Genomic DNA, 57,671 nt, shown 5'->3' with positions numbered 1-57,671 from the left:
CGTTCAAATCTGAGAGTTTCATTGTCCTGACATAGTTGATAAAATTGCTCGTCTGTCAGTTTAATAACGGAGTTAAAGTTGACGGTTAGAGCAGTCATAGCGATTTTTATTTTAGATTTTCAATGATTCGTGAAGGTGAGATTCCCGACTTCTCCAAGAAGTCGGGAATCTGAATCTTGGATAGGCTACGACTATTCTATTCCTTCAATCCGGTCTTCAACCTCCTGATACAAATCGCGCAACATCTGCAAATTACTCTCACTCGTCTCCCAATAACCGCGACCATTCACTTCCAGCAACGTTGATACAACCTTGCGGAAAGAATGAGGATTTAGGTTCATCAACCGCTTCCGCATCTCTTCATCCTGGATAAACGTAGTATTCGTATCTTCGTAAATCCAGTTATCGACAGCACCAGCCGTTGCAGACCAACCCATCGTATTCACCAACCGCTTCGAGAGTTCCCGTACTCCCTCATAGCCGTGACTCAGCATTCCCTCGTACCACTTAGGATTGAGTAGCTTAGTCCGCGCATCCAAACGCACGGTTTCAGAAAGACTGCGGATTTGGGCATTTGCCGTTGTGGTATCGGCAATATAGGATGCTGGCGTCTTACCATCACCGCGCAGACTCGCGACAACCTTGGTGGGGTCAGAGTCAAAGTAGTGGCTGACATCAGTGAGGCTAATCTCGGCAGAGTCAAGATTTTGGAACGTGGCATCGGCGGTTTTGAGGGCTGTCTCAAAAATCTGCCGATTTTGTTCCATCGTGCCTGGGTTATCTGAGGTGAAGGCAAACGACTTCCGTGCCAGGTACATATCCTGCAACTCAGCTTCGCTTTCCCAAGTGCTGTTTTCTACTGCCAGGTTGATATTCGAGGAGTAGGAACCGGAGGCATTGGAGAAGACGCGAGTGGCAGCTTGCCGCAAGTTGATGCCCATATCAGCCGCCTGTTGCATGGCGTGTTTGCGGACAAAGTTCATCTCCAAAGGTTCGTCTGCCTCTGCTGCCATCTTCACAGCTTGGTCAAGCAAGTTCATCTGGTTGATGAACAAGTCGCGGAAGACGCCGGAACAGTTGATAACGACATCAATCCGAGGACGACCTAACTCCTCCAAGGAAAGCAGTTCCAGCTTGTTGACTCGACCCAGGGCATCCGGTACAGGCTTGACACCCACCATCCACATAATTTGTGCCAGAGATTCGCCATAGGTCTTGATGTTATCAGTACCCCAGAGGACGCAGGCAATGGTTTCAGGCCAAGCACCGTCATTTTCAGCCCGTTGACGAGCAAGAAGCCGATCTACGACGATTTTGGCTGATTTAACAGCAGCGGTTGTGGGGATGGATTGAGGGTCGAGGGCGTGGATGTTCTTACCAGTAGGTAGAACATCGGGGTTGCGGATGGGGTCGCCGCCGGGGCCAGGAATGACGTATTCACCTTCGAGGGCTTTCAGCATTGCCCCTAGTTCGTTATCTGCAACGATTTGCTGGAGGCAGAATTCCAAGTACTCAAACAGGGGTTTGAGTGCTTGGGGGTCTACCTTGGTGTAACCTAGTTTGTGCATGGCTTCAATCCAAGGCTCTTTTTTACCCATATTGAGGAAGTTGAGCTTGGAGACTTTGGAGACGCGACCATCGGCATCGGCTTGCGCTTGCACGAGGGCGGCAACAGCGTCACGAGTTGCTAGAGTGATGTCTTGCAACAACTGGACATCTTCTAAGAAGCCTTTGTCATTACTTTGGTAAATCTCGTCAATGTCCCGCCCAATACTGTTGGCAATAATCCGGGGTAGAGATAGGATTTCGTCTTCAGGACGGTCGAGACTAGCGATATTGACCAAAGTGGCGATCGCTTCTTCCGCAGTTGGCGGCTTGCCAATCACATGCAGCCCACAAGGCAACAACCGAGACTCAATCTCCATCAGCTTCTTGTACACCAAGCCGACCAAAGTATCCCGTTCCTCAGGGGTCATTGCACTGGCATCGTTCTCCGGCAAGGCGATATCCTTATCCAGATTCACCAAGCGGCACTTGTCCATAATCGTGTTAACGATTGGAGTGCCACGCCCAGTATCTTTCAGGGTTTGGTAAGAAGCAATTAACTCACTTAGTTCCTTCAACCCCTTATATAAGCCTGCATTTTCTGCAGGTGGAGTGAGGTAGGAAATCGTCGCTGCATAACTGCGGCGCTTAGCAATTGTCGCCTCACTGGGATTATTCGCGGCGTAGTAGTAGAGGTTAGGAGTTGAGCCAATCAAGTTATCTGGGTAACACTCCCCAGACATACCCATCTGCTTACCGGGCATAAACTCCAGCGAACCGTGGGTGCCGAAGTGCAGTACTGCATCGGCTTTCCAGATTTGTTCTAGATAAGTGTAATAAGCGGCAAATCCGTGGTGAGGGCTTGCGGAACGGGAGAACAACAGCCGCATCGGGTCGCCTTCGTAACCAAACGTCGGTTGAACGCCGATGAAGACATTGCCGAATTGCTTGCCGTAGACGAGCAGATTTTGCCCATCACTGTTGAGATTTCCCGGTGGTGGACCCCAATTTTCTTCCAACCGCGTAGAGTAGGGTGTTAATTCCTCATACTCCGGCACTGACATCTTGTAAGCAATATTCAGTTCAGGGCTGGTGTACTGGGCTTGGGCATCGTGGATAACTTCTAGCATCAGCTTTTCTGCTGATTCTGGCAAGCCTTGAACATCGTAGCCGTTGTTGTTTAGGGCTTCCAGCAGTTTATAGATGGAACCAAACACGTCTAAATAGGCGGCTGTTCCTACATTGCCCTTATCCGGTGGGAAGCTGAAGACAGTAATTGCGACTTTCTTCTGAAGTTTCGGCTTGCGGCGCAGATTTGCCCACTTCATGGCACGTTGCGCGATCGCTTCTATCCGATCTTGGAGTGCGATCGCTTTTCCGGTTGTCCCATCTCTACCCGACAGGATAATTGGCTCAATCGCCCCATCCAACTCCGGAATCGCAATCTGCAACGCCACTTGAATCGGGTGCAGACCCAAGTCGCTATCTTCCCACTCCTGAGTGGTTTGGAACACCAATGGTAGTGCCACCATGTAGGGTCGATTCAACCGCTTTAATGATTCAATTGCCTTGGGATGGTCTTGCCGTGCTGGGCCACCGACAAGCGCAAAGCCAGTCAGGGAAACCACAGTATCCACCAGGGTTACTCCCCCTTTCCCCTCTTTCGCAAGCTGGGGATTGTCATAAAAATAGGCATCCACTGGCTTCGAGAAATCCAAACCTCCAGCAAACACAGGGATAACACGAGCGCCCATTGCTTCGAGTTCCTGCACCATTGCCACATAATGGGCATCATCACCTGTGACAAGGTGAGTGCGTTGCAGTACTAAACCGACGCAAGGTGCCAAGGGGTCTTTTAAGTCAGCCGGGATATCTTTACGGCTGTTGTACCAGTTCAGGTACTCCTTGACATCCTCAAACATGGCTGGTGCTAGGGGGTGCCAAATGCCCATATCTGGGTAAACAACTGGGTCTTTGAAGCTCAGTTGACGCCCCTTCATGGCATACTTATCGGCGAGCATCAGCAGGAAGTTCTCCAGGTTATCTGAGGAACCACCGAGCCAATACTGGAAGCTGAGCATGAAGTTGCGAGCATCCTGCGCTTTGTCCATTGGTAGGTACTTTAGGACTTTGGGCAAGGTTTGCAAGAGCTTCAGCATCCCGTCTTGGAAGGAGGAACCGGATTTCTCCTTTCGCTTCCGCATGAATTGCGCGATCGCACTCTTGGATTGACCCAGTTGCGCCATTGAGAAGCTACCTAGCTTATTTAGGCGCATCACTTGAGGCATAGAGGGGAAGACGACGGCGGCGTCAAGGCGATCTCGGTGCGGTTCGACTGCTGCCACAACCTTGTCAGCTAGGTCTTCAATAAAAATTAGTGAAGCAATAAAGATATTAGCTTGGGCAATATCTCGCTTAAAGTCCTCGTAGTTTCCCTGGTCGCGGAGTTCCTCAATTAGGTAGCCGCTGATTTCAATCGCTAAATCTGGCTGGTTTTTGTTAATTGAGTCAACAGCGGCTGATAGGGCACTCTGATACTGTGGCTCCAGCACGACATAGACCACCTTAAGCAAATGACGCCCATTCAAAGCATCCGGGGTAATGTGTCGAATGGTGGACTTGACGTGAGTGAACATGCGGTAAGGCTCCTTATGATGCGCGTTCTCTTCTCATCATCTGAGGTCACAGGAGTAAGCCACTCTTTGAGTAAGGACTCACTCTTCAAGAACTCAGTTTGTATTTGGCAACATAAGTGTTTTTACCAAAAAATGCTTACCAGATGGAGGTTTGAGCCTGTATCTGACACAATTCGATAGGATTTTTGAGAATTATCTTTACATTACTTTACAAGTATTGAAGCAATCACTTACAATTTCTAGTCAAAAAAATTAATATCGATATATTTGACAAAAAATGCAATAAGTGTTTTTGGTCTGCTATGAAGAAAAACTGAGTTACGGAGCGAGAATCCTTTCCAGACTCTTACAGAAATCGGAGTCCTCGCTCGGAGGTTGACATGCTTGTTGAACGGCTTGATCGGCTAATCATTGCGATGGAGAAGCAACAGGAAAACCACAATCGCTTAATGAGTATGCTAGAACGTCAGATGACGGTGATTGAGAGGCTACTACTGCGGTAGTCTCAGGGGAAGGTTAGTATCTTGTAATGCAAGCGACTGATATTCTAATTCTCTCGAACGGGCCAGGAGAAGTAACAACCTGGGTGCGTCCTGTTGTTAAAGCCTTGCGGCAACAGCTAGGGGATAACCGTGCTGTAGTACGTATCTCAGTTGTCCTATCACCTTGTCCAAATGCAACAGGGAAAGAAGCCGCGATCGCAAAATCTTACCCTGAAGTAGACCGAGTTCAGGGGGCAGAACATTTCTTTCGGTTCTTATTGTGGGGAAAGACTGCGGAAAATTGGGATTGGCACGAAAAGGGTGTAGTTGTCTTCTTAGGCGGCGACCAATTTTTTCCCGTAGTTATTGGCAAGCGGTTGGGCTATCGCACTGTTGTTTATGCTGAGTGGGATGCCCGTTGGCATGGTTGGATTGACCGCTTCGGCATCATGCAACCCAAGATTATTGCCCAAGCCCCGACCAAGTATGCTCACAAATTGACTGTGGTTGGAGATTTGATGGTAGATGTGGGAATTGGGAATGGGAAAGTGGAAATCAGGAATTGGGAAGATTTAGGCTCAACTCTTTCTTCCTCAGTTACTAATTCTCAATCTCCAATTGAACTAATTGGTTTGCTGCCAGGGTCGAAACCTGCAAAACTCACTCAGGGCGTACCGTTGACTTTAACGCTTGCTCAATACATCCATTCGTGCAGACCCCAAACTCGCTTTGTGATTCCTGTTGCTCCAACGTTGGATTTATCGACTCTGGCTCGTTTTGCCGACCCTCAGCAAAATCCTCTGATTCGACAGTTGGGATGGGGTGAGGCTGAACTAGTTATCCCCTCTGATGACACCAGTAACCGACCATTTCTAAAAACTCCCAGTGGCTTGTGTGTAGAACTCCGGCAAGAATATCCTGCCCACGACTTGTTATCTCAATGTTGCCTTTGTCTAACCACTGTTGGCGCTAATACGGCGGAGTTGGGTTCTCTAGGGGTACCAATGATTGTCCTACTGCCTATGCAACAACTAGATGCCATGCGTTCTTGGGATGGATTACCAGGAATTTTGGCTCGGATGCCAGGAGTTGGCTCTAGCTTTGCAAAGATAATTAACTCTATAGTTATACGGCAGGGGCGTCTATTCGCATGGCCGAATAAATGGGCACAAGCAGAGATTGTACCGGAACTGGTAGGTAAACTTGAGCCGTACTTAGTTGCACAGCTTGCCCTTGACTACTTAGCGCATCCCCAGAAGCTTGAGGAAATGCGATCGCAACTTCGTGCTGTTCGGGGTCAACCAGGGGCAGCACAAAAACTCGCTCAGCTTGTGCAGGAAGAACTTGGCTGTGTTCAGTAGTTGAACTGTCTTGGTGCTTGGGGATTGGGGTAAGAGACTTTCATCACGATCTTAAAAGCATTCTACTAAGAGAAAGTACTGATAACCGCTATCAGTGCTCGATTGCACCGCTCTCGACCAATTTCTACCTCATCATCGACCAATCACTCATGTCTATTCAAGCTAAATTTTCTAGCAGATTTATTCGATTAATGTCCCTCAGCCTGACCGTTACAACGCTGGTCTCACTAGTAGGACAGATTCCGGCTCAAGCGCAAATCACTTTTTCAGATGTACCGTCAGATTACTGGGCAGCACAATTCATTCAAGCACTCGTCGAGCGCGGTGTGATTCGAGGCTTTGCCGACGGTCGCTTTCGCCCTAATGATCCGATCACTCGCGCTCAGTTTGCCGTCTTGGTGGATCAAGCCTTCGAGCGACCGACTGTTCGCAGTGCCGTTCGTTTTCGTGATGTGCCTAGCAGCTATTGGGCCGCCAGCGCCATCCAAACCGCTTACACCGAAGGCTTTCTCAGTGGTTATCCTGGCAATGTCTTTAACCCAGCTCAGCCTATGCCCCGCGCTCAGGTTTTAGTCGCTCTGGCGAGCGGTCTACAGTTTAAGCCAGATGGAACCAATATTACCGTGACAGGTGGGTTGCGCGACTACAAGTCAATTCCTCTTTATGCCGAGGATGGCGTGGCGGCGGCGACCTTCCGCAGCCTCACCGTGAACTACCCCAACATTGATTTCCTCAATCCCAATCGCGCCGCGACCCGTGCTGAAGTCGCCGCCTCAATTTATCAGGGTCTGGTCGCGACTAGCAGTGCTCCCGCTCTAGAGTCTCCCTATATTTATAAGCCAGGGCAAGCGGGACTTAGACAGATTTCAAGCCCAAACAAAGCCCAAAGCAGCAATGTTTGCAACGTGAACCATCTACCTTAATCTTAGAATGAGCGAATGGGAATAAAACCAGCTTCTTCGACTAACTTTTGTCCTTCATCCGTTAACAGTAACTCAGCATAAGCTTCACCCGCTTGCTCATCCACTTGACCATTTTGTTTAATAATTACAAAAAGGCGACGGGTTATTGGGTATTCGCCGTTTTGTAAGGCTTCAAGATTGAGTTGATTGTGTTGCCAAGGACACTTTTTACCAGGCTCAAGCGAACCCTGATACGGCGCAACGAAGGCACTTCCAGTATGGCGACTAATTGGTAAAGACTTGACACTACACTGGTTAATTACTTCAGGAGCAGAAGCATAATAAATGCCTCCTTGATTAGGGAGTTGACCTACTTGCTTTAAAGCTTGAGTAGTAGTTGGAATCATAACAACATCGGCACCAAAATTATTGACTCCCAAAATGTTCTCTTTAAAAAACTCAGTTGTCCCACTATCAAAAGGGCGAGAGTAGGGTGTGATTTTAAGATTGGGGCCACCAATTTGACTCCAGTTGGTGATTTGACCTGTGTAAATACCTTTAATTTGCTCTAGGGTTAAACCTTCCAGCTTCAGATTGGGGTGAACCGCGATCGCAAGTCCATCAATGGCGATAGGAACCTGCTTCAGCTTAACCCCACGAGAGGCAGCAATTTCGTACTCACTATTGAGAATGGGTCGTGAAGATTGAGAAAACGACAGTTGACCGTCTAACAACATCTTGATTCCTGTTCCCGAACCCGGTGGCAGGGTGGGATGGTGAGCAGAGGACAGGTTAAATTTAGGCAATTCTTGCTTAATCTTCTTGTCTACTAAACCTCGAATTGGTGCCCAAGTTGTACTGCCACCATACAGCCATGTCCCGGAAGGAGCAGTCACGGAACTGAGGCGAGACTCATCAGGCTGTTCTGCTGATTGCGATCGCAATGGCAGGTTGATCAGGTTGATCACAGGTAACGAGGCAGCACCCCCGACAACCGCACCCAGCAAGCCAGCGAGTAACAGTACCTTGATGTTTCTCGCTGGCTTAGGAAGTGGCTTAGGAGATAGGTCGGGAGCCAGATTAGGCTCCAAAATTGTTGCTGAGCTAGGGGAACTCCCCGAAAGTCCCTGCCAAGTCAGTGGCTCAACATTAGGTCCAATGCAAATCGTTGGCAACCAAATTGCCCCTGGATAATCGGATTTGAAAGGTTCTAGACGTTTGCGGGCTTTTTGGACGGAGGCAAAAAGTGAGTTGTTACGGGTAAACTCTTTGAAAAAGTGCTTCAAAAACTCCACGGCTACGGCATCGGGCACGGGTTCCCGCATCACAATGCTCTGAGGGAGATGCAACTCAGACAGTTGGTTAGCTAACCCCAAACCATCGCAGGAATTAAAAATCGCCAACTGCAACCCTCGGCTAATCGCTTCTCTCAAAGCATCCTTAAATTGCTCAATACTTAAGCTATCTTTCTCGTTAACCTCAATCCAACCAATTTGCCCATCCTCTTGACTCTCTGTTGAACTGAGGGTGGACGCGGCTCAAACTCACCAATCTTGCGACTAGCCCATTCCCACGTTTGGTTCAAAGCCTGTGGATAGTCTTGATGGGAAGACCTGTAGATACCAGGGAGTTGCTGAATAACCACCAGCAGTCGATTTAGAGCTTTCTGTCGCTCTGGACTGGGGTCTGAGTACCGACACACCTCGTCAATTAGGTTTCGGAGTTGTTCATCCACAGCAGTTCTTCTCCCAAGCAGTGGTGTATCTTCCTTGCCTGATTGAAAGATACAAACGTTCTGATAGCTTGAGTCTAACTGACTGTGAGCCAACAAATTCACCGCTTGGTAGCTTGGACTACAGAGCATCTACTTTGAACCTTTCTGACTTTTCACGGTAAGTTCTGAAACAAGGCATTCTGAACTCCTCTTTTAACCCTTTTCTTCTCCACAAGCTATTCAAAGATGCCGTGAAAAGTCGGTCGCTTACCTACTGTCTTATCACCCTCACTTAGCTTTTTTATGAATCTGGATTAAGTGACAAGGGAATTTAATTTAATTGAATGTCAAGGGGCGTGGAAGAGCAATACCATAGCCCTGTGCATAATCCACCCGAATTGCTGTGATTTTTTCGAGGATGGCTTCATTTTCGACAAACTCAGCAATGGTTTGAAGACCCATCACATGTCCAATATGATTGATCGCTTCTACCATTGCCAAATCTGTTGGCTCATCTAGAATCTGCTTGACGAATCCCCCATCAATTTTCAGATAATCTACTGGCAGGTTTTTCAGATAAGCAAAGGAGGACATCCCACTGCCAAAATCATCCAAGGCGAAGCGGCAGCCGACTTGTTTGAGCGATCGCATAAATTGAGCAGCTTGACGCAGATTTGCGATCGCTACGGTTTCGGTAATTTCAAAGCAAATCACCTGAGGCGGCACTTGGTGTAAACTTAACTGCTCACGCACGAACTCGATGAACTGCTCGTCGCTGATACTAGCACCCGATAGGTTAATGGCATACAAACAATCACAGACATTTCCCAGCAATTCACAAGGATTGCGGTTTTCTTTATAGTGCTGTCCCAGACTGGTAAATAGCGTCCGAATTACCCAGCGATCAATGTAGTGCATGAGATTGTAGCGTTCCGCAGCAGGAATAAACGCCATCGGTGAAACCAAATTCCCCTGTTCATCAACAAGACGCAGGAGAATTTCGTAATGTGTTGCCAAGGACGACGTTTGACTACTGGGGACAATCGACTGGTAATAAAGGCGGAAACGATTCTCCTCTAGCGCTTGATTTAGCCGCGTTACCCATTGCATTTGGCTTTGTTGAATCGCCAACTCCCGATCGTCGGCTTGATAAACATGCACGCGATTACGCCCTTTGTTTTTGGCAGCATAGCAAGCGGCATCAGCTGCACTGAGCAGGCTAGTCACACTTTGAGTGTTAGCATCAATGGCAGCCACCCCAATACTGACACCAATAGTGAAGGTTTTGCCCTGCCACACGTAACGAAACTCCTGGAGTCGCTCAAGTAACTTAAAAGCCACCCGCACGGCTGCATCCAGAGGGCAATGGTTGAGCAGCAGACCAAATTCATCTCCACCCAAACGTGCTAATGTGTCGGAAGCTCGCACTTGGTTTTGAAACAGAGCCGTAACTTGGCGCAACAGTTCATCGCCAGCGATATGACCACAAGTGTCGTTGACGATTTTGAACTGATCGAGATCTAGATAACATAAGGCATGTTGTTGGTCTGAAGTCTTTGCACTAATCACGGACTGTTCTAAACAATTTTCAAATTCACGTCGGTTGAACAGTCCGGTGAGGGCATCATGACTAGCTTGCCAGGATAACTGCTGTTCGATGCGACGTGCGGCGGTTACATCCCTCAACACCAATACTGCACCAATAATCTGGTTGTCGCTAGCGCGAAGGGGGGTGGCGCAATTATCAACTGCCAATTCATGACCCTCACGGGTAATCAGGAGCGTTGGCTTATCAAGGCAAAACTGCTTACCAGAACGCATAGCGATTTCTACTGGACTTTCAGAAATCTCGCGAGTCGTTTCGTTAACTATCCTGACTATCTCAGAGAGGGGCTTTCCTTTTGCCTCCTGCTGAGGAAAGCCCGTAAGAGCAGAAGCGACTGGATTGAAATACTCGACCACGCCTTTGGCATTGATAGTAATGACTGCATCACCAATAGACTGCAAGGTTACTTGAGCCTGTTCTTTTTCTCGAAACAGTGCTGACTCAGCCACCTTGCGCTGGGTGATTTCAGTTTGCAGGGAGGCATTAGCTTGAGCTAATTGTGCAGTTCGTTCCTGGACTTTGATTTCCAGAGAGTCATGGGCACAACGCAGTTCCTCCTCGACCTTCTGGCGTTGTATGATTTCGCATTCTAGTTTTTTGTTAGCGGCTTCTAGGAGGGTTGCTTGTTGTCTGAGCAACTGTGTTTTCCTGAACAGTTCAACAAATACTGCCACCTTGGATTTCAAGATTTCTGGAGCAAAGGGTTTTAAGATGTAGTCCACCGCCCCAATGGAATAGCCTCTTTCCACATGGATGTCGTCTCGATTAAGTGCCGTGATAAAAATAATTGGGGTATGTTGCGATCGCACTCTTTGTCGAATCAACATCGCCGTCTCGAATCCATCCATTTCCGGCATCTGGACATCGAGCAAAATTACAGCAAAATCCTGATTGAGCAGACATCTTAAGGCTTCTTTTCCAGAATTCGCCTTCACCAGATTCACATCGGGACTATCCAGAAGCGCCGACAAAGCAAGTAAATTTTTCGGCTGGTCGTCTACTAAGAGGATATTAACGTTCTGTTCAGGCAACATCAACAACACGTCCAATAGCTGTTCACTTGGACAACCGCCGTTACTACTGGACGGTACGAGCTGCTGGTGTGCGGCTTGCGCGGCGGTGGCTTTCATCGAACGTTCCACATGAAAGGCTCTAGTTGTCACGTTAGAGCAGCGACGATATTTTCACATTCCCCTTGGGGTTTACTTCTACTGGCATAGCTCAGGCGACTGGCTGGTCAAAAAACCAGGGATTGAACAGAACATATCACTGAAAAGTGTTGTGTGTTGTCAAATACCCATAAGAGTAGTTATCGGTATTAAAGCAAAAGCTATTTAAAAAATATTAAAACTGTTGGTATCTCACCAAACACCTACCCAACCTCAATGCTGATTAAACTGTATGTGGCATTCTCAGGCTGAGAGAAGGATAAGGAGAAACTGATGAAAGTAGCAGTCTTCAGCACGAAAGCCTATGATCGCAGATTTTTAGAGGCGGCGAATACTGAGCACGGACACGAGTTGATATTTTTTGAACCACATCTGACTTCTGACACCGCTATCTTAGCCTCAGAATCCCCAGCCGTATGCGTATTTGTCAATGATCAACTGGATGAGAATACCTTGCAAGCTCTTGCTAATCAGGGAACTCGTTTGATTGCCTTACGCTCCGCTGGTTATAACAATGTTGATTTAACAGCCGCTTCTAAATTGGGATTGACAATTGTACGTGTTCCTGCATATTCACCCTATGCGGTTGCTGAACATACAGTTGGGCTAATTTTGACTCTCAACCGCAAAATTCATCGGGCTTACAACCGTGTGCGAGAAGGTAATTTTTCCCTAGACGGACTTTTGGGATTTGACTTGCATGGTCGCACCGTTGGTATTGTTGGTACAGGTAAAATTGGCGTTCTTGTCGGGCAGATTCTCAAAGGATTCGGCTGTCAACTACTCGCCTATGACGTGCATCAGAATCCGGAGTGCGAGGCACTGGGGGCAAAATACGTGAAGCTTCCTGAACTTTTCCAAGCCTCAGATATTGTTACTCTACACTGTCCACTGACTAAAGATACTTATCACCTGATAGACGACCAAGCTTTAGCTCAGATGAAGCAGGGTGTAATGCTGATTAACACAAGTAGGGGCGCACTAATTGATACCAAAGCCGTGACAGAGGCACTCAAATCTAGAAAAATTGGCTACCTCGGTTTAGACGTTTACGAACTAGAATCTGATTTGTTCTTTGAGGATTTGTCCGAGGATGTGATTCAGGACGATGTTTTTCAACGCCTACTGACCTTTCCTAACGTTCTCATCACAGGTCATCAAGCTTTCTTTACAGAAAACGCTCTCAAGAATATTGCTGAGACAACGCTGTCTAATATTACAGACATTGAACAAGGAAATCCTTGCCCAAACATAGTCACCCCTGAGCAGAAGATTGCTGCTTGAGTCTCGCTTCCCAATCACTCGCTAGGAACTTGTAACGGTAACAGCTAGTCATTCAAGGGAAGGCAGAAGGCAGGAGGCAGAGGGCTTTTATGTTCCTTTCAGACGGGGACTCTTGACCCTTGGCTACAATCCGTCGCCAGATGGATCATGCCATCGGCACGGGGATAAATCCATAAAAGCCTTGTGCCCTCTGCCCTCTGCCTTTCTCGGTTCAGCACGGCAGGGGCAGATTCCCTAAGACTCACCCAGTCTGGTGAAGGCGCTGTGGGTGAGATTAGGAGAGGATAGAAAACGGTGCGCGATCGCTTCTCTTTGACAAAACTGACGCACTGTTGGCATTGGGTGCCTAAACTGTCACTAATCTCCCAACCTCCTTTAACAATCTGGGCTAAGCCTTAGCCCTCGTTGCCTTGAGCTAGTTCTAATGATTCCAAAAAAAATTAATCTTCCTCCTATCGTTTACCTCCTCGTACTTGCCCTTGTTGGTGGTGGTGGCTACTGGTTATTCCTGAAAAAATCTGCTCCCTCTTTCGTCTTTGCACAAATGACACCCACACCAAAGCCAAGCCCCCAGATTATCGTGCAACCCCAGCCAGTACGGGCATTACCAGGGCAGTTAGATACGGTACCGATGTTTAACAGCAATAGCCCAGAATGGGTGAAGACTGAAGGCATTTTACTGTCTACCTTTCCCCCAACGGGAAAAGCTGTTCCGGCGGCTCATCTCAACTTTCCCTTTCAGGGACGGTTTGACCTGTTTGTTCACCACCAAACCCACACTCCCAAGGATTTGCAGACATTCTATCTAGGGGTGATTTTGCATAATCCAGGGTCACAACCCGTTACGGTAGATGTTTTGCAAGCAGCAACGTATCTAACGCAGGAAGCGCCATATATTACATTGCCACCGTATGTCGAGAATCCCCAGAATACTGCCTATGCTGGGCCAGGCGATCGCGCCGTGCATGACGTACTCCAAGGAAAACGACAAGCTGATTTTCCCGCACAAGTAGTAATTCCACCGGGACAAAGCCGGATGTTGCTAAATCATCCTACACCAGTACGGAATTTAGAAAAGCCAATCAATGGGCGATCGGTTTTGATGCGGTTGAGCAGCAGTAGTAAGGTTTATGCCGCTAGCTTGACCATGTTTGCGAAGAAAAATCCTGATGGTAGTGACAGAGCGCCTAATTTAGAAGAATGGCAAGCCTTACTGGATAAAGGCGCTTTAGCAGGACCACGCGATAAAAGCCCAAGTCCTCCTGAAGCTACCAGTGGTCAACTGATTTATGGTCGTGTTGCTGGTGTGCAGCAAGGCTCTAAGTGGCAAGCGCAATTAGTAGACCGTTCTGGCGCAAGGGATTTCACCATTCCTCAACCCGGTCAAGCGATTTCCTATGCGCTCGATACCCTACGTGCTGGTCGCTTGGGTACAGATCAAGTCCAGACGGCACGGATGCTGGTGCGATATCCAGACACCGCTTACGAAGCACATGGCAATTATGGCGTTGAATACAACCTCTCCTTGCCTCTCTACAACCCCACCAACAAACCCCAAACGGTTGCTCTCACCATTGAAACGCCGTTGAAGGAAGACAGGCTCAGCAAAGGAGGGCTACTTTTCCAAAAACCCCCTCGCGATTTCCCCTTCTTCCGGGGTACCGTGCGGCTACGTTATACCAATGACCAGGGACAAGAAAAGACACGCTATGTCCATTTGTGGCATCGAACAGGTCAAGTATTAGAGCCAATGGAAAAATTGCTGATGCCACCAGGGAGTCGTAAGGCGGTGCAGGTAGACTTTATTTATCCTCCTGATTCGACACCACCGCATGTGCTAACCGTTAAAACTCAAACTCCCTAGATTATCTGCAACTAACCCCTAACACCGCGCCAGGTATTAAACGTCATGAGGTTTCATAAAATTCAGCCACATTACCTTCCCAAATTAGGGGGGTAGATGGGTTTAAGTCAGTTGAATTCACGGATAAGTTACCCATGTGAAAAACAACGCGATCGCGTAATCCAATTTTCGCTTGATCGAGGGCTTCTTTAGCCTCATCGATTAACCTGTCAATTGATGATTCTGAGCTAGGAATTGCACTGGCTACCCCTAAGCTGATGGTTACTAAGTGACTAACTTGAGAACCAGAATTAGCGATCGCCAATGCCTTCACCTGAGAACGCATCGCTTCTGCCACCTGAACACCGCCTCTAGCTGGAGTATTTGGCAAAAGCACAGCAAATTCTTCACCGCTATAGCGAGCAACCAAATCCGCCGGACGTCTGACAACTTGGCGAATAGTACGAGCAATCTGCTTTAGGCACTCATCCCCAGCTTGAGTTCCATAGGTATTGTTGTAGGCTTTGAAAAAATCAATATCACTCAAAATTAGAGAGAGTGGTTTCCGTTCCCGTGCCGCTCGCTTCCATTCTCGATGAAGGTATTCATCAAAACAGCGACGGTTGGCAATCCCAGTCAACGTATCAACAGAGGTAAGACTCTCCAATTTCTGCTCTGCTCTCTTGAGTTGTTCCTTGAGCAGATTCTCCCGTTCCACCTGCTGTCGGAGTTCCTGCATTGCCCAGTTTGCCTGAATTAGGCGAGGGACTCTTTGGCGTAATACTGCCCAATGAATCGGTCGAGTAACATAATCAGCAGCGCCAACCTCAAAGGCTAGTTCAACGGAAGCTTGATCACCAAGATCAATAATCATTAAAATCGGAGGACAATGATCACCCAAAAGGGCTTGTAGCTTGGCACAGCAAGAAAAGCCATCTATATCGGGCATGGTGGTATCGAGTAGGACTAACTCTGGCTGTAGCTGTTGACAAGCGTTTAAACCTTGCTCCCCAGTTAAGGCTTCGGCAATCCGATATCCTTCTTTGTCAATTGCCTCACGCAGATCTACTCGCAGAGTCTTCGGATTACCGACAACGAGAATGAGGGGTAGGTTTTTCTGAAGGTCAGAATCAATCATCGTTGTCTCCGTGGATATTCTAAGTCCAGCGCTGCTTTTACGCGCTCATACTCAGCGTTGAGTTGGCTGATCAGTCGGGAGGCATCAAGAGTGCGATCGCTATACCCCATCACTTCTAGGGCTTGACATAGTTGAGCAAGGCGAACTGCTCCAAGAGAGACACTGATTGCTTTGAGGGAATGGGCGGACTTGTGTAGGGTACTTGCATCGCCTTGGGCAACTGCCTCACGCATCGCTTGTAGTTGTTGCAGTGATTCTTCTAGGTAACAATCTACTAACTGCGTCAGGAAGGCAGTATCTCCGCCTACCGTATCCTTTAAGGCTTGAAGCTTTTGGGTATCGAGTGCAGGTGGATGGATGAGGTGGTTATTCGTCTGTTGGGTAGCCTCTTCAGGCATAACCGTCACAGACATCGAAGCTACCTCTTGGATGGAAGCTTGATTTTTGAATTGCTCATAGGTGTTTAGAGCTTTGACAAGTGCCTCGATTTGGATTGGCTTGCTGATGTAGTCATTCATTCCAGCTCTCAAACAGGTTTCGCGATCGCCTCGCAGAGAATTGGCAGTCATCGCGATAATCCAAGGTCGGTCGAGAGGTGACCATTCCTGGCAGATTTGATGAGTTGCTTCCAACCCATCCATTTCCGGCATCTGTACGTCCATAAAGACGACATCATAAGCTTGGCGACGCAGCGCTTCTAGTACTTCTTTTCCATCATTAGCCACATCAGCGTGATAGCCTAACCTCTTTAACAGATGCAGCGCAACTTTTTGATTTACAGCAACATCCTCTGCCAACAAAATCTTTAATGGCAGCCGTTGAGCGAGTTGTGGGTCAAAGGAGGAGGACAAGGGTTGAGTGGGGTGAGAAGAGGGCTTTTGGCAACTAAAGCTCTGAGTGAATACCTCATCAAGCAGAGATAACTTAACAGGCTTACTTACAGAAGCAGCAAAATCCCCCTTTGTTCCGGATTCTTCTTGTGTAAGTCTGCTGATAGCATTCAGCCTTACCAAGGGAAGTCTTTGACGTTGGGGTAAGGGATGGGTTAGTGCTGCTAAATCTAAGCTACCTATAGTATCAGCATGATGTAAGCAAAGCACTTTGTAATATTCTACGGCGGCTTGGCTACGGCGAATGTCTTGTTTTAGCTTTTGGTTGTTCATTACCACTTATAGGGTAAGTTCCTGTTCTCTCTAGAATCAGATGAATTGCCAATGCTAGCATTTGAGCAATTACTAGCTTCCCCTACGAGTCAAGATAAGAGATTATCCATTAGAGATTTAAGGTTGAAGTTTCCCTTGCCCAAGCTTCAATAGCTATTTAAATAAAATTTAATAATTATTTATGCTCTACAACTGAAATAAGATACTACCTTTGTTCCAATTCCTTGACTCAAATGATTTCAAGTGTAGAAAACAAAAGTGAATATTTTGTGAATTTCCTACGATATTAAGTAGGAAGGCATAAATACAGAAATGGTATGAGTGGCAGTAATTTGCTCTTGAGTATCGCGATCGCATAGAGCAACAATTCTTGCTTGCTGCTTCGGCGCTAACTGATTGTAGACTTCCATAATCTCTACATAGGTGTAATCAATAATTAGAGCGTGCATCTCACCGACTGTCTGCACAGATAGCATTGCCGCTTTTAATTTTGCGATCGCTTCACTATCAGTCATCTCTTCCAAAATGTTCTCTGTCTACCAATATCTACAAAACCCGTACTAAATTTAAAGGCATTACAAGAAATTAATCAGCTTATCAACTTGCTAATAGACCGACTGGGAGTTAGATTCAGCCAACTGTGCTGTAACCTGACAAATTAAAGGTATCGTAATTATAAACGTTGTTCCAGTTCCCACTTCACTTTCCACTGCAATTTGTCCATTGTGGATGTCTACACATTTTTTGACAATCGCGAGTCCTAGTCCTGTTCCAGAGATAGTACCAACATTACTACTACGATGGAAAGCCTCGAACAATTGATCTTGATCTTTTAGGGGAATACCAATCCCTTGATCTCGAATACGGAAGATTGTAACATCCTGTTTGCATTCGAGTTCAAGCTGAACATTTCCCCCATGGGGAGAGTATTTGATTGCATTTGACAGCAAATTAGTCAGGAATTGCCGCAGCAGCTTTTCATCAAGGCAAGCTTTGATGCTTGAAGTCTGGCACAGGAAGCTGATGTTGTGCTGAGTGCTGGCAGTAAGCTGTAATTCTTCTACCAGTTGATAGCAAAATTCCACTAATTCTAGAGGTACTGGATTGAAGTCCAATTTCCCCGCCTCAGCTTTGCTAATGATCAACACATCATTAACTAGCTGTGTCAGATGGTGAACTGAGTTCTCAATCCGTTTGAAATGACGCTGCCTTTTCTCTTGGTCCCATTTATGACTGTAGTTTTCAAGTAATTCTGTAGAAGAGAGGATAGTTGCAAGAGGAGTGCGATACTCATGGGAAACCACTGAGATAATATTAGATTTGAGATCACTGAGTTCTTTTTCTTTCATCAAAGCGTTACGGAGTTCTTCTTCCAAACGCTGACGCTCAGTAATTTCACTTTGTAGGCAGCGATTTTTGTCCCTCAATTCTTCAGTTTGCTCTTCGACTCGGTGTTCTAGTTCTTCATTCAGTCGTTGCAACTGCTCTTCGCTCTGGCGCAGTTGCTTCAATGTATTTGATCGCTCGATCGCATAACCAATGGCACGGACTAACAAGTTACTATCAATTTTCCCTTTAACTAAATAGTCTTGTGCGCCCTGCCGTACAGCGTCTAGTGCTGTAACTCGATCATTAAGACCTGTCAGCACCACAATTGGCAGATCGGGTGCCGTTTCATGGGTTTGTACAACGGTCGCCAATCCTTGTTTGTCCGGTAGTGACAGATCTAATAAAATTACATCAAAGTGGTTTTCCCTCAAGGTTTGAAGCGCTTCTTTCAGCTTTTCAACATGCACGAGTGACCACTGAGTCTCGTCAGCTTCCTCAAGAAATTCGCTGAGTAAGTCAGCATCAGCAGGGTTATCTTCTACCAGAAGAATTTTGATAGTAGCACTGTCCATATCTCTTACTCCGAGGGCAGTTTAACTACGGCTAGCCAAAACATCTCAATCAGCTTCACGACAGAAATAAACTGCTCTAAGTCAATTGGTTTGGTAACGTAGCAGTTTGCATTCAGTTCGTAGGTTTTAAGAATATCTCGCTCAGCCGCTGAAGTGGTGAGAACCACAACCGGAATTAGTTTAAGCTGGGGGTCAACCTTGATTTCTGCAAGAACCTGACGACCATCCTTTTTCGGCAGGTTGAGGTCAAGCAAAATCAGATCCGGACGCGGTGCATCGCTATACTTTCCTTGCCGACGCAGAAAGGCGAGAGCTTCTACGCCATCTTCAACCCAGTGCAAGTTATTGAGTACCTTGCCATCACCGAGAGCTTCTACAGTTAAATCGGCATCACTGGGAGAGTCTTCTACAAGAAGAATCTCAACGGCTCTAATTGGAGTGTTAAAATTCATGGAGATTTATTGCCTTGATCGTAGGATAGTAAAGTAAAAGGCTGTGCCTACTCCTGACGTTGACTCTACCCAGATACGTCCTCCATGACGCTCCACAATCTTTTTACAAACTGCCAGACCAATACCCGTGCCGGGATACTCGCTCTTGCTATGTAGGCGCTGGAAAATCGTGAAGATACGCTCGAAGTATTCTGACTCAATGCCGATGCCGTTATCACGAACACAGAACACCCATTCGTGTTCCTGTTCCTTAGCCGAGACATACACATGGGGTAACTCCTCTCGGCGAAACTTCATACCATTGGCGATAAGATTCTGGAGCAACTGAATCAGTTGAATGTCATCCCCCATCACACTCGGTAACGGATCGTGAGTGACTGAAGCCTGATTCTCAGCGATCGCAACCTTTAGATTATCCAAAACCTGACTCAGCACCAACTCACAGTCCGTCAGCACCAAAGGTTTACCGTGCGTTCCCACACGAGAAAACGCAAGTAGGTCGTTGATCAACTGCTGCATCCGAGTCGCTCCCTCTGTGATATAGCCGAGGTACTTATCGGCTTTAGCATCAAGGTTACCCTGGTATTTACGGGTGATGAGTTGTGCATAGCTATTGACTGCTCGCAGTGGTTCTTGCAAATCATGGGAAGCCACGTAGGCAAACTGCTCTAATTCTTTATTAGAACGCAACAAATTGGTGTTGGCTTCTTCCAGTTCAGTGGTTCGTTCCTGTACTCTTGCTTCTAGCTCGTCATTGAGTTGTTTTAATGACGCTTCCGCTTGCTTGCGCTCAATAGTCTCTTGCTGGATTGCGCTGGACACCAGATAAAGGGAAAACAGGGTCAGAACGATGCCCAGTAAAAATATTAGCTGTCCTTTACGGATTGTTGATTCTCTAGTCGTTAACCAATTTTTTAATTGCTCATTTTCTTCCCCTTGCATTTGCTGGATCAGGTTTCTAATCTGATCCATGAGTTGTTGCCCGCGATTGCTTGAAACCAGTGACATAGCCGTGTCAACTTGCTGATTCTTCCTCAACTCAATTGTCAGTTGCAGTTCAGCCAATTTTTGGGCAATTAGACCTTTAAGAGTTGTCAACTGTTGCTGTTGCTTAGGGTCAGCGAGTATGGCCGTTTTTAGTTGTTCAATTTGCGGATCGATTGACTTTATCGCGAGGTGATAAGGCTTTAAGTAAGACTCTTGCCCTGTGAGCAAGTAACCTCGTTGCCCTGTTTCAGCATCCTTGACGCTTGAGAAGACAGCTTCTAGCTTCTGGAGAGTTAGCCGACTTTGAGCCACCCGTTCAGTTGTTTCTTTTTGCTTGATAAAGCTCCAGTAGGAGAGAATGTTGAGCGTTACCAAAATCACAGATGCGAGTCCTAGCAGGAGTCTAGTCTTGCTTTCAATCGCCAAGGTCTTTGATTTATAGCTCAAGGGTAGTGACTTGAGGCAAAAATTAAACTTCATGGCTTCCTTGCCTCTCCTGGGGGATAGAAAAATAAAAGGTTGTGCCTTCTCCTAGCGTTGATTCCACCCAAATTTGCCCCCCGTGACGTTCTACGATTTTTTTACAAACTGCCAGACCAATTCCGGTGCCGGGATATTCAGTACGCGAATGTAGACGTTGAAAGATCGTGAAGATGCGCTCAAAGAACTCACTCTCCATACCGATACCGTTATCGCGGACTTCAAAAACCCATTCCTTTTGCTTTTGCTCGGTCGAGATATGCACTCGTGGTGGCTTGTCTTGGCAAAACTTAATGCCATTGCCGATGAGATTTTGGAACAACTGGATCAGTTGAATTTCATCCCCTATCACAGTTGGCAGGGGGTCATGAGTGACTACGGCTTGACTTTCGGCGATCGCAACTTTTAAATCAGCCAAAACCTGGCTCAGTATCACCTCAGTGCTGACGATGAGACCGCTAATCTCGCCTACACCGTCTGTCCAAGGACGAAGCTCCCACTTGACCCATTGCTGTTCGCATGCTATGACATATAGGCGTTCTCGCCGCTGAGACGGTGCAATAGTCCACGCCAGCCAGCGATATGACTGATCTTTACAACGGTAGCGATTCTCGAAGTGAACGGCTGGGGTGCCAAGTTCTTGTCTTTCCAACTCAGCAAGGGTTGCCGTTTGGTCGTCAGGATGAACCAAACTAATGAACGGCGTTGCTAAGAGTTCCTCAGTTGTATAGCCCATTATTTTTTCAAATGCTGGGTTGACACGCTTGAAGTAGCCATCCCTTCCAGTGATACCAAGCAAATCTGGGGAGAGGTTGAATAAGCCCTCAAGCCCAAATTCGGCTGGCGGTTGCTCGTCAAGTTCTAATTGAGCTGTCTTGCGGCTAACTTGTTTGTGTTGCTCAGGATTGACTATCAAAATCCTTCACCAATGACGCTGTAGCATCCCGCTCTCAAGAGCGAGAAGTTGCTGTTTCATTGGTACCACTTATATAAAAGACATTGTGATGAGGAAACCACGGAATTATTAAAGGGATTGGGGAATTAGTATCCGTGAAATTACTGGGATATCGCAGTTAGCCTTGTCAAGGTGTTAGGTGGTAGGGTGAAAGGCAAGTTTTGGAGTTAGAATTTCCCAGAAGTCCCAATAGTTTCCAAGTCTTGACCGAGATTTTCCCCTAAAACTTATAGCAATCAGCAGTCAGCTTTCAGCGGTCAGCTTTGGATAAAATCGCCTCTAGCTAAGGAATGCTCTTCTCCCGTTAATGTCCTAACATTCGTGGCTACTGCTCTACTACCTAAAAACCTTGACAAAAGTACTGGATTACACCCCATTGCCCATTCGTTAACCACTGAGGGTCTTCATGGTTTAGTGCCTCTACTTGCTCTAACTGAAGACCAACAACAATTTCAGACTTAAGGGTGCGTAGAGTAACAAATGGAGCTGGGAAATAGCACACAATGTCGTGAAAGGAAGTTGTAAACGTCCATTGGCGATCGCCTAAACATCGACGATAATTAGCATCACCTTTGACAAAAATCAAGCAGGATTGGGCTAAATCGCGGTGCAACTCTTCAGGCATTTCCCAGAAGCTTAAAGGTGCTGTCCAAAAAGGATGTTCACAGCATTGCAAACGACCCTGAGCAATATGCTCTTGTAAGCGATGCGCTAGTGACTGAACCTCACTGTCACGATCAGCCGCTAGAACCTCTAAGGTATAGTGGACATCCTTAACCATCGCATCAGAGACAAAGAGTGGTTGAGCCTTCAAGTGCAGGTAAATTGTCCCTGCAGCCCCAGTATTTAGTAGGAAGTCTGCCAAACATAGGTCACAAAATAGTTCAAAACCAGCATTGTCAACAATAAAATCAAGGCGTACTCCATTAAAACTGGCAACTCGCTCAGCAAGTATTGCTGTATCGTCCACTAAAATATTTGCCTGTTCTCGATATGTCTCGATTTGGCTGCGTTCATGCTCTCCAGCATCAGTCGGAAAGAGGCTCAAGTCAATGCGGTTACCCCAGAGGGCAAAATAGAGTAGAGTAATCAACTCTGTTTGGTTCGATCCAGCCTCCCTATCCAACTTACTCTTGATAAACGTGTTGATTTGGGAACTCATATCTCGGATGGAGTGCATCACTTTCTCCAAGCTGCCGCGTTTTTGGGGTTCAAACGGATCGATGCCCTGCCACTCTCCCGGAAGAAAGTACTGAGTAGCTTCTAAGATGCGACGGTAAAGATATACTTCGGCAAAGTACCACGGAATATCAATCCAACGCCTTCCCTCAAAGGGTTCTAAATACGTTGCCCAGGCAGCTAAATCTTGTCCTTGGTCATCTTGAAGCGATCGCACAATTCCATAAGGTAACTCTTGAATTAGCCTTTCCAACTTCTGTGTAATAGTTAGAGGGAAGTTGTTTTCCTCTAGCACCCGTCGGACAATCGCTGGTAAACGCTGGGTAAGCGTCAAGTGGGCGAAAGAACCTTCCTCCGACATCCAGAGTGGTGGAGGAATTAGTAATCGCGGCTGCCGAACTTGAGATGCGAAAAAATTTTCCTGTTCCACCACGATTTCTAAATATGACTATCGAGTCTAGATTTTACTTCGATTAAGATTAAATAATAATTCCAATACTCAGAGGTGTTCCCTTGCCTCGATGCCTGGGAAACCTAAGAGTAGTGTCTTACGCGAGCAGGCTAGCCGCTCAAGAGTTTATGTTATGGAAAATACAACTGATCAGGATTTGTGTGCTGTCCGTAGTAACTTCTGCAACTTAGCTGAGCTGTTTTGTAATGCCATCTGTACAGGTCAGATAACGTATAGAGAGTGGTATGACTTGATGACAGCGCCGTTTAACGAGTCATTTAGCATTGATGATGAAGATTTAATTACTCGCCTGATTTATGCTGTGCGACAAGGACGAGTAAAGATAATTGAGTAATCTGCTTGTTTCTATAGCGAGTAAATTTGAGTGATCAAATATTAATTTCGTAGTTTTTGGTCTTTACTCTTCACCCTCTTCAAAATTTACTACCTCGTAAATTTCACTCAATTGGATTTGGAATTTAATCGAAGTTAGTTCTAGAACTGCCTCTTCAGATTCATGGTCAGTTAATAACCATTTCCCTTCAGGGGTTTTGGTATGTTGCATGACATGATGTCGATGCTGGTCAACTAAAATATATTCCTTAAACTCAGGTATCGACCGATAGTAAAGAAACTTATCTCCTTGGTCGTAGTTTTTAGTTGATTTGGATAATAGTTCAACAATCAACAAGGGATTCATTACAGTAGTTGTGCCTATTCCTGTATAGATGGGTTCTTCCTGGATTAGCATCACGTCGGGATAAGTGTACTGACGATAACGCGGTATCCACAACCGCACATCACCGATATAGATGTCGTAACCTTGCCCTCTCAGAGCAAACTTCAAGTTGGCATAAAAATTTCCAGCAATTTTATTGTGATTTGTTGTTCCGCCAGCCATTGGTACGATTTCCCCATCACGATATTCACTTTTATAGTCAGCCGCCTCTTCTAGTTCTAAATATTCTTCAGGACTGTAATGGCGTGGTTTTGTTTGTACTTGCATATTAATCTCTTGAATTTATTCAATAAACCGTATTGCGATCGCATTTTCTCTACACAATGCCTTAGTGTTAGTAAGGAGTGTCGGCATTAGCCTAGCAGCGAGTTAGGGGAATGGCTTCACACTAAATCTACTAACTTTTTCTCTTATGCCAATAGTTCCTTAACTGCCACACTAAAACCTTGTAGAACAGTTTGAGTGCTAACCACATCACCGGGATTAAATACTAACCAGCGTTGTTGAGTGTTAATCAAGACTAACTGGCTTTCAGGGAACAACAGCCAGACTTCTTGACAACCGGATTGTAAATATTCTCTAGCTTTAGCAAACAATTATTCAGCACTGTCTTCCGGGGATGCTACTTCTGCAACGAGTAGAAAACTCTGAGGCAGTACGGTAAAATCGCCGAATTGCGCGACGAGTTCTGGTGTGAGGTAGGAAACATCGGGACGACGCGATCGCCCAACAGTACGACAAGCTGCTTCGGTGTAAACGTCTCCCCTTTGACTGCTGTCATCTTTGTAATTTCCCCAATATCGAGCAAGTCTAGCTTGAACCCGACTGTGCTTTGCTGTCATTCCTGGTTTCTCGATCAGTTGTCCATCCACCCACTCCGTATTATCAGGTGGATGAAGCATATAGTCTTCCAGCGATAGGATTTCTGATGGATCTGAAACAATAGAAGTTACCATTGCCACTTATTCTCCCTTGCAGCACTTACTTCCATTATCGGGACATCAGGAATTTTCTGAAGGTAGGAAATCGCCCTTTATTCCATTGTTAGCTCTCAACTGCCCCCAGCGTTTTCAACATAGCTACTTGAGCTTGAGTTAATCCTGTAATTCCTGTAATATTCATACCTTCATAAGGGCGATCGGCTCTTAGAGTTTTTAAGCATTCACCTGTTTTGACATTCCAAATCTTAACGGTCTCATCTTGACTTCCACTTACTAAAGTTTGACCATCGGAACTAAAAGCAACTGCCCAGACTTTATCTGTATGTCCTTGCAGAGTTTTCAGGCATTGCCCCGTGCTGACTTGCCACAAACCGACCCTTGAGTCATCACTTCCACCCGCTAATATTTGACCATCAGGACTGATTACAGGGGACTCTCCCCAACTGGTTTGTCTTTGCAGAGTTTTTAGGCATTGCCCAGTGCTGACTTCCCATAACCTCACTGTTTGGTCATTACTGCTACTAGCAAGGGTTTGACCATCCGGACTGAAGGCAACACACTCTACCCAATCGTTATGACCTTGTAGAGCGTTCAAGCATTGCCCTGTACTAACCTCCCACAGCCGCACCGTTCCGTCACGACTACCACTAGCAAGTAGTTGACTATCACGACTAAAGGCAACACAGCGCACCTCACTGTGATGACCTTGCAAAACCCGCAGACATTGCCCTGTGCTAACCTCCCACAGCTTCACTGTTTGGTCACCACTGCCACTAGCCAACGTTTTTCCGTCAGGACTGAAGGCAACGCACTGTACCCACCAACTGCCATGACCTTGCAAAACATGGAGACAATGACCCGTAGTGACTTCCCACAACCGCACTGTATTATCACCACTGCTAGCTAGGGTTTGACTATTCGGACTAAAGGCAACGGAAGTTACCGCCTTGCTATGACCCTGTAGAGTTTTCCAGCATTGCCCAGTGTTAGCCTCCCACAGCCGCACTGCTTTGTCACCACTGCCACTAGCAAGCCATTGGCTATCACAGCTAAAGGCAACCGACCCGATGTTATTCGCGTGACCCTGCAAAATACGGAGACCTTGCCCAGTGTTGATCTCCCACAGCCTTACTGTTTGGTCATCACTGCCACTAGCCAAAGTTTGACCATTGGGACTGAATGCCACCGACCGCACCCTATCAGTATGACCCTGCAAAATACGGAGACACTGCCCAGTGCTGACCTCCCACAGCTTCACTGTTTGGTCATAATTGCCACTGGCTAAGATTCGACCGTCGGGACTAAAGGCAATTGTCCTTGTGCCATTAGTATCTTCCTGTAGAGTTTTCAAACAATGACCCGTGCTAACTTCCCACAGCTTCACTGTTTGATCAGCACTACCACTAGCCAAAGTTTGACCATTGGGACTGAATGCCACCGACCGCACCCTATCAGTATGACCCTGCAAAATACGGAGACACTGCCCAGTGCTGACCTCCCACAGCCTCACAGTTAGGTCATTACTGCCACTAGCTAGGGTTTGACCATCAGGACTGAAAGCAACTGACCATACCCTATCAGTATGACCCTGCAAAATACGGAGACACTGCCCAGTGCTGACCTCCCACAGCCTCACAGTTAGGTCACTACTGCCACTAGCTAGGGTTTGACCATCGGGACTGAAAGCCACCGACGATACCCAACCGGTATGCCCTGGCAAAATTCGCACACACTGTCCAGTGATAACCTCCCACAGCTTCACCGTTGAGTCACTACTGCCAGTAACGGCAAGCAGCTTACCATCTGAACTAAAAGCAATTGATGCTACCCAATTGGTATGTCCCTGAAAACTTATCAGTTGCTGACCATCCACAACTTGCCAAATGCGAACTTGACCAACTACATCACCTGTGGCTAAAAGTTTTCCATCTGGGCTAAATGCTACTGATACAATTCTGTCGAAGGCTTGAGTAAAAACCGATTTGGCTAAGTCTGAGTAAGCAAAATTCACACGTTGCAAAGTCATACCTTGTAGGTAAGCTTGCCAAACTTTCAAGTTAGAAAAGTCATAGCCACTTAAATCTGTTTGGAGATAGCAAAGCAGATTGAGAATATTTCCAGCTGCGTACCCTGGTTGACGAGAAGATTGCTCTCGTAATATTGAAAGCATTTGTTGTAGGGACGCACAATCGTGCCTCTCTACCGTAGACTTATCCGCAATGGGTTTAAGAATCAGGCGAACTTGACTTTCTCTGATGTAATCTTTCGCTGTCGCTTTTATTAGAGCATAGCGATTAACAACTTCAACTTTTCCTATTTTAATCTCATCACAGATCTGTTCAATCAATCGGTCAGTTAGATACTCCATCACCACAGGTTGCAGTGTGAAGAGGGTGCCACTTTTCTCGATTAAAGAGCGCCTTACCAAGGATTGCACTGCATCAATCAACTTTGGCGGTGATTTCAGCGATACAATATCCTCCCGCAATTCTAAAACTGAGACGGGTTCTCGATTAATCGCCAACCAGTACATCACTTCTTGCTCTAAATCTGACAAACGATTCAATTGCTGGTCTAATAAATCACGAACTCGACCAAATATTACTGAGCCATTGGCTAAAAAATTTTGAATATTGCCATCAAATACTTCTTTAATTGTTGTCGCAATAATCTTTAATGCTAGAGGATTGCCTTTATAGAAGTCGATTAACTTTTTTTGTTCATCATCTGAGCCAGAAAGACCTTTAGCTTGAAAAATCTCTTCCCCTTCAACCGCTTTCAATCCTGGCATTTGGTAAGAACGGACAGTATGGGTTTCTCCTTCCGAAGTGGCAATTTCTCCAGGTTTCTCTCGACTTGTTAATATTAAGCAGCTTTGATGGTTTGTTTCTCCAATGCGTTGAATTAGTTTGCCATACTGCTCACAACCTTCTCGATATTGTCCAGCATCATTATCTCCTTGCAAAATTGACTCAGCATTATCAAGAATTAAGAGACAACGTGATGAACGGAGATAATCAATTAGTCGTGAAATTCTTGCTCCAGTGTCTTCTGGTAAATTAGTTTCCTGCTGGTTAGACAGAAATTTGATAATATCTGCCAGGATATCTTGTATGAGTGGAGCATTCGTCAGGCTGCGCCAGATAACATAATCGAAATTGTCCTGAATTTTTTGTGCCAGTTTGATAGATAGGGACGTTTTGCCAATGCCTCCCATTCCTAATAAGGCGACTAATCGGCAGCGATCGCATATAACCCACTGCTCTAATGTATTGAGTTCTTCAGTACGCCCGTAGAAGACAGATACCTCAACCGCTTCTCCCCAATCTTGACGGCACTTTGCAGCTACTGAAGTCTGTAACTCAGGTGGCATGACTTGCAGATTGCCAGGAAAAGAGGGTATTTCTAGATTTGGCTGAGTTGGACGTGATGGTACTACTAGTTCAATCTTTGAGAGCTTCTCGCGTCGCTTTTCTACATAATCTAGGACTTGTACTGAGCCTGCAATAATGCCGATTATGCCGCCAACAACGGTAAGAAATGCGATCGCGTCCATGTTCTAACTTCAGGGACTAGAGGATTAGACAGCATCCTAGCACTTCCTAAATCTAGCGACAGTAACCTTTTTCAAGACTTATTTTGTGAATCTGTAGGGGTTCTTCACCCCGTCAGTTGCGCCTCTCCTTGTCGCATTATTTTAAGTAATTCATATTACTGGGACGAATTCCTAACAATCTCAAAGCTAAAAAACTAAAAAGCTAATTCAATAAAAATCGGTTATTCCTCAAATCGCTCTACTCTGAGCAAAAATCCTGGTAAGACAGATTCGCCAGAGAGTTCTGTTGGCAGTAGGCAAGTTTCTTTGGGTTGTCCTTGCCGATAAATTTCTACCTGCTGTTCCTGCGGGTTAAACATCCAACCTAACCTGACACCGCTATTCAAATACTCCTGCATCTTTGCTTGCAGCATTGCCAGATCATCTGTGCGCGATCGCAGTTCCATCACAAAATCAGGCGCAATGGGGGGAAACTTCTGGCGTTGTTCTGGGGTTAGTGCTATCCAGCGTGACAACTCTACCCAGGCAGCATCCGGAGAGCGATTGCCCCCACCCGGCAGCTTAAACAGTGTCGATGAACTAAATACTTTACCTAGCTTGGATTGGCGGTTCCAGATTGTTAAATCTGTTCCTAACTCTATTTCACTACTACCGCTTTCTCCACCAACGGGCGGCATAATAATCAATGCTCCCTGTGGATTGCGTTCCAAAGAAATCTCTGGATTGTTGATACAGATTTGATAGAACTGCTCATCAGTCAAATTAACCTGATGTAGATTAAACACCAGCGGCAAAGTCAGCGAAGTCATATAGCAATCCTATTACCATTAGGACTGAACGTAACGGCACCTAAACGCTCAAATGCCTCATTATAAATGCAGTGAACGAGGTCAGATTGATACTCTTACTCCATAAAAGTCGTGGGCAAAGAGCGAAGGCATTCCTTCTGCCTTCTGCCCTTTGCCTTTTTTGGTCAGTAGAGTTGACACGCTCTAATATCGCGCCTTGCAAGTAAGCTTGCTTTCATTGCGTAGTGAGTAACCCTACAACACGCCCTTAGAACTAGGGATCATACTAGCGCGACGGGGATCGATTTCCACTGCCATCCGGACTGCCCGTGCAAAGGCTTTGAACGTTGCTTCAATGATGTGGTGCGAGTTGATTCCATCAAGTTGGCGGATGTGCAGCGTCATCTGGCTATGATTCACCAACGCCACAAAGAACTCTCGCACAAGTTGCGTGTCGTATGTACCAACACGCTGCGTCGGAATTTCTAAGCCATAGCTTAGGTGAGGACGTCCGGAGAAGTCGAGGGTTACCTGTACTAAAGCTTCATCCAGAGGTGCAAAGAAATGACCAAAGCGGACGATTCCTTTGCGATCGCCTAATGCTTTCCCCAAAGCCATCCCCAATGTGATCCCTACATCTTCATTGGTATGGTGATCATCAATTTCCAAGTCTCCCTTCGCCTGCACGTCTAAATCAATTAGCCCATGAGATGAAATCTGATGCAGCATATGGTCTAAAAATGGGATGCCAGTGGCGGCGGTGCAACTACCCACACCATCTAAATTTAGAGACACTTGCACATCCGTTTCGCCAGTGGTGCGGCTGACTGTCGCCGTCCGCGTGGGGAACCGAGTATCGTGGTTCTGGGTGTTAGAAATAGTCCGATCCAAAGGAATCCCGTTACGGTTATCGCTTATCTGCATAGAATCTGCTTAATCAATTAAGAGCGAATAAATTGTGAGAAATGCTACCAAGTTTGAAGGGCAGCCGCTTACCTTTTGCCTTTCCCTACATCCCCATTATTTCGTAACCAGCATCCACATATAAAACCTGACCTGTAATACCGCTTGCTAAATCACTACATAAAAATGCAGCAGCATTGCCGACTTCTAGCTGGGTAACAGTACGCCGCAGTGGGGCAACTTCTTCCACATGATGAATCATATCCAGGATGCCGCCAACGGCTGAGGATGCCAAAGTCCGAATTGGGCCTGCTGAGATCGCGTTTACTCGAATGTTATTGGGTCCCAATTCAGAAGCAAGGTAACGGACACTCATTTCTAGCCCCGCCTTGGCAATTCCCATCACGTTGTAATTAGGAATTACCTTCACACCTCCCAAATAAGTCAGGGTGACAATACTGCCGCCTTCAGTCATCAAGGGTTTCGCTGCACCAGCTAGTTGCGTCAGCGAGTAGGTACTGATTTCCATGGCTTGGGTAAAGCCTGCCCTTGAGGTTTTGCTAAAATCTCCTGTTAAATCGTCTTTACTGGCGAAGGCAAGACAGTGAATTAGGATGTCCAGTTTGCCCCAGTTACTCGCGATCGCCTTGAACGTCTCTTCAATTTGGGCATCGTCTTGGACATTGCAAGGTAAGAAAATACTGGGTTCGAGAGGTTCTACCAGTTCTTTGACTTTTTTCTCAAAGCGACCCTTGTCATCCGGTAAATAAGTAATACCAAGATTTGCTCCCGCCTTGTGTAGCTGCTGGGCAATTCCCCAAGCAATTGAGCGGTTATTTGCGATCCCGGTAACAAGTGCGTTTTTTCCAGTTAAATTAAGCATAATATTCTATCTTAAAGGCAGTTGGATGGTTACTTGAAGGGTAATTTTCAAGGGTGATAGTCGCATTTGCGCTTGCTCTACCTGGTATGATCGCCGTCTAGCTAGACAAAGGTCTAACCAACCGGGAAATCATGTAATACATCCTGACCCTCAAAAGGTCGGTTTTTACTTGCAGGGTTAAGTTTTTACTGACACCAAAACAAATTATGTATCAATTTGTACAAAAAACAATCAAGGAGTCAGATTAAGTATTCTTGGATACATTCAGGAATTTTTGAGAGCCAGGTTATAAGTCTCAAGCTTTACCGGAATTGATTTAACACATTAAGTTGCCAGGGGGTTGGCAAGCGAGCAAAAGATATGGTCGTAACGCAGGATAGACCGCTAGCAAATGTGTTCCGTCAGATGGGTGGTGGAGCATTTCCACCAGTTGTCGAAACCTTTGAGCGGGGCAAGACAATTTTCTTCCCCGGAGACCCAGCGGAACGAGTCTACTTTTTAATGAAGGGGGCTGTAAAGCTCTCTAGAGTTTATGAGGCAGGGGAAGAAATCACCGTAGCCCTGTTACGAGAGAATAGTGTTTTTGGTGTCCTGTCGCTGATTACGGGTCACCGTTCTGATCGGTTTTACCACGCCGTTGCCTTTACACCCGTAGAACTGCTTTCTGCTCCAATTGACCAGGTAGAGCAATCGCTCAAGGACAACTCAGATCTGTCAATGTTGATGCTTCGAGGATTATCGTCTCGGATTTTACAAACCGAAATGATGATTGAGACGCTAGCTCACCGGGATATGGGTTCTCGATTAGTCAGCTTTTTGTTGATTCTGTGTCGTGACTTTGGGGTACCAACAGCTGAGGGGATCACAATTGATCTGAAGCTTTCCCATCAAGCGATCGCAGAAGCCATTGGCTCAACTCGTGTCACAGTTACTCGTTTACTGGGAGACCTTCGCTCAGAAAAAATGATTTCCATTCACAAGAAAAAAATTACTGTTCACAATCCAGTGGCTTTGAGTCAGCAGTTTACGTGAACAAAATCTTAAAGAGCCGGTTCACTGACTAAACTAGTTCAAGAAGGCAGAAGGAAGGGGGCAGAAGGCAAAAGGTCGAAAGGCTTATACGTCTCAGTTTTGGCTCTGTTGTTAACTGGTCACTTATTTGAGCCATGCTGCACTAGGAATAAAGACTTAGGTCTTTATCCTGCGTTGTCCACAATACCAGACGAGTTGAGAGTTGGCTGTAAACGCTAATTGACAGACGACACGGCTTTTTTCACAAAAGAAGACATAACGCCCCACAAGCATAAGATAGGCTGTATCTGGACAGATTAAGCGGAAGCGATGACCAGCGGCTACATCCTGATCGTGGCAATTTTAGTATTAGGGGGCGTGATCGCAACCTTGGGCGATCGCATTGGTACGCGAGTTGGTAAGGCGCGGCTAAGTTTATTCAATCTACGTCCTCGCAAAACGGCTACTGTTGTTACCATCATCACTGGCAGCCTGATTTCTGCCTCAACGCTGGGGATCTTATTTGCGACAAGCGACTCACTCCGCAAAGGGATTTTTGAACTTGACAATATTCAAAAAAGACTGAGAATCGCTAGGGGTGAAATTGACATAATTAATGCTCAGAAAAGCCAGGTTGAAAGCGAGTTAGTTAAAACTAGAACCCAGCAAGCTGAGGTTCAGCAGCGCCTTGATGTCACTAATCGAAATTTCCAGCAAGCCCGGACACAACTGAAGAATGTTTCTCAACAAGCTGCCACTCTGCGTTCAGAAATTAAATCTCTCCTTGCAGAACGCCAGCAACTACTCCAGCAGAAGAATCAACTGACTCAGCAAATTACTCAACTAAATCAGCAAATTACTCAACTCAAGGAGCAAACGACTCAACTACAGACCCAAGTTACTCAATTAAAAGCACAAGTAGCACAACGTGACGAAGAACTAGTCAGGCGAGGCAGAACCATTAATGAACGTAATCAGGAACTTGCCAAACAAGACCAAGCCATTGCCGAACTAGATGAGCGAATTGCCCTGCGCGATCAGGTTATCGCTCAGCGTGAAGCTCGCTTTAAAGAACTAGAACAACAACTTAAAGACGCAATTACTCAGCGTGAAACTCGCCTCCAGGAATTGGCAGAACAAGTCACACAACGAGAATTTCAAATTGCCGAACGAGATAAACAACTTCAAGAAGGAGAAAAGCAACTCGCTTATTTAGAACGGGAAGTGCGAGTTCTAGAACAGTACTACCAAAACTATCGAGCCTTGCGTCAGGGCAATCTCGCGCTGGTTCGAGGTCAAGTGTTGGCATCTGGAGTTGTACGCATTCTCGAACCCTCAGCGGCTCATCAAGCGGTCGATCAACTTTTGCGAGAAGCAAATCGGACAGCAGTTGACACTACTCGCTCTGGTAACACTAATGCCAATCAACCATTAGTACAAATCACCCAAACACAAGTTGAGCAATTAATCAACCAAATTAAAGATGGTAAAGACTATGTGGTGCGAATTCTCTCTGCGGGTAACTACGTTGAAGGAGAAAAGCAGATACAAGTCTTTGCCGATGCCGCACTCAATCAAACTGTCTTTAAATCTGGGGATGTTTTGGCGGCAGTCTCTGCCGATCCCTCAAAGATGACCAATGAGGAAATCCGACAGCGACTTGACCAGTTGCTGGCAGCCGCCGAGTTCCGTGCGCGTCGTGCTGGTGTTTTGGGTGATATCCAAGTCGGAGATGGTCGCCTGATCACGATTATTCGCTTCGTTGAGCAGCTAAATCAGTATGGGCAACCGCTAGATGTGAAAGCAGTTGCTCAAGAATCTACCTCCACCTCTGGACCCTTGAGAATGCAACTTGTAGCAACTCAAAATGGACAGGTTATTTTTAGAACTTGAATAGTTGTTGTTAGTTGTTATTTATTGGTTGTTAGTTGTTAGACAACAGCCAAAAGAACCAATTAGGTTGGGTTAGGTTTGGGAGATGCGATCGCTCTATCCAACCCAAAATCAAAAGTTGTGCATCTATCGGGACATCAAATCAAATTGTGCAACTTATCGACCACACTAACAACCAATAACCAACAACTAATAACTAATTACAACCAATTTCCTACCAAAACGTAAGGTGCCCAGTAAAAAGGATCTGAATAATCGCCTTTTAGTAGCTCAACTTGAGCGCGGCGGAGGGCTTCGGCTTTGGTAATCGTTGTATCAGCTAACTGCCGATAGAATCGCACCATTAGTTCTGCGGTGCCAGCATCACTGACAGACCATAATGTTGCTAGTGTACTGCGTGCCCCAGCGCGTATGGCTATACCCGCTAGCCCCAAGGCGGCTCGTTTATCTCCAGTTGCTGTCTGGCAAGCACTGAGAACCAAGAGTTCAATAGCATTTCTACCACTGTCTTCTCTCGCTCGTAGGAGGCTGTTGATCTCATTCACGTTGAGGCGGTCATCCCAAGTGAGAATGAATGTCTCTTCAGCGTTGGAACTAAATTGACCGTGGGTTGCCAGGTGAACAACGGGAAAAGGTACCGAGTCAATCGCGCTTTGGATGGCGCTGCTGGTAAAGTCCTGATTGAGTAGCAGTTCACCTGGGACTTCGGATCGGATTTGTTCTAATTCCTGCCCAACATACGGGAGGGGAGGGAATGTATCCCGCGCTTCTGTGAGTCCAGCTTTGAGAGCAGTGAGTTTACCGCGTAGTAGGGGTTTTGGGTCGAGGAGTTGCAATCCTGGAGTCAGTGCGATCGCATATTTCTCAACTAAGAACTGCTCCCCATCATTCAGGACTGCCATTGGCAGATTCAGTAAGGGACCATCCAGCACAAAGACAAGCGTTTTCGCGTCACTGGCGGCAATCTCCGAGGCAGCAGGTCGAATTAACCAATCGTACACCTGCTGAGCCAGTGGTAAGTACGCCTCCTGTTGTCCTGGAGGCGCAGTGCACGCTCTCCCCTGAATGCCTAGAGAGCGACACTCTTCCCTGCCTGTGACTCCTATGCCTCTATCACCAATACCATCGGGAGAAACAGCAGCACGCAACCTCGTAAAAACATCTTCCACAGCAGCTTGAGGTAGACGAGTTGCATAATGGCTTAGGGATGTAGTGTTGGGCAGCGATAAAACAACCTCTAAGCGGTCTTCAAGAACAATTGGATAGATGACAGCGGCTTTCTGGTCGATCTGGTCAATTTGGATTGCGGTTGCATTTAGGCAATCTTCTCGGAAGAAGTTCACCAGTTCTGCTTGCTGGAGAGATTCAATTTCAACACGGGCTTGTGCAAGATTGTTTTGATTGGGTTCACCGCCATCGGATTCTAATAACAAGCTAACGAGTTCGCGATATACAGGTTCGACGCTTTCCCGAAATGAGAATTGAACATCTGGGTTGATACTAACCAAGTCACTGCGTAGAGCTTTGAGAGTATCAACAGCCGCTGTGTAAGCCGCGATCGCACCTTCGCGATCGCCCTGTGCTTTTAGCAATCGTCCTAATTGCCACTGCCAACGGTAGGAAATATCCGAGGCATTAATCGTTTGAGCGAGAAGTAGTGATTCCTCTGTTAAGTCCTTCGCATCACTCAATTGCCCAGTTTTTTCATACAATCCACCAAGATTTCCCAGAGCATAAGCTAAAGCCCGTTGGTCACCTAAGTTTCTCGCTTGTTGGATTGCAACAGCTAATTGTTCGGCGGCTTGCTTACTTTCAGCACCCGATAGCTTGAGCAAACTCTGAGCTAAGTTAATCCGGGCATAGACGGCTGCTCGATTGGGTGGTAAATCTGCCAGTAGCGACTGAATCTCGGATACTAGCGCCTCTGCTTCTGAAAATCGCTCCGTTTCCACTAACAAACTCAGTTGATTTAACTGTGCCTGTACCTTGATTGTCGCTGAAGTGGAGAATTCAGCGGCTTGTTGATAGAACGATATCGCCGTGTCAGGGCTACGCTGTTGCTGAGTGGTGTTGCTACTGTGTTGAGCGCGAATTGTATTACCCAAGCTGAACAAAGCCGCACTGATATGGGCAGGAGATTGCAAGCGCTGGGCAATTTCCAAGCTTTGTTTTAAAACCTCTTCCGATTTATCAAGGTCGCCTACTAGTTGCAAGGCATCACCCAAGCTACGCAAGCCAATCGCTAAGTTGAGTGAGTCGGGTTGATTTTGAAGAGTTTTGTTGAGTTCCTCTAATGTTGATAAGGCGCGACGGTATAAGCCTAGAGCTTGCAGCGCTTGAGTTTGGTTAATGCGGCTGCCAATCACTCCCGCCTGATTGCCGAGTTGAGTATGGGTAGCGGCTGCCTGTTGCCAAGTCGTCAGTGCTTGTTCGGGCTGTCCGATCGCAAGTTGCAGACTACCTTGAATATCCAAGGTTTGGGCGAGAATTTGCAATCGTTGGGTTGTCTTCTCTGACACGTTGCCGACAGCTTCTTCCGCTTGCAGGAGTTTTAAGCTATTTGCGATCGCTTCTTCTGCCTCAGTCCAGGAACCAACTTTCTGATACGCCAAGGAAAGATTGCTCAAGGTTATCGCTTGCCGGAGGACATCTCCCTCACTTTGGAATGCCGCTAAAGTCCGTTGTAAAACCGAGATTGCCTCTGAGTAACGTCCTGCTTCATAGAGTTCTCTACCCTGTTGCAGCAACTGAGAGGTATTGGGTAATCCCTGAACAACTGGAACATCAGCGGAATTTTTAGCAAAAACAGGCGATCGCTCCATGTCCCAGAACCAGGCAAACCCTTGGACAAGTAAAAAGGAAGCGAGAAAAAGCCCAACAAAGAGAGTTTTTCGCTTCAGAAAGGAGATGCAATGATGGAAAAGTAAAAGCCGCTTTCTTGCCATGTCCGGTCACTTGAAGAAATAGACACAAGGGGAATGCCGTAATCTAGGCGAAGGGTGAGGATATCGCCCAACTGCCACTGTAAGCCGAGACCAATTGATGCTAGTACATTTTGGTCAGGGTCAGGTCTACCTGAATTGTTCCAAGCTGCGCCGATATCAACAAATGGAGCTAGCTGTACAATGCTGTCCTCTAGCTGCGGTAAACGAAGAACAGGTATCCGTACCTCGGCTGAGGCTAGTACACCATTATCGGTTAGGAGGATATCCTGGCGATAACCTCGAACGCTTTCTTGACCCCCCAAGCCAAACTGCTCTAAAGGCACAAGCGCCCGATCTGCGAGTTGGGCATCGGCACGAACCAGTAACAGAGTGTCGGGAGCCAAAAGGCGTACCCACTGCGCTTGTCCTCGCCAGCTAAAAAAGCGGCTATCGGGAGCCTCTTCGTTAATCGTGGCATCGAATGCGCCAGTTCCGAAGCTGAATTGGGAACGGGCGGCGATGACTTCATTACTATTACGCTTTGTCCATTCCTGGAAAAAGCGCACAGCGGAAATGCGAGTCCGTCCCTGTTCATCTGCTCCCAAAGAAAGGGCGAAGGGAATCTCCAATAGTGAGGTTTCACTTTCCTGGCGTGTTGCCGTCAAACCAAAGGCAAATTCTTCTGTGGGAGTTCGATAGATTGGCTGACGGAATGTGAGTTCGTAGTAGCGCGAGTCTGCCTCAATGTCAAGTCGTTCAAAGGGAGGCTCAATTACCTGACTATTTGTGGTGCCAAAGCTAAAGGTGAGGGTGCCATTCTGGGGATTGACGGGTCGGGTATAGCTAATATTTAGCCCATTACTACCGCTGGTATTGTTGTAGCCCAAGCTCAAACCATCACCATCTCCCAGTAAGTTAGCTTGGTTGATCTGTACTCCCCGATCAAAGGTGCCAACGCTGGGTGCGCGGTTGTTGTTAGCGCTGAATTGCACGCTAAACGTTTCAGCTTCTGTCACCACCACGTCTAGTACGCTTAAGCCCGGTTCGGTTCCGGCTGCCAATTCCGCTGACAGGTTTTGAATCAGGGGGTCAAGTTGCAACAGTTGCAAAGCTTCTAGGAGGCGATCGCGATTTAAGGGTTTTTCTGTGGCAATTTCCAGACGCGATCGCACATAGCTCGGATTCAGCCGTTCGGTTCCCCTAACATTAATGGATTCCAATCCCCCTTCAACCACCTGAATTCTGACCACACCGCCTTCAATCGTTTGCAGTGGGATGAGCGCACCAGAGGTAATATACCCTCGCTCAAGGTACAACTGGGTAACAGCGGAACGAGCCTGGAAGAGTTCGGCAAATGAAATGGATTTATTCGTAAATTGAGCCGTCGCTTCTGCTAAGTCTTCATCACTAATTGCGGTATTGCCCTCAAACTCGAACCGTTCAACCGTAATCGTTTCTGGAACTCTACCAGGTATAGGATCCGGTGTTGGGGGAATCCCCTGTGGTGAGTTCAGTAACTCGTCTGGCGGTGGCAACTGTGTTGGCGGTTGCGGTTCTAGTGGCGCTTCGGAAGGTGGCTCTTGTTCTTGTACATCTGTTGGTAGCTCGTCGATATTTGAAGGCAGTTGCGGGACTTGGGGAGTTTGCGCGATTAAGTCCCGACTGAAGTACGGGGGATTTCGCGGGAATTGGGAATTGGGAATTGGGAATTGGAAAGAGGTAGCCTTTCGCCATTCCCCACTGCCGAAATCGGCGGATGTCGGTTCCTCCCTCGACTGAAGCACGGGCACTTCCCCTCCAATTTTCTGTGAGTCGGTAGCTTGAACGGTATCAACTTCAGATGGTGTAGATAAAGCTAACTGCTCTCCTCCCGTTTCCCCTTTGTGTAAGGGAATAGGGGAAACTGAATCCTCTATGCTTGCAGGAGCATTGCATGATTTAGGGATGACATCTGTCGCTTCTGTTGGGCGACAAAATTCTTGTAGGGGCGCAAGGCTTTCGCCCTCGAAAGTTCCGGTTCTATACGCTCCTACAACAAAATCATCCTGTGATTGTGCAACCTCCCTTGCAGGAGAATAGCAAGAGGAGAGATTAATCGAACACTCTGCCGTTTCTTCAACTGTCTGTGCCTTCACAGATTCAACATATAAGCTGCTGGTCAACACCAACAGACTTAAAGACAAGCACGACGAATATTGACGCAAATACACTCTATGAACCATTACAGACAACTGCTGCCAGCGAGGAATTATGAGGTGTGACAGTGGGTGTTTGTGCGGTAAGGATTACTTCGCCCTTTTCACCAATTACCCACCCTTGGGCTTCAGTATACGTGGAAGTTTTTGGCACATTAGTCGCAGTAGGAGCCACACTTTCAGGTGTTGCTGAAGTTGGCTCGTCTGTCGGATTCTCAACAGGTTGGTCAACTCCTACCCAGTTGGTTACTATGGATTCACTCTGAAGTGGGCTGTTTGGGTTAGGCGGCAAGCCCCCACGCCCAATAACTGTAAAGCGGCTTTCTTCCTGCCTTGAGTTTCTCGTAGCGCTACAAGTCCGAGCAATTAGCCGAGTTGCATCAATGGGTTCGGCTGGCAGTGGGGATTCGAGATTATCTTCTGTATTGATTTCGACAGAGCCATCTATTCCTAAGTCAGAACTTGCCACAAAGTCGCTTTGTGGAGTACGCCCTACTGTTTCTTCAAACTGCCTGAATCCTCGGACGATTATCGGGCCATCTGATGGGCCTCTAGCTGTGATGTTGCCCCCTGTTCCGGCATAGGCATTGGCAACAATGTCACTGTTTTCCGGGAGGACGGCGAGGATCGCCAAAGCGGTAATGTCTATATTTCCCCCTGCACCATTGTTAAATGCTTCAGCAGAGATTTCACTACCAAACAAAGGGTCTCCGTTCATAATGATCGAATCTTGCACACGCAACGTGATGTTGGCGTTTGCACCAGAAGCGCTTGTCGCTTGCAGTCTGCCACCTTGGTTCAGAACGATCGAATCCGCTGTAATCTCTAGGTTGCCGGGATTTCCTGAGCCTTTACCACTGACGGATACAAAGCCCTGATTCTCAATGGTGAGGTTCCCGTTGACATTGAGGATGATGCTTCCGGCTTCGCTGGCATTTTGAGTCTCAGCGGTGACAAAGGCATTGTTTGTTATGTAAAAGTCACCTGTGTTAACGGTAATGCTGCCCGCTGAGCCTTCTGCTCCTTGTTCAGTACTCACTAGCAAGCCACTAAAGAATCCATTAAAACCAATTCCAGAAAGGAAAACAAATTCAGGGGCAGTAATTTGAAGATTTCCCGCTCTTCCTTTGCCACCAGGAATCCCATTTTCTTCACGGAAAACACTTGCAGAAATCTGAGAACCGTCTAGTAGAGTTAGCGATCGCGCTGTAACATCAATGTTCCCTCCATCACCAACACCTCCTTGCTCTACAAGGCTTCTAATTGTGCTGTCTGTAGTGAGTAGGACAGAATCATCAACCTGTACCAGTACATTTCCGGCTGCTCCCATACCAAACGTACCAGCCGCAAGCTCACTACTTGTCATGTAAAGCGATGCGGCGTCTAAATTGATGTTGCCACCTTTACCCATCGCTCCCTGTTCTAGTTGACTAAAGATTCCGCTGTTGGACAGAGTGACAGCACCCACTATATCTACGTTGACATCGCCAGCCTCTCCTTGCCCACCGGGGAGTCCTCTGTTCGTATCGGCTTGGCGAACTAGAGTTTGTAGTCCAGAGCCATTTGCTAAGGACAGTGTCCCTGCCTGGATATTGATCTGACCCCCATTTGCGATCGCACCCGGTTCCACGGTGCTGAAGATTCTCGCATTGTCGAGAAAGACTCCCCCAGCAACTTGGATATTGATAATCCCGGCATTCCCGCTTCCTGCCGTGCCCGTACTCAGCTCAGCATTATTACTTGCAAAAAGTGACCCTGTTGTGCTTGTAATATTAATATTCCCACTGCCTATCGTGTTAATCTCTAATGACTGAGCCTGCAAGCCACTGGCAGGATTGACTGGATCAACAATGAAGGTTGCACCCCTCAAAGCCTCCTCTGGAGTTGCACCAGCATCTAGGAACGCCTGTTCCAGAGCATCAAATCGGTCATAGTAGCTATTGTCAAAACCAGAAATGGAGATGTCACCCGTCGCATTGACTGTGATGCCACCCGCCAAACCATTACTAAAGGCAGTAGTCAGAATTTGTCCACCATTGGTGATATCCAGTGTGTTGACATTCACTGTAATATCACCACCTCTAGTATCAAAATCACTTCTGGCTCTTGCGCTCAAAACGGCACCATCTTCAATTCGCAAGGCACCTGTCGTGACATTGATGCTACCACCCTGACCTGTGGCGGAATCCTCAGTTGTGACAAATAAACCACTTGAGAATCCGCCATCCGGATTGCCATCTACATCAAGCGTTGAGAACGGAGCAATTCCAGAGAGAGTCACAAAAGAGGGACTAGCTGGGTCTAAAGGCTCAACTGTAATATCACCAGCCTTCCCTGCACCAAAAGTTTGAGCCAGAACTTCGCTGCCTCTGAGTAGAGAAAGTGACTGAGCTTGGATCAAGACGTTCCCGCCATTTCCACCTCCGTAAGTGCTAGCTTCCACGAAAGCGGCATCAGATAAGAAAACCGACTTTGCTGTCAGCGTAATGTCACCCGCTAAACCATCCCCAAGGTTGGTAACAAATAGTCCGCTATTGGAAAGTCCAATAGGAAGAACATCATCTTGTTGATCAGTTTGTCCCGGTAATTGGAGGTATTCATCAATTCGAGCGAGCCGCTCTGCAAAGTTAGGGTCTTTTCCAGAAAGGGTGATCGTATCTGTAGCATTGAGTTGAATTATTCCACCATCACCTGTATTGCGGCTGAGGCTGAGTACTTGACCACCATCAACCGCTGCAAAGTTGGTCGTGTTAATAACAATGTTGCCCCCATCTCCTGGATTGAAGGTGCTAGCTTGGACAACAGCCCCATTAACTACCAAAAAATCCCCTGTATTGACAGTAATATTTCCGGCTGGGCCAAAAGCTCCTCGCTCCGTAAGAGCCAATAAACCACTGGAAAAGCCTGTAGAGCCAATTCCAAAAAGCGTGATGGAGTCAGTGGCATTAACCCGAATACTTCCACCACTGCCCTGTCCACCAGGAATGATATTTCCCTGTCCATCGCCTTGTTCTCGAAACAAAACAGAATTGATTTGAGAGCCACCTGCGACAAAAAGCGATCGCGCTTGGATGTCAATGTCAGATGCCCTGCCAATCGCTCCAGACTCGACAACGCCTCTAATTTGACTTTCGTTGGTGAGTGAAACTAAATCATTAACTTGTATGGATATGTTGCCAGCATCCGTTTGTCCTACTGTGCTGCTGATTAGGACAGCACCATCAGATATGAAAAGTGAATCGGCAACAATATCAATGTTGCCGCCCCTCAAGCCAGGTGCGATACCACTGTTAATGCTGGCAATGCCGCTGATTCTGTCTAAGGTTTGTAAGCCTGTTACAGAGATTGTGCCACCGCTATTGAGCCTAATGTTACCGCCTAATAAACCAGAGGAGTTGATTAAAGAGCCAGGGGTAAGGGTGATATCACGATCAGCCACTAAGGCGACATCGCCGCCATTACCAAACAACGTATTGTCAAAAAGAACAGCATCAGCGTTGATGACACCATTGATTGTGATGTTGCCGCGAGAGTTCATTGCGACGGTGCCACCACTGGCAAAATCACCATTCAAAATTGCCCGATCTGTTGTGCCAAGAACTTGCTGCGTGGGTAGAACAACAATATCTCCTGTCAAATCGGGATTGGGCAAGTACTGATTCGTCAACAAAATCGTCCCTGCCAAGGGAATTGCTGGCCCATCTACAAAATCGGAGTCTGCACCCGCAAAAACAATTGTGCCAACTCTGATATCTGCACTAGTAGGAGTTCCTGTATTGAAAAAGGGTATGCCAAAGGCGGTTGTTCCAGCGCGGATGTCGAGGGTTGGTTGAGTTCTCCCATCAATTGACACAACCTTTCCATCGGACAGCACAACATCCTCAACGATTCCATTAACTGGGTCTGCTCCTTGAATCCAAACAAAAGCAGGAATGTCTACGCTACCCCCAGCGAAAATGTGCAGGGAAGCTCCTGTGTAGGAGTTGAGTAATACATCACCATTGGCTCGAATTACTGGATCATGGGGGCTGTACAAATTCCCTGGAGTACCATCAAGCTGCTCGATCCTAAAATTGCCACCTGCCGTATAGTGAGCATCTCCTCCCACCGTGTTGCCTGAGCGCAAGATCATATCTCCCACGGAGAAGAAGCCGCTTTCTGGATGATTGAGGGCAAAGATATCAACTCCCTGCTCACCCTCAACTAGTAGTTGACCCCCAGCCGAAGCGATGAAGGGATTTGTTGCACTATCTCGCACCCTGACATTATCGCTAGCTTGCATCGTCAAGTCTTGTCCTGCACTTAACTGACCTTGTAAGTCAAGTTTTCCTGCAGCTAGGGTGAGATTTTGTCCTACGGCTAAGTTCCCAGCATTGCTAATCACGCTCGACTGATTCGATCCGTACTGCAAGCCGGGATGCAGATTAATTGTCAGAAGCGGTGGAGCCTCTGGATTTGTGGCACTAAAGTGTAAACCATTTTCAAATACTAGACTGTTCGCTGTACTCGCCATCAGCGAACCCGCAATATCTAGCGTTGCATTTGGTCCAAAGATGATGCCATTGGGATTGAGGAAAAACAAGTTTGCTCCCCCATCCACCCCCAATGTGCCGAGAATGGCTGAGAGGTTACTGCCAGTTACTCGACTGAGGATATTCTCTATTCCAACAGGATTGGCAAAATAGACCCGTTGTCCCTCTCCTATATTGAAGTCCAAGAAACTGTGGAACAGGTTCGCCCCTCGTATTGCTCCACCATTAATTTGGTCAGCCGGAAACCCCTCAATATTGACGTTGGGTGTCAAGACAGAACTTTCAGCACCTAATGTACCATCGGGGATAATCTGAGCAGAAGCAAAGTTACTAGAAAATGCGATCGCGCTACTCATCCCCAAGGCGCTCAGCCTGAGAGCATACTGCACTCCCCTTGAGAGTTCACATTGCGACTTTGTTGAGGGTATCGTAGATGTTTCATCTCCCAATTCACCAGACGTTTTATCGCTGACGAGGGAAATTGACCTACCAATCTTGAATTGATGATGCAGTTGTCGTAACACCCAGGTAATAATCACTGCATTAGTCCACCAAGGGCTAGTAGTTTGTATGGAAGTATTGGGCAACACGATACCATAACCTCCTGCTGAGGATATAAGTAAAGTTAATTTTTCATTACAAATTTAAAAATTATACATCTAAAGATAGATGCACAACAGTAACGGCTTCACTCCTCAGCTAACCGCTGATGGCTCATTCACCTTCTTCTCAACCGAATTTGGCGAAGCGTTTCACAGTAGTCAAGGCGCAAAAGAAGAAGCCCTGCTGAAGTTTGTCGAACCTTGCCAACTCGCACACAAGGCTCAACAACCAGTACTGCAACTGCTTGATGTCTGTTATGGTCTGGGTTACAACACGGCTGCTGCTCTTGAAGTGATTTGGGCGAATAATCCTAACTGTCGTGTCGAACTGATTGCTCTAGAATTAGACCCAACGGTGCCAAGAACTGCGATCTCACAAAATTTGCTCAGTACTTGGAGTTCACCTATCCCGCAATGGCTGGAGATTATGGCAACTTCTCTTTGCCTTCAAACCAATCAGTTGTCCGCCGAACTGCGTCTCGGTGATGCTAGAGAGACAATTCAGCAGTTGCGTCAATCCAACTTTCAGGCTGATGCAATTTTTCTCGATCCCTTTTCGCCACCTCGTTGTCCTCAGTTATGGACAGTGGAGTTTTTCCAGCAATTAGCTGGCTGCTGTGCAACCGATGGAAAACTTGCCACATACTCTTGTGCTGCCTCTGTACGTCATGCCTTGCTTGCTGCTGGGTTTAAGATTGGCTCGACTTCACAAGTGGGAGCAAGGCAACCAGGAACCGTAGCGAGTTTCACGGCTACTGATTTACCGACTCTTTCTGTGCGCTCAGAGGAGCATTTGCAGACTCGTGCAGCTATTCCCCATCGCGATCCTCATTTATCTGACCCAGCAGCAGTTATTTTGGAGCGGCGTCGCTTGGAACAGCAGGAGTCATCTTTAGAGCCGACATCCCGCTGGCAAAAGCGCTGGTCAAATCTTAAGAGTTATTAAGATTATCAAGCTTTTACGAGCTGAGACTTTAGTACTTGGTCGCGTTTTTCAAGCTCATTATCTACTTAACTTTTGTACACATTTAAGTTTTAGCCAAGTTGCAATTTATCCTTGGATTTTCTTCTCTCACAATGCCAATTTTTGGGAAATTTTTGAGCAGAAATGTTCTTGTAACGCTGATGTACTCTACTCTGCTTTGTGAAGAACCGATGAAGCCTGACTTTTAAATTAAACAATGGTAAATAATAAAGTAGGAATAGCCTTGATGGGTTTAGCTAGGGTCTACCTTTGTAGACAAACAATGTCTAAACCTGCTTTCCGAGTGCCTCTTGCCACCCTCTCGACAGTTGAATTGTGGGAAATATCCAATGACTCAGCCGACCAGAAGCTGGAAGGGAACTAATAGAAAGACCTGAGTTGCGATCACGAGTACATTTACCTAAATCCACGACTAAGCGATGGCTATTATCAAAAATATGACTGTTTAATCCCTTTACTTTGTAAGCGGCATTAAATTCCTCTAAAAAAATCGTATTTAAAATATCTAAATTAAGTTTCTAAAATTGATGTATTACAGATTAAAATACAAAAACTATTAGATGTCTCTCCCAACCAAAAGATGGGGGATTCAGTTAGCTGCTGGCTGTTGCTCGTTGACTGTTTTTCTGTCAGCCGTCAACGGACAACAGTTAACGGAAGGTGTCACGACCTCCCACACCTGAGAAGGAGTGAACGGGTCTACCGTTGTAGTAAATGGTTATAAGAAACCCGTTTGCAGAACCAAGCTCTCCAGTGAGCCGAGTAAAAGCCTAGATTTGCCCTAAATCATGTTTAATTCATTAGGTGCTTCAACACTATCCAGATCTGGAACAATCGCTTCCGAGCTAATTCCTGTGGATTCTTTTCAAGCTAAAGTCCTTGTGGTTGATGACCATCCCTCCAGCCGAATGACGGCAGTGGCTCTTTTGTCAGTGGAGGGCTATGAGGTACTAGAGGCAGACAGTGGCACAGCAGGACTAAAGCGAGTTATTGAAGGAAATCCAGATTTGATTCTTCTGGATGTCATGATGCCAGGAATGGATGGCTTTGAGGTTTGTCGCCGTCTCAAAGAAGATGAACAAACTCGCTTGATTCCGGTGGTGTTCATAACAGCGCTTAACGATAAGCGATCGCGTATTATGGGCATCGAAGCTGGGGGAGATGATTTTCTGACCAAGCCCTTCGACCGCCTAGAACTCTCAGCACGAGTCAAGTCCCTTGTGCGTCAGAAGCGTCTGAATGAAGATTTAGACCACGCCGAACAGGTTCTCTTCTCAATGGCAAGAGCGGTTGAAAGCCGTGACCCGAATACAGGTGACCATTGTGAGCGTCTTGTTGCGATGGGTAAAGCTTTTGGAGAATACATCCAGCTTCCGAGAGAAGATGTTCGGAATTTGATGTGGGGGGGTTATCTCCACGATATCGGCAAAGTTGGGATTCCTGATGCCGTACTGTTGAAAAAAGGGACGTTCACTCCTGAAGAGCGGGAGATTATGAACGGTCATGTCCTGATTGGCGAGAAAATTTGCAAACCGCTACGAACGATGCGGGGTGTGATCCCGATTATTCGTTACCACCATGAGCGCTGGGATGGTAGTGGTTATCCGGATGGTCTGGTAGGAGATGCCATTCCCTATCTCGCTCAAATCTTCCAAATCATCGACATTTACGATGCCTTGACTAGTGAGCGCCCTTACAAACGCGCCTTTACACCAGATGAAGCTTTAGAACTAATTGCTCAGGAAACTGAAAAAGGTTGGCGCAATCCTCAACTCATTGAGCAATTTATGGCGTTTATCAAACAGTCTGTATTACCTAGCCAGTAAGCTGTTCAGCATTTAGATTACCTCTAGGGCGCAACAATGACACAAGCCAAATCATCGCAGCCCATTCCAGTCAATATTCCACCAACACTAAAACTTACTGTTACTCACGAGCAGTTGGTTCAGCTAGCGATCACGAATCGAGATTTACAACTGGAACGAACGGCGACAGGAGAGTTAATTGTTATGGCTCCAACTGGAGGCACCACAGGAAATAGAAATTTGGATATAGAAGGGCAACTGTGGTTGTGGAACCGTCAGACTAAACTGGGTAAGACGTTTAACTCTTCTACTGGCTTTCACCTCCCTAACGGAGCAGATCGCTCTCCTGATGCGGCTTGGGTATCTCAAGAACGGTGGGACGCACTCACTCCCCAAGAGCAAGAGGGATTTGTACCCTTGTGTCCTGATTTCGTTCTGGAACTTCGATCTAAGAGTGACAGCATGGAGCAACTGCGAGCCAAGATGAGGGAATACATGGAAAACAAGGCTTGTTTAGGTTGGTTGATTGACCGGAAAAACAAAAAGGTTGAGATATACAGGCAATCTCAAGAGGTGGAAGTGTTGGATAATCCCGCTACCTTGTCAGGCGAAGATGTTTTACCTGGGTTTGTCTTGGATTTGACAGAGGTGTGGAGTTAAAGCAGGTGGTGTTATTTACAAGGCGAAGTTGCAGCGATCACTCTTGTCTATCAAGAACGTTTAGTGGATAAGGGCGATCGCATATTCTGTGTGTAGCGCGATCGCTCTTTTCTAGCATTTGCCTAGAAAGGTACGTGAAGCGGCTTTATCTTTAGGCAACTGTAAGTTCATAATGCAAAACTAAAAGTTCATCTTCTTTTAAAGTAGCCATTGCATATTCACGTCCTTGGGTGTCAGCAAATTCTACTAAATACTGACAGTATTCTGTTTCTTCGTATACTTCAACAACGGTTCCAACTTGTCCGGCAGGTAAGTTTCGGATAGATGTGTAATCGGATTCTATTAGGGTCAATCGCTCAATTGGAACTGGATTGATAATGGCTACGGTATCAAACAGTTTAATTTTTTCCATTGCTATCTCTTGCAGTACCGTTCTCAACACCATCTTCACCTAAATCTAGGTTTTGAGTTGAGCCTTCTGAAGGTAATGGGACAGTTATTTGCAGAAAGACCTCAATTGTTATTTGATTGTTCTCAAAACTTATATTAGTTATATTAGCTACGCTATTTTTTGGTAAACAATTACTAACTGGCAATTTAGCAGATGACTGACTTTTATATCCAGCTTCCTCAAGCCATTCACTAATATTTCGCCAGTTTTCTATCTTTTCATTACATTTGTCCACCAGACTTTTAACATACCTATACAGAGTGGCACATAGATCGGTTTCAACTCCCTTGACATTTTTACCCAGTCTTTCAGCTATTTCAGCCGGACTATAACCAGAAAGCAACCCCCGCAGGTGTAGCTTCTCAACAGGTGTCAGACGTTTTCCCTTAGTAGAAGCTAAGTCTGCGTACAGGGTTTCTAAGTCCCAGTGGTTCGCCGCCTCGGTAAACGACTCGTCAGTTGCCATAGCTAGGATGATCGTAAATTACTGATGTAATCCTAGCTGATATCCTGACATTCATCAGGTTAATGTTAAGTTTTACTGATTTAAATTAGGATTGTGCCAAGCAATGTACAAGAAAATGGCACTGTAAACGCAAACTCGTTGCCAGGGTGTTTCGCTTCAAGAATAAAGTTCCCTAGTATGAGGCAGGAGTATGTCAGTTTTCGATCAGCGTGGTCAAAATGTAAATTATCAGTACAACGCTGCTGGCAATATCAATTTTAGTGATGTTCAGAACCGCGCAGACCTTATTAGTGAGTTGGAAAAGCTTAAGGCTGAGGTCACAAAAGCAAGGGATGCCGAGGTTATTGATGCTGAAGTGGCTACAGATGTTGATTACCAAATTACGAAGGCTGTTCAGCAATCTAGCAAGACTGAACCAAATAAGAACGCTATATTGCAGCACCTCAATACAGCAAAGGGGCTAATAACGGGAATAGCGGAAGCTGGGGGTATCGTAACAGCTTTAATGAAGGCTGCTGAGCTAGCTACACAGTTCTTCTAACAACGATGTTCCATTTTTGTAGCTATATTTTGACTAAAGATTATGGCAAACTACGACCAGCGAAACCAGAAGGTTGATACGCAGGTCAACGTAAATTTCCAAAGCCCTTCCCCAGATCCTTTTGTTTTGTTGAACCAAGGTATTAAGCTGCTGGAAGCAAAATCATATCAGCAAGCAATAGATGTATTTGAAACCGTTCTTGCAGTAGATTCTTCAATAAGTTATACCTACTGTTATTTGGCACTAGCACTACTCAAAGGTAGGCGACCAAAGATATTAAAGCGCACTGAAGTGGAAGAAATCGATCAGCTACTTAATGCAGCCACTGAAATGGGTGACTTAGATGGTACTGTTCAATGGTTTCGTGCGCTTGTTCGAGATGATTATTACAACGGTAATAGAATAACAAAGTATCCACCGCCATCAGTAATAGATATTGTCAAAACCGCTCTCTCCTGTAACGTGGACATCGCTAGGCTACTGGCACTACTAGCCAGATTACCAATGTCTGACAACAAATTGTATGCAACCCTTGTCGAGCAACTTGTGTAGAAGGAAAAATTTTCAATGTCAACATTTTCAGAGGATGAGAAGCGGAAGCGAATTCGGAGCTATTTTGCGAAACCAAAACTAAAGTGGCCGAGCGTACTAATCGTACTTGGACTACTCCTGTTGTCACAATCTTCAATAGGCTTAATTCTCTTGATTGCAGGAGGAATATGGTTATTTATAGAGGTTAAGCCTTTGTTTGATGCTCCTGGCGATCAGGCTATTGATGCTTGGTTGATTGATGATATTGAACAAATTAAGAAGCGCTCACTAGAGCGTCTCAATATAGATGAGTCTGAACTTATAAGGGATTCTATTGTGATTCGTGGTCCTATCCTGTGGGCTACAAATGGCATTCCCAATGATGAGCTTGTTTGGAAGAAGGGCAAGGATGAACGGGTTCGATTTAGCATCAATGCTATAACAATAGTGTATTTAACAGAGCATAGGCTTAGCTCTTATCAGTGTACCTATAACTTCATGAGAGGTGTACCTCTTAATGAGCAAGATGACGAGTTTCACTACAGGGATGTCGTAGCTGTCTCGAACCGTGAATCATCAACTAACTACACGTTGCCAAACGGTGAACTAATGAAGCAGGCGCAACTTTTCAAGCTGGCTGTAGCAAGTGGCGATAGCATTGAAGTTATCGTCAACTCTGCGGAGCTGGTTAAGTTCACGGATGGAACCATTGTGGAAACAGGACTTGATAATGCTGTCAAGGCTTTGCGTAAGGTGCTGAGTGAAAAGAAAATGTAGTGATGAGATTGGTTTAGAAATGCATCAAAAGTTTTAGAGAAAGCAGATGAGGTTGTCAAACTAAATAGTTGGACAAGCATTGTACCTTCCGATAACTGTAGAGAGATTGATGTGCGATCGCCGCTGACTTGTGTAGCAAAATTGAAAAGCGATCACTCCTTATATTCCATCAATGATTCTTGACTTGAGGGTTACCGCAGTTAACGCGATCGCAATCGAAGACCAAATCCAGCGAATTCGGACTACATTAAAGCGCCTTACAAGCATCAACAAGCATCTCACAGCTCTACATCAGAGCGCCAATGCGATTGAAACAGAGGCAGACACTCTTAAACACGAAATCCGTGGTGTCCTTGACTCCATTGAGGATGTCATTCGCGTTGCGTAATTCGGCTTGTAGGGGCGTATCACCATACGCCCTGACTTAGCTCTAAGCCTTTAACAGAGATTTACTACCGAGGGTCTGCATCTGCGTTAAAGTAGGCAAAAGTTGTCGAAGTTTTTGGTTAATTACTATTTTCAAGGCTATGAATCTCCCTACAACTCAGGTTTATCCCGTTATCTGGCATGAAGGTCGCGTTCTCCTGATTGACCAAAACCGCTTACCACTGGAGTATGCCCTTGTTGAAATCAGCTTAGTCAAGGATATGGCACGGGCGATTAAAACCATGATTGTCCGAGGCGCACCTGCAATTGGTGTCGCTGCTGCCTATGGAATGTACTTAGGAGCGAGGGAAATTGAGACGGATAATCGAGACGAGTTTTTGGCACAGCTAGAGGACGTTGCCCAGATGTTGCGCCAAACTCGCCCAACAGCCGTGAATTTATTCTGGGCGATCTCACGAATGCTCAAAACGGCTTATGAGACGCTGGGTTCAGTTGAGCAGATTCAAGCCTCGTTACTAACAACGGCTCAAGCGATTCAGGTTGAAGACTTACAAACCTGTCAGGCAATTGGCGATCGCGGTTTGGAAGTGTTGCCCTCTACCCCGCATCAATTATGCATTTTGACCCATTGCAACACGGGGGCGCTAGCTACAGCAGGGTATGGCACTGCTTTAGGTGTCGTGCGTTCCGCATGGCGGGATGGACGACTGGCGCGAGTCTACGCTGACGAAACTCGTCCTCGCTTGCAAGGGGCAAGACTGACATCTTGGGAATGTGTACAAGAAGGTATCCCCGTTACCGTGATTACCGACAGCATGGCAGCGCATTGTATGAAACAGGGGCTAATTGATGCGGTTATCGTTGGTGCCGATCGCATTGCTGCCAATGGCGACACAGCGAACAAAATTGGCACCTATAGTTTAGCGATTGTTGCGAAAGCCCATAATATTCCGTTCTTCGTCGCCGCGCCCCTCTCTACCATTGATTTTGAATTGCCTAGCGGTAGCCAAATCCCAATAGAAGAGCGCCACCCCTCGGAAATCTATCAAATTGGCGACACGGTGACTTGCCCTCCTGGAGTGGAGTTTTATAACCCAGCCTTTGACGTTACACCAGCCGAGTTCATCACTGGCATTATTACCGAGCGAGGTGTAGTTGCACCGAGTCAGTTGCAACAGCTTCAACTCAAGCAACCCGCTTAGAATTAGTTAAACCTGAAAGCCCATGTCTTTTAGTCCCTGACGGAGGCGTTGGGCTTCAGGAGGATTATGCACCTCATGGAGAGCGATCGCTTTTTTAAAGGCTGATAAACTCTCCGGTACTTTACCAAGTTTCAGCCAAACCACCCCTAAGTTTTGGTAAGCATCGGCGTATTCTGGGTTTAGCTGAATCGTTTGCTGATAGGATGCGATCGCTTCTTCCAGTTGCCCCAGTGCTTTTAAAGTCATGCCCAAGTTATTATGTCCGGCGGCAAAACTAGGGTCAATTTTTACAGTTCTTTCATACACAGTTTTCGCAGCAGTTAACTCACCAGCCTTCAACAGCAAGTTGCCTAAGTTATTGTAAGCCCCGATTTTCAATTGCGGTAACATTGGCTGCTGGATTGCTGCTTGATAATGCACCACGGCTGAGTTGAGATTAGATGTACGGGTGTAAGCATTGCCCAGATGATAGTGCAGTTCAAATAATACTGGAGGGTCTAACGGCTTTGCACCTAAGCCACGCTCCAAAAGTTCAATGCCTTCCTGCAACTGATTCAACTGAACATAAAGCGCCCCCAGTTTACTGCATACATAAGGGTCATTTGGATGATTTTCCAGAAAGCCTTCCATTGCTAGTCGTGCTTTGGTGTATTTATCTAAAGATGCGATCGCTTCTGGTTGGTAACCGTAATGCTCAATTGCGACTGTAGATAGAGAAACAACTTGCCAATCGGGTTTTCGCTGCAACAACGCTTGCACACTATCGTCCACCATTGCATGATAAGGGCGGGAAAAGTAAACGTCTGGGTGATGGCGGAATAGACGTGAAACTAAGGAATAAGGAGATTGAGACGCGCCTACTTCTTGGCGTACCAGATTAATCACAAGATTGCGCTTACCTTTCATCGCCTGCTTCATCTCTGGCACAATCTTTGGCGTTAGTACTTCATCTGCATCCAATACCAACACCCATTTTCCTTGCACATACTTGAGAGCATAGTTTCGAGCAGCCGAGAAATCATTGCACCACTCAAAGTGATACACTTTAGCACCAAACTCTTTAGCAATCTCAACTGTTCTGTCAGTAGAACCTGTATCCAGGATTACCATCTCATCCACAACATCTTTGACACTACTCAAGCATTTGGGCAAAGACGCTTCCTCGTTTTTAACAATCATGCACAGGCTTAGATGCATATAAATAAAAGTTTGAATCGCGCTCAACTACTCTAAGACTAGTAATTTTACTTGCTAACAACCAATAGCCAACAACCACCAACCAAAAACCAGTCATCTTATGATTTTACGAGTTTCAGATAATCAGCGATTTTTGGTAAAAACTAGTGATGGACAGCCTTTTTTGTGGTTAGGAGATACAGCTTGGGAACTGTTTCATCGTTTAACACGAGAAGAAGCGACTAGCTATCTAGAAAACAGACGAGAAAAAGGTTTTACAGTTATTCAAGCGGTTGCTGTAGCTGAACTAGACGGTTTAAATACACCAAATCCTTATGGTGACTGTCCCTTTCACCAGAATAATCCCAGAACACCCAATAAAAAGTATTTTCAACACGTTGATTATGTTGTTGATGCAGCAGAAAAACGAGAATTATTTATTGGGTTTCTCCCTACCTGGGGAAGCCATGTAGTGAGTGGTGTAATAAATGAAGGTAATGCTAGAACCTATGGTTACTATTTGGGTAATCGATACAAAAATCGAACTAATATTATTTGGATTATAGGAGGCGATCGCAATCCCGGAGGCAAGGAAAAAGTCTGGCGTGAAATGGCGGCTGGATTAGCAGAAGGCGACGGAGGAAAATTCCTCATGACTTATCACCCAGTCGGTGGTTCTACCTCATCAACTTTTTTCCATAATGAAGAATGGTTAGATTTTAATATGTTGCAGTCAGGGCATAGCGCTCTTGATTTACCTAACTACACGACTGTTAGTTCTGATTATGCTAAGAGTCCAGCTAAACCAACTTTAGATGGAGAACCACGCTACGAAGATCATCCGATTAATTGGAATCCAGGCAATGGATATTTCCGTGATTATGATGTACGTCAAGCGGCTTACTGGGCATTAGTTGCAGGTGCTTTTGGTCATACTTATGGACATCATAGTATTTGGCAAATGTGGGCACCTGGACATAAAGGAATTAGTTCTCCAGAGTACTATTGGCATGACGCTTTAGATCGACCGGGTGCGGCGGATATAATTCATCTTCGGAATCTCCTGCTATCTCGTCCCTTCTTAAGCCGTGTTCCTGATCAATCCATTATTAGTAGCAACCCAGGAACAGGAGCAAATCACTCTTCAGCAACACGCGGCGATGACTATTTATTTGTTTATGCTTATACGGGACAAAATTTTACGATTCACCTGGGTAAAATTTCCGGTACTCGTCTAAAAGCTTGGTGGTATGACCCACGTAATGGTAGCAGTATTTTTATTGAAGAGTTTGCTAATAGTGGTACTCGTGATTTTGAACCCCCAGGTACAAAAGGTAGAGGAAATGATTGGGTTTTAGTCGTAGATGATGCCGCAAAAAACTTCTCTCCTCCTGGAAAAATATAACTTGTTAAGTTAGCTAGAGTACAAAAAATTCAGTTATAACCCTTTGATATACTCCCTCACCACAAGTGGCAGATTGTAAAAACTTCCTTGTTGTCCTATCAAGCAGCGCCGCAATAAAGATTGCAGTGCATTTCGTAAGTCTGACGCTGGCCTTGTCCCATTTTCTATCAATTTTGCTATGTTGACGGGTTCGCTTTCTTTAGCCAATAAGGAGAGAGCTTGTTTTTCTATTTCAGATAAGCGATCGCACTGCTGCTGTAAAACATCTTTCAAATCTTCTGGCAACAATAGAGTATCATCTGGTAACAACTTCGTTACCCCTTCTCCCAACTCTTGAATCAGAGTTGCCACGCTTTTTAAGCATAGAGGGTTGCCTTGGTAGCGGTGAATGAGTGTATCCCAGTCATCAATTTCTTCTAACCCATTATCTCTGAGTAATTCCCGTCTTGCTGCGATATCTAATCCTGTGAGTTGTAAGGTACGAATGGGAGTATTTTTGCTTTTAACTTGAGAAATTTCTCTCGGTTGCTCCCAACCGATTAACAGAAAGCAACTTTGATGAGATAACTTTTCTATCTGTTTGAAAAAGGAGCGATAGTTTTCGTATCCTGGTTTATACTTTCCTGCCAACTCGCCGCTACTGAAAATTTTGTGAACATCATCTAAGACTACAAAACAGCGATATTTTTGTAAATACTTAATTAGAGGTAAAGGTTTTTGGTTTGTTGTAGATGAATCTAGTTTTTCTGGCTGTGACAAAAACTGTATCAGTTTATATTGAAATTCAGCTAAGGTTGGAGATGCCTCTAGACTGCACCAAATTACATACTCAAACTCATCTTTTATTTGTTGTACGAGTTGCGCTGCTAATGTTGTTTTGCCGATGCCACTGATACCTGTAAGGGCTATTAGGCAGCAGCGTTCTTGTAAAATCCAGGTTGTGAGGGTGTCGAGTTCAGGAGTGCGATCGTAGAGAACACCCAACTCTGGCATCTCACTTAAATCTTGATACAGGGTTTGAGGTTGTTTTGTATTAGATGTTTCCTCATTATGTGGGTTTGAGTTTGGTATATCTGGCGGGTGTCTACTTTCTCCACAAATGTTAAAACTATCGCTCACTACAACGTCTTGTGCAAAGTTTAAAACAATAGAGTTTTGCCACCTCTCCATTGCTGATCGAAAATTCGATTTACTGACTTCTTCACCTAACTGTTCTGAGAGTATTTGCCATAATTCCGCTCCCACTTCCCTAATTCGACTTTCAGAACAGTCAAAATCTTTGGCTATTTCCTTATATTTTTCTCGTTGTAGAGTTCCTCGCAGTACCGCTTCTTGTAAATCGTCAAGGTGCCGACCTGTTTTGGAAAATACTATCTTATCAGCGAGTTTTAACACTTCTTCAACATTCATTAAGGCTGGGAGATTGGAGCATTTTGTGGATTATAGCTCACATTTTCCGGCTTTTTAGTACATCTTATTACATTTTCCCACAAAAGTAGATTAAAGAAAGTGAAAGGCGAGTAATAATTTCGGCAAGATTGAACATTTTTAGGCTAGACGAACTTGGATTTATTAAAGATCATGGGAGAAGTATTAAAGCCTAAATTTAGGGATTGAACGCTGGCTGTTTTATACACCGTAATAGTCTGTTAGACCGTAACTGCGGTCTAATCAAAAGTTATGCTGCTTACCTACTGGTAAGAGTGTGATTGAAGATTATTTGGTTGGACAACGAAGCTCATATGAGGTTTTCAAAAGAAAATCTTTTTTCTGAGAAATCACCCGTAAGGGTTTGACAGGTAATTTTGCTTTTAACTTATCCTTTCCTTAGGGCATACTTTTGAGCGAATTTGCCAGTCCCAAGACTGAAGTAAATCTGGACTGTTGTAGTTTTTGGAGCATTTGAACATGACTGACCCTATCAGACTTAACATCAATGGTAGTAGAATCACTGCTGGTCGTACCGATGTATTCATTAACGATCCTTCTCTCGCTGATGCACTGAGGAAAGATTCAGCGTCTGTGCTTGTTGAATTCCAGAAGTCTTATGGAGCAACTGTTTCTTTAGATGAGATTGAGGTTGACAGGGTAAACGCATCTTAAATTTTTTAGGATTCGAGGTAAAATCAAGGGCTACCCCTGGTTCCTAAAACAACAAGCTGTTCAAGAGCCGCTTTTCGGGTGTCACCATCAAAGGTAGGATTGAGGCTGAATATCTACTTTGCCATTGAGTAGAAATCGATAGCCAGGTGATGACTCTAAGTCTAGAATCTACATTTATTAAGCACTTCGCTTGCTTGGAAGACCCCAGAGTAGAACGCACAAAGCATCATTTACTCATAGATATCATTGCGATTGCCATCCTGGCAGTGATCAGTGGAGCTGATGGTTGGGTAGCAATAGAAACCTATGGACAAGCCAAACAAGAATGGCTAGCCAGCTTCTTGAGTCTGGCGAACGGCATTCCCAGCCACGATACTTTTGCCAGGGTGTTTGCTCGACTAGAGCCTAGACCAGCGCGGCAGAAGTAACCCACCAGCCAAGAAAGGGTGAAAACTGGGGTAAACTGCCAATAGCCAAATCATCAAGCAGATGAGCTAGTTAGCAACTGAAGTCCATGCCCAGTCCGCAAGCCGAAAAAATTATCCTCTCCTTAAGGCAGCAAACCCTACTCAAACAGATTGTGCGTCGAACCACAAACCCTTATCGTCTCGTGAGGCGAGCGCACAGTTGATCTTGTTAGCCACTGCCGGAGTTCCTAACAGCCAACTGGCTCGAGAGTTGCAATTAGAGCGAGGTCAAGTGCGCTTGTGGCGAGAACGATGGCTAGCGGCTATGCCTCAACTAGCAACAGTAGAAGCAGAGAACAGCACTGACCAAGAGCTGATAGCTCGAAGTGCGCTATTACCTGACTAGTCTAGAAGTTGATGCTCAAGTTTTAGCTCATGCTGTGCGAACTCATTGGGGAGTGGAAAATTCTGTTCATTGGACGATAGATGTGACTTTCAAAGAAGATGCTAGTAGACTTCGGCGGAAGTTAGGCTACTATTAATAGAGCCAATCTAACGTA

46 protein-coding genes and 2 pseudogenes (1 of these 48 running past the window's edge) are annotated in these 57,671 nt (G+C 46.0%); 21 read left to right on the top strand and 27 right to left on the bottom strand.

Going from position 1 to position 57,671, the window contains the following annotated elements; all coding sequences use genetic code 11:
• Both AC5JL3_RS23530 and AC5JL3_RS23525 read right to left on the bottom strand, forming a co-directional pair.
• Nucleotides 1–98, bottom strand: partial view of a Uma2 family endonuclease gene (locus AC5JL3_RS23530; RefSeq protein WP_496076789.1) — the start only. The gene continues 478 nt to the left of window position 1, outside the view; the window shows 98 of its 576 coding nt (coding positions 1–98); the start codon lies at nucleotides 96–98; its stop codon lies beyond the left edge, outside the window.
• A gap of 93 nt (nucleotides 99–191) precedes the next feature.
• A complete protein-coding gene (locus AC5JL3_RS23525) occupies nucleotides 192–4,181 on the bottom strand; it encodes a magnesium chelatase subunit H (protein WP_496076788.1) in 3,990 nt (1,329 codons plus the stop codon).
• A gap of 380 nt (nucleotides 4,182–4,561) precedes the next feature.
• Between AC5JL3_RS23525 and AC5JL3_RS23520 the strand changes: the two genes are divergently transcribed.
• From AC5JL3_RS23520 to AC5JL3_RS23510, 3 genes are all read left to right on the top strand, one after another.
• Nucleotides 4,562–4,684, top strand: a complete 123-nt coding sequence (locus tag AC5JL3_RS23520) for a hypothetical protein (RefSeq protein WP_496076787.1) — start codon at nucleotides 4,562–4,564, stop codon at nucleotides 4,682–4,684.
• Between the two features lie 26 nt (nucleotides 4,685–4,710).
• Nucleotides 4,711–6,024: a glycosyltransferase family protein gene (locus tag AC5JL3_RS23515; protein ID WP_496076786.1), complete on the top strand. Its 1,314-nt coding sequence runs from the start codon at nucleotides 4,711–4,713 to the stop codon at nucleotides 6,022–6,024.
• Between the two features lie 149 nt (nucleotides 6,025–6,173).
• A complete protein-coding gene (locus tag AC5JL3_RS23510; RefSeq protein WP_496076785.1) occupies nucleotides 6,174–6,947 on the top strand; it encodes an S-layer homology domain-containing protein in 774 nt (257 codons plus the stop codon).
• A 2-nt stretch (nucleotides 6,948–6,949) separates the two neighbouring features.
• On the opposite strand, the gene AC5JL3_RS23505 is transcribed toward AC5JL3_RS23510, so the two are convergent.
• The 3 genes from AC5JL3_RS23505 to AC5JL3_RS23495 form a co-directional block, all read right to left on the bottom strand.
• Nucleotides 6,950–8,359, bottom strand: a complete 1,410-nt coding sequence (locus tag AC5JL3_RS23505; RefSeq protein ID WP_496076784.1) for a PstS family phosphate ABC transporter substrate-binding protein — start codon at nucleotides 8,357–8,359, stop codon at nucleotides 6,950–6,952.
• Between the two features lie 23 nt (nucleotides 8,360–8,382).
• A complete protein-coding gene (locus AC5JL3_RS23500) occupies nucleotides 8,383–8,790 on the bottom strand; it encodes a hypothetical protein (RefSeq protein WP_496076783.1) in 408 nt (135 codons plus the stop codon).
• A 186-nt stretch (nucleotides 8,791–8,976) separates the two neighbouring features.
• Nucleotides 8,977–11,376, bottom strand: coding sequence for an EAL domain-containing protein (locus AC5JL3_RS23495; RefSeq protein ID WP_496076782.1), 2,400 nt, complete (start codon nucleotides 11,374–11,376; stop codon nucleotides 8,977–8,979).
• Nucleotides 11,377–11,688: 312 nt separating this feature from the next.
• On the opposite strand from AC5JL3_RS23495, the gene AC5JL3_RS23490 reads away from it, so the two are divergent.
• The gene (locus tag AC5JL3_RS23490) at nucleotides 11,689–12,699 is read left to right on the top strand and encodes a 2-hydroxyacid dehydrogenase (RefSeq protein WP_496076781.1); all 1,011 of its coding nucleotides are present in this window, start codon (nucleotides 11,689–11,691) and stop codon (nucleotides 12,697–12,699) included.
• 424 nt (nucleotides 12,700–13,123) lie between these two features.
• The gene (locus AC5JL3_RS23485) at nucleotides 13,124–14,563 is read left to right on the top strand and encodes a DUF3370 domain-containing protein (protein WP_496076780.1); all 1,440 of its coding nucleotides are present in this window, start codon (nucleotides 13,124–13,126) and stop codon (nucleotides 14,561–14,563) included.
• 43 nt (nucleotides 14,564–14,606) lie between these two features.
• Here the strand turns inward: AC5JL3_RS23485 and AC5JL3_RS23480 are convergent, their stop codons facing one another.
• From AC5JL3_RS23480 to AC5JL3_RS23445, 8 genes are all read right to left on the bottom strand, one after another.
• Nucleotides 14,607–15,680 carry a GGDEF domain-containing response regulator gene (locus AC5JL3_RS23480; protein ID WP_192221213.1) on the bottom strand — a complete coding sequence of 358 codons (1,074 nt, stop codon included), beginning with the start codon at nucleotides 15,678–15,680 and terminating at the stop codon, nucleotides 14,607–14,609.
• Entirely contained in the window at nucleotides 15,677–16,843 is a 1,167-nt protein-coding gene (locus AC5JL3_RS23475) for a response regulator (protein WP_496076779.1), read from the bottom strand. The genes AC5JL3_RS23480 and AC5JL3_RS23475 overlap by 4 nt, the downstream gene beginning before the upstream one ends.
• 278 nt (nucleotides 16,844–17,121) lie before the next feature.
• A complete protein-coding gene (locus AC5JL3_RS23470; RefSeq protein ID WP_192221215.1) occupies nucleotides 17,122–17,358 on the bottom strand; it encodes a hypothetical protein in 237 nt (78 codons plus the stop codon).
• A gap of 90 nt (nucleotides 17,359–17,448) precedes the next feature.
• Entirely contained in the window at nucleotides 17,449–18,744 is a 1,296-nt protein-coding gene (locus AC5JL3_RS23465; protein ID WP_496076778.1) for a sensor histidine kinase, read from the bottom strand.
• Between the two features lie 5 nt (nucleotides 18,745–18,749).
• Complete coding sequence (locus AC5JL3_RS23460; protein WP_496076777.1) at nucleotides 18,750–19,196, bottom strand: response regulator; 447 nt, start codon at nucleotides 19,194–19,196, stop codon at nucleotides 18,750–18,752.
• A gap of 6 nt (nucleotides 19,197–19,202) precedes the next feature.
• On the bottom strand, nucleotides 19,203–20,663 hold the full coding sequence (locus tag AC5JL3_RS23455; protein ID WP_496076776.1) for a sensor histidine kinase: 1,461 nt from the start codon (nucleotides 20,661–20,663) through the stop codon (nucleotides 19,203–19,205).
• A complete protein-coding gene (locus AC5JL3_RS23450) occupies nucleotides 20,653–21,579 on the bottom strand; it encodes an ATP-binding protein (protein WP_496076775.1) in 927 nt (308 codons plus the stop codon). The genes AC5JL3_RS23455 and AC5JL3_RS23450 overlap by 11 nt, the downstream gene beginning before the upstream one ends.
• Before the next feature lie 379 nt (nucleotides 21,580–21,958).
• Complete coding sequence (locus tag AC5JL3_RS23445; RefSeq protein WP_496076774.1) at nucleotides 21,959–23,227, bottom strand: damage-control phosphatase ARMT1 family protein; 1,269 nt, start codon at nucleotides 23,225–23,227, stop codon at nucleotides 21,959–21,961.
• 154 nt (nucleotides 23,228–23,381) lie between these two features.
• On the opposite strand from AC5JL3_RS23445, the gene AC5JL3_RS23440 reads away from it, so the two are divergent.
• Entirely contained in the window at nucleotides 23,382–23,603 is a 222-nt protein-coding gene (locus AC5JL3_RS23440; RefSeq protein ID WP_496076773.1) for a hypothetical protein, read from the top strand.
• A 63-nt stretch (nucleotides 23,604–23,666) separates the two neighbouring features.
• Here the strand turns inward: AC5JL3_RS23440 and AC5JL3_RS23435 are convergent, their stop codons facing one another.
• From AC5JL3_RS23435 to fabI, 7 genes are all read right to left on the bottom strand, one after another.
• Nucleotides 23,667–24,254 (bottom strand): Uma2 family endonuclease, encoded by a 588-nt coding sequence (locus AC5JL3_RS23435; protein ID WP_496076772.1) that lies wholly within the window; start codon nucleotides 24,252–24,254, stop codon nucleotides 23,667–23,669.
• A 143-nt stretch (nucleotides 24,255–24,397) separates the two neighbouring features.
• Nucleotides 24,398–24,583 carry a hypothetical protein gene (locus tag AC5JL3_RS23430; RefSeq protein WP_496076771.1) on the bottom strand — a complete coding sequence of 62 codons (186 nt, stop codon included), beginning with the start codon at nucleotides 24,581–24,583 and terminating at the stop codon, nucleotides 24,398–24,400.
• Nucleotides 24,584–24,943 carry a Uma2 family endonuclease gene (locus tag AC5JL3_RS23425; RefSeq protein ID WP_496076770.1) on the bottom strand — a complete coding sequence of 120 codons (360 nt, stop codon included), beginning with the start codon at nucleotides 24,941–24,943 and terminating at the stop codon, nucleotides 24,584–24,586.
• Between the two features lie 88 nt (nucleotides 24,944–25,031).
• Nucleotides 25,032–28,484 carry a WD40 domain-containing protein gene (locus tag AC5JL3_RS23420; RefSeq protein WP_496076769.1) on the bottom strand — a complete coding sequence of 1,151 codons (3,453 nt, stop codon included), beginning with the start codon at nucleotides 28,482–28,484 and terminating at the stop codon, nucleotides 25,032–25,034.
• Nucleotides 28,485–28,705: 221 nt separating this feature from the next.
• Complete coding sequence (locus AC5JL3_RS23415) at nucleotides 28,706–29,293, bottom strand: Uma2 family endonuclease (protein WP_496076768.1); 588 nt, start codon at nucleotides 29,291–29,293, stop codon at nucleotides 28,706–28,708.
• Between the two features lie 234 nt (nucleotides 29,294–29,527).
• The gene (gene hisB / locus AC5JL3_RS23410) at nucleotides 29,528–30,196 is read right to left on the bottom strand and encodes an imidazoleglycerol-phosphate dehydratase HisB (protein ID WP_496076767.1); all 669 of its coding nucleotides are present in this window, start codon (nucleotides 30,194–30,196) and stop codon (nucleotides 29,528–29,530) included.
• A gap of 85 nt (nucleotides 30,197–30,281) precedes the next feature.
• Entirely contained in the window at nucleotides 30,282–31,058 is a 777-nt protein-coding gene (gene fabI, locus AC5JL3_RS23405) for an enoyl-ACP reductase FabI (protein WP_496076766.1), read from the bottom strand.
• 360 nt (nucleotides 31,059–31,418) lie between these two features.
• Here fabI and ntcA point away from each other — a divergent pair, with 360 nt between their 5' ends.
• Together ntcA and AC5JL3_RS23395 are read left to right on the top strand one after the other, a co-directional pair.
• Nucleotides 31,419–32,090 carry a global nitrogen regulator NtcA gene (ntcA, locus tag AC5JL3_RS23400; protein ID WP_496076765.1) on the top strand — a complete coding sequence of 224 codons (672 nt, stop codon included), beginning with the start codon at nucleotides 31,419–31,421 and terminating at the stop codon, nucleotides 32,088–32,090.
• Nucleotides 32,091–32,399: 309 nt separating this feature from the next.
• Complete coding sequence (locus AC5JL3_RS23395; protein WP_496076764.1) at nucleotides 32,400–33,962, top strand: DUF3084 domain-containing protein; 1,563 nt, start codon at nucleotides 32,400–32,402, stop codon at nucleotides 33,960–33,962.
• A 200-nt stretch (nucleotides 33,963–34,162) separates the two neighbouring features.
• On the opposite strand, the gene AC5JL3_RS23390 is transcribed toward AC5JL3_RS23395, so the two are convergent.
• Genes AC5JL3_RS23390 through AC5JL3_RS23380 form a run of 3 tightly spaced genes read right to left on the bottom strand, consistent with a single transcriptional unit; the run spans nucleotide 34,163 to nucleotide 44,203 of the window.
• Nucleotides 34,163–36,907: a CHAT domain-containing protein gene (locus tag AC5JL3_RS23390; protein WP_496076763.1), complete on the bottom strand. Its 2,745-nt coding sequence runs from the start codon at nucleotides 36,905–36,907 to the stop codon at nucleotides 34,163–34,165.
• The gene (locus AC5JL3_RS23385; RefSeq protein ID WP_496076762.1) at nucleotides 36,859–39,108 is read right to left on the bottom strand and encodes a ShlB/FhaC/HecB family hemolysin secretion/activation protein; all 2,250 of its coding nucleotides are present in this window, start codon (nucleotides 39,106–39,108) and stop codon (nucleotides 36,859–36,861) included. The genes AC5JL3_RS23390 and AC5JL3_RS23385 overlap by 49 nt, the downstream gene beginning before the upstream one ends.
• Nucleotides 39,098–44,203 carry a two-partner secretion domain-containing protein gene (locus AC5JL3_RS23380; protein ID WP_496076761.1) on the bottom strand — a complete coding sequence of 1,702 codons (5,106 nt, stop codon included), beginning with the start codon at nucleotides 44,201–44,203 and terminating at the stop codon, nucleotides 39,098–39,100. Before AC5JL3_RS23380 ends, AC5JL3_RS23385 begins: the two co-directional genes overlap by 11 nt.
• 79 nt (nucleotides 44,204–44,282) lie before the next feature.
• Between AC5JL3_RS23380 and AC5JL3_RS23375 the strand changes: the two genes are divergently transcribed.
• The 3 genes from AC5JL3_RS23375 (at nucleotide 44,283) to AC5JL3_RS23365 (ending at nucleotide 47,665) form a co-directional block, all read left to right on the top strand.
• Nucleotides 44,283–45,161: a tRNA (5-methylaminomethyl-2-thiouridine)(34)-methyltransferase MnmD gene (locus tag AC5JL3_RS23375; protein ID WP_496076760.1), complete on the top strand. Its 879-nt coding sequence runs from the start codon at nucleotides 44,283–44,285 to the stop codon at nucleotides 45,159–45,161.
• An 827-nt stretch (nucleotides 45,162–45,988) separates the two neighbouring features.
• Nucleotides 45,989–47,026 (top strand): response regulator, encoded by a 1,038-nt coding sequence (locus AC5JL3_RS23370; protein ID WP_496076759.1) that lies wholly within the window; start codon nucleotides 45,989–45,991, stop codon nucleotides 47,024–47,026.
• A 36-nt stretch (nucleotides 47,027–47,062) separates the two neighbouring features.
• Entirely contained in the window at nucleotides 47,063–47,665 is a 603-nt protein-coding gene (locus AC5JL3_RS23365) for a Uma2 family endonuclease (protein WP_496076758.1), read from the top strand.
• A gap of 151 nt (nucleotides 47,666–47,816) precedes the next feature.
• Here AC5JL3_RS23365 and AC5JL3_RS23360 read toward each other — a convergent pair whose 3' ends face one another.
• Nucleotides 47,817–48,077 carry a DUF4926 domain-containing protein gene (locus tag AC5JL3_RS23360; protein WP_496076757.1) on the bottom strand — a complete coding sequence of 87 codons (261 nt, stop codon included), beginning with the start codon at nucleotides 48,075–48,077 and terminating at the stop codon, nucleotides 47,817–47,819.
• Nucleotides 48,064–48,582: a helix-turn-helix transcriptional regulator gene (locus AC5JL3_RS23355; protein WP_496076756.1), complete on the bottom strand. Its 519-nt coding sequence runs from the start codon at nucleotides 48,580–48,582 to the stop codon at nucleotides 48,064–48,066. The genes AC5JL3_RS23360 and AC5JL3_RS23355 overlap by 14 nt, the downstream gene beginning before the upstream one ends.
• A gap of 190 nt (nucleotides 48,583–48,772) precedes the next feature.
• Here AC5JL3_RS23355 and AC5JL3_RS23350 point away from each other — a divergent pair, with 190 nt between their 5' ends.
• From AC5JL3_RS23350 to mtnA, 5 genes are all read left to right on the top strand, one after another.
• Entirely contained in the window at nucleotides 48,773–49,123 is a 351-nt protein-coding gene (locus AC5JL3_RS23350) for a hypothetical protein (protein WP_496076755.1), read from the top strand.
• Between the two features lie 42 nt (nucleotides 49,124–49,165).
• Entirely contained in the window at nucleotides 49,166–49,675 is a 510-nt protein-coding gene (locus AC5JL3_RS23345; protein ID WP_496076754.1) for a hypothetical protein, read from the top strand.
• 15 nt (nucleotides 49,676–49,690) lie between these two features.
• Nucleotides 49,691–50,431 (top strand): hypothetical protein, encoded by a 741-nt coding sequence (locus tag AC5JL3_RS23340; RefSeq protein WP_496076753.1) that lies wholly within the window; start codon nucleotides 49,691–49,693, stop codon nucleotides 50,429–50,431.
• Between the two features lie 172 nt (nucleotides 50,432–50,603).
• A complete protein-coding gene (locus tag AC5JL3_RS23335; protein ID WP_496076752.1) occupies nucleotides 50,604–50,819 on the top strand; it encodes a hypothetical protein in 216 nt (71 codons plus the stop codon).
• Between the two features lie 139 nt (nucleotides 50,820–50,958).
• Nucleotides 50,959–52,020 carry an S-methyl-5-thioribose-1-phosphate isomerase gene (gene mtnA / locus AC5JL3_RS23330; protein ID WP_496076751.1) on the top strand — a complete coding sequence of 354 codons (1,062 nt, stop codon included), beginning with the start codon at nucleotides 50,959–50,961 and terminating at the stop codon, nucleotides 52,018–52,020.
• Between the two features lie 6 nt (nucleotides 52,021–52,026).
• On the opposite strand, the gene AC5JL3_RS23325 is transcribed toward mtnA, so the two are convergent.
• Complete coding sequence (locus AC5JL3_RS23325; protein WP_496076750.1) at nucleotides 52,027–53,217, bottom strand: tetratricopeptide repeat protein; 1,191 nt, start codon at nucleotides 53,215–53,217, stop codon at nucleotides 52,027–52,029.
• A gap of 100 nt (nucleotides 53,218–53,317) precedes the next feature.
• On the opposite strand from AC5JL3_RS23325, the gene AC5JL3_RS23320 reads away from it, so the two are divergent.
• On the top strand, nucleotides 53,318–54,601 hold the full coding sequence (locus AC5JL3_RS23320; RefSeq protein ID WP_496076749.1) for a glycoside hydrolase family 140 protein: 1,284 nt from the start codon (nucleotides 53,318–53,320) through the stop codon (nucleotides 54,599–54,601).
• A 33-nt stretch (nucleotides 54,602–54,634) separates the two neighbouring features.
• Here AC5JL3_RS23320 and AC5JL3_RS23315 read toward each other — a convergent pair whose 3' ends face one another.
• Nucleotides 54,635–56,011, bottom strand: coding sequence for a helix-turn-helix domain-containing protein (locus AC5JL3_RS23315; RefSeq protein WP_496076748.1), 1,377 nt, complete (start codon nucleotides 56,009–56,011; stop codon nucleotides 54,635–54,637).
• A gap of 498 nt (nucleotides 56,012–56,509) precedes the next feature.
• On the opposite strand from AC5JL3_RS23315, the gene AC5JL3_RS23310 reads away from it, so the two are divergent.
• The 4 genes and pseudogenes from AC5JL3_RS23310 to AC5JL3_RS23295 form a co-directional block, all read left to right on the top strand.
• Entirely contained in the window at nucleotides 56,510–56,704 is a 195-nt protein-coding gene (locus AC5JL3_RS23310; RefSeq protein ID WP_496076747.1) for a hypothetical protein, read from the top strand.
• A 149-nt stretch (nucleotides 56,705–56,853) separates the two neighbouring features.
• A pseudogene (locus tag AC5JL3_RS23305) lies at nucleotides 56,854–57,111 on the top strand (transposase family protein); the annotation flags it as partial.
• Between the two features lie 220 nt (nucleotides 57,112–57,331).
• Entirely contained in the window at nucleotides 57,332–57,517 is a 186-nt protein-coding gene (locus AC5JL3_RS23300) for a hypothetical protein (RefSeq protein WP_496076746.1), read from the top strand.
• A pseudogene (locus AC5JL3_RS23295) lies at nucleotides 57,495–57,641 on the top strand (ISAs1 family transposase); the annotation flags it as partial. The gene AC5JL3_RS23300 and the pseudogene AC5JL3_RS23295, both read left to right, overlap by 23 nt.
• Nucleotides 57,642–57,671: the final 30 nt, after the last annotated feature.

This window comes from Symplocastrum torsivum (assembly GCF_059505465.1).
The sequence above is the reverse complement of the archived record's forward strand: the minus strand, read 5'-3'. Positions and strand labels throughout refer to the sequence as shown.

What these genes read in the sequence shown, in the direction of transcription:
- AC5JL3_RS23525 (WP_496076788.1), bottom strand. Translation starts at nt 4,181, where the DNA reads ATGTTCACTCACGTCAAGTCCACCATTCGACACATTACCCCGGATGCT.
- AC5JL3_RS23520 (WP_496076787.1), top strand. Translation starts at nt 4,562, where the DNA reads ATGCTTGTTGAACGGCTTGATCGGCTAATCATTGCGATGGAGAAGCAA.
- AC5JL3_RS23515 (WP_496076786.1), top strand. Translation starts at nt 4,711, where the DNA reads ATGCAAGCGACTGATATTCTAATTCTCTCGAACGGGCCAGGAGAAGTA.
- AC5JL3_RS23510 (WP_496076785.1), top strand. Translation starts at nt 6,174, where the DNA reads ATGTCTATTCAAGCTAAATTTTCTAGCAGATTTATTCGATTAATGTCC.
- AC5JL3_RS23500 (WP_496076783.1), bottom strand. Translation starts at nt 8,790, where the DNA reads ATGCTCTGTAGTCCAAGCTACCAAGCGGTGAATTTGTTGGCTCACAGT.
- AC5JL3_RS23495 (WP_496076782.1), bottom strand. Translation starts at nt 11,376, where the DNA reads ATGAAAGCCACCGCCGCGCAAGCCGCACACCAGCAGCTCGTACCGTCC.
- AC5JL3_RS23490 (WP_496076781.1), top strand. Translation starts at nt 11,689, where the DNA reads ATGAAAGTAGCAGTCTTCAGCACGAAAGCCTATGATCGCAGATTTTTA.
- AC5JL3_RS23485 (WP_496076780.1), top strand. Translation starts at nt 13,124, where the DNA reads ATGATTCCAAAAAAAATTAATCTTCCTCCTATCGTTTACCTCCTCGTA.
- AC5JL3_RS23480 (WP_192221213.1), bottom strand. Translation starts at nt 15,680, where the DNA reads ATGATTGATTCTGACCTTCAGAAAAACCTACCCCTCATTCTCGTTGTC.
- AC5JL3_RS23475 (WP_496076779.1), bottom strand. Translation starts at nt 16,843, where the DNA reads ATGAACAACCAAAAGCTAAAACAAGACATTCGCCGTAGCCAAGCCGCC.
- AC5JL3_RS23470 (WP_192221215.1), bottom strand. Translation starts at nt 17,358, where the DNA reads ATGACTGATAGTGAAGCGATCGCAAAATTAAAAGCGGCAATGCTATCT.
- AC5JL3_RS23465 (WP_496076778.1), bottom strand. Translation starts at nt 18,744, where the DNA reads ATGGACAGTGCTACTATCAAAATTCTTCTGGTAGAAGATAACCCTGCT.
- AC5JL3_RS23460 (WP_496076777.1), bottom strand. Translation starts at nt 19,196, where the DNA reads ATGAATTTTAACACTCCAATTAGAGCCGTTGAGATTCTTCTTGTAGAA.
- AC5JL3_RS23455 (WP_496076776.1), bottom strand. Translation starts at nt 20,663, where the DNA reads ATGAAGTTTAATTTTTGCCTCAAGTCACTACCCTTGAGCTATAAATCA.
- AC5JL3_RS23440 (WP_496076773.1), top strand. Translation starts at nt 23,382, where the DNA reads ATGGAAAATACAACTGATCAGGATTTGTGTGCTGTCCGTAGTAACTTC.
- AC5JL3_RS23435 (WP_496076772.1), bottom strand. Translation starts at nt 24,254, where the DNA reads ATGCAAGTACAAACAAAACCACGCCATTACAGTCCTGAAGAATATTTA.
- AC5JL3_RS23425 (WP_496076770.1), bottom strand. Translation starts at nt 24,943, where the DNA reads ATGGTAACTTCTATTGTTTCAGATCCATCAGAAATCCTATCGCTGGAA.
- AC5JL3_RS23420 (WP_496076769.1), bottom strand. Translation starts at nt 28,484, where the DNA reads ATGGACGCGATCGCATTTCTTACCGTTGTTGGCGGCATAATCGGCATT.
- AC5JL3_RS23415 (WP_496076768.1), bottom strand. Translation starts at nt 29,293, where the DNA reads ATGACTTCGCTGACTTTGCCGCTGGTGTTTAATCTACATCAGGTTAAT.
- hisB (WP_496076767.1), bottom strand. Translation starts at nt 30,196, where the DNA reads ATGCAGATAAGCGATAACCGTAACGGGATTCCTTTGGATCGGACTATT.
- fabI (WP_496076766.1), bottom strand. Translation starts at nt 31,058, where the DNA reads ATGCTTAATTTAACTGGAAAAAACGCACTTGTTACCGGGATCGCAAAT.
- ntcA (WP_496076765.1), top strand. Translation starts at nt 31,419, where the DNA reads ATGGTCGTAACGCAGGATAGACCGCTAGCAAATGTGTTCCGTCAGATG.
- AC5JL3_RS23395 (WP_496076764.1), top strand. Translation starts at nt 32,400, where the DNA reads ATGACCAGCGGCTACATCCTGATCGTGGCAATTTTAGTATTAGGGGGC.
- AC5JL3_RS23390 (WP_496076763.1), bottom strand. Translation starts at nt 36,907, where the DNA reads ATGGCAAGAAAGCGGCTTTTACTTTTCCATCATTGCATCTCCTTTCTG.
- AC5JL3_RS23385 (WP_496076762.1), bottom strand. Translation starts at nt 39,108, where the DNA reads ATGGTTCATAGAGTGTATTTGCGTCAATATTCGTCGTGCTTGTCTTTA.
- AC5JL3_RS23375 (WP_496076760.1), top strand. Translation starts at nt 44,283, where the DNA reads ATGCACAACAGTAACGGCTTCACTCCTCAGCTAACCGCTGATGGCTCA.
- AC5JL3_RS23370 (WP_496076759.1), top strand. Translation starts at nt 45,989, where the DNA reads ATGTTTAATTCATTAGGTGCTTCAACACTATCCAGATCTGGAACAATC.
- AC5JL3_RS23365 (WP_496076758.1), top strand. Translation starts at nt 47,063, where the DNA reads ATGACACAAGCCAAATCATCGCAGCCCATTCCAGTCAATATTCCACCA.
- AC5JL3_RS23360 (WP_496076757.1), bottom strand. Translation starts at nt 48,077, where the DNA reads ATGGAAAAAATTAAACTGTTTGATACCGTAGCCATTATCAATCCAGTT.
- AC5JL3_RS23355 (WP_496076756.1), bottom strand. Translation starts at nt 48,582, where the DNA reads ATGGCAACTGACGAGTCGTTTACCGAGGCGGCGAACCACTGGGACTTA.
- AC5JL3_RS23350 (WP_496076755.1), top strand. Translation starts at nt 48,773, where the DNA reads ATGTCAGTTTTCGATCAGCGTGGTCAAAATGTAAATTATCAGTACAAC.
- AC5JL3_RS23345 (WP_496076754.1), top strand. Translation starts at nt 49,166, where the DNA reads ATGGCAAACTACGACCAGCGAAACCAGAAGGTTGATACGCAGGTCAAC.
- AC5JL3_RS23340 (WP_496076753.1), top strand. Translation starts at nt 49,691, where the DNA reads ATGTCAACATTTTCAGAGGATGAGAAGCGGAAGCGAATTCGGAGCTAT.
- AC5JL3_RS23335 (WP_496076752.1), top strand. Translation starts at nt 50,604, where the DNA reads ATGATTCTTGACTTGAGGGTTACCGCAGTTAACGCGATCGCAATCGAA.
- mtnA (WP_496076751.1), top strand. Translation starts at nt 50,959, where the DNA reads ATGAATCTCCCTACAACTCAGGTTTATCCCGTTATCTGGCATGAAGGT.
- AC5JL3_RS23325 (WP_496076750.1), bottom strand. Translation starts at nt 53,217, where the DNA reads ATGCATCTAAGCCTGTGCATGATTGTTAAAAACGAGGAAGCGTCTTTG.
- AC5JL3_RS23320 (WP_496076749.1), top strand. Translation starts at nt 53,318, where the DNA reads ATGATTTTACGAGTTTCAGATAATCAGCGATTTTTGGTAAAAACTAGT.
- AC5JL3_RS23315 (WP_496076748.1), bottom strand. Translation starts at nt 56,011, where the DNA reads ATGAATGTTGAAGAAGTGTTAAAACTCGCTGATAAGATAGTATTTTCC.
- AC5JL3_RS23310 (WP_496076747.1), top strand. Translation starts at nt 56,510, where the DNA reads ATGACTGACCCTATCAGACTTAACATCAATGGTAGTAGAATCACTGCT.